The sequence below is a fragment of the Flavobacterium melibiosi genome, assembly GCF_048158545.1.
GTDB classification, from domain to species: domain Bacteria; phylum Bacteroidota; class Bacteroidia; order Flavobacteriales; family Flavobacteriaceae; genus Flavobacterium; species Flavobacterium melibiosi.
This window is the reverse complement of record NZ_JBLNKU010000003.1, coordinates 346,027-401,524: the sequence shown is the minus strand read 5'-3', so window position 1 is coordinate 401,524 and position 55,498 is coordinate 346,027. Positions and strand designations below refer to the sequence as shown.

48 protein-coding genes, 1 tRNA gene and 1 pseudogene (1 of these 50 cut by a window edge) are annotated in these 55,498 nt (G+C 34.8%); 40 read left to right on the top strand and 10 right to left on the bottom strand.

What is annotated here, in order from left to right; translation table 11 throughout:
• Positions 1-570 (bottom strand): Gfo/Idh/MocA family protein (locus ACM55F_RS05755; protein WP_416852796.1); only part of this gene is annotated, 570 nt, incomplete at its 3' end.
• 1,063 nt (positions 571-1,633) lie between these two features.
• On the opposite strand from ACM55F_RS05755, the gene ACM55F_RS05750 reads away from it, so the two are divergent.
• The 31 genes from ACM55F_RS05750 to ACM55F_RS05600 all read left to right on the top strand — a co-directional run bounded on the left by ACM55F_RS05750 (position 1,634) and on the right by ACM55F_RS05600 (position 41,390).
• Positions 1,634-2,152, top strand: coding sequence for an ACT domain-containing protein (locus ACM55F_RS05750; protein WP_416852795.1), 519 nt, complete (start codon positions 1,634-1,636; stop codon positions 2,150-2,152).
• A gap of 45 nt (positions 2,153-2,197) precedes the next feature.
• Complete coding sequence (ilvA, locus tag ACM55F_RS05745) at positions 2,198-3,442, top strand: threonine ammonia-lyase IlvA (RefSeq protein WP_416852793.1); 1,245 nt, start codon at positions 2,198-2,200, stop codon at positions 3,440-3,442.
• Between the two features lie 256 nt (positions 3,443-3,698).
• Positions 3,699-4,931: an ROK family transcriptional regulator gene (locus ACM55F_RS05740; RefSeq protein ID WP_416852791.1), complete on the top strand. Its 1,233-nt coding sequence runs from the start codon at positions 3,699-3,701 to the stop codon at positions 4,929-4,931.
• A gap of 608 nt (positions 4,932-5,539) precedes the next feature.
• Complete coding sequence (locus tag ACM55F_RS05735) at positions 5,540-8,926, top strand: SusC/RagA family TonB-linked outer membrane protein (protein WP_416852790.1); 3,387 nt, start codon at positions 5,540-5,542, stop codon at positions 8,924-8,926.
• A gap of 18 nt (positions 8,927-8,944) precedes the next feature.
• Positions 8,945-10,396 carry a RagB/SusD family nutrient uptake outer membrane protein gene (locus ACM55F_RS05730; RefSeq protein ID WP_416852789.1) on the top strand — a complete coding sequence of 484 codons (1,452 nt, stop codon included), beginning with the start codon at positions 8,945-8,947 and terminating at the stop codon, positions 10,394-10,396.
• Positions 10,397-10,501: 105 nt separating this feature from the next.
• A complete protein-coding gene (locus tag ACM55F_RS05725) occupies positions 10,502-11,422 on the top strand; it encodes a dihydrodipicolinate synthase family protein (protein ID WP_416852788.1) in 921 nt (306 codons plus the stop codon).
• Between the two features lie 120 nt (positions 11,423-11,542).
• Positions 11,543-12,715, top strand: a complete 1,173-nt coding sequence (locus ACM55F_RS05720) for a galactose oxidase (RefSeq protein ID WP_416852787.1) — start codon at positions 11,543-11,545, stop codon at positions 12,713-12,715.
• An 88-nt stretch (positions 12,716-12,803) separates the two neighbouring features.
• Positions 12,804-14,048 carry an MFS transporter gene (locus tag ACM55F_RS05715; RefSeq protein WP_416852786.1) on the top strand — a complete coding sequence of 415 codons (1,245 nt, stop codon included), beginning with the start codon at positions 12,804-12,806 and terminating at the stop codon, positions 14,046-14,048.
• Between the two features lie 146 nt (positions 14,049-14,194).
• Entirely contained in the window at positions 14,195-16,291 is a 2,097-nt protein-coding gene (locus ACM55F_RS05710; RefSeq protein WP_416852785.1) for a GDSL-type esterase/lipase family protein, read from the top strand.
• Between the two features lie 120 nt (positions 16,292-16,411).
• Positions 16,412-17,650 carry an AGE family epimerase/isomerase gene (locus tag ACM55F_RS05705; RefSeq protein ID WP_416852784.1) on the top strand — a complete coding sequence of 413 codons (1,239 nt, stop codon included), beginning with the start codon at positions 16,412-16,414 and terminating at the stop codon, positions 17,648-17,650.
• Entirely contained in the window at positions 17,647-18,768 is a 1,122-nt protein-coding gene (gene nagA, locus ACM55F_RS05700; protein ID WP_416852783.1) for an N-acetylglucosamine-6-phosphate deacetylase, read from the top strand. The genes ACM55F_RS05705 and nagA overlap by 4 nt, the downstream gene beginning before the upstream one ends.
• Before the next feature lie 51 nt (positions 18,769-18,819).
• Positions 18,820-20,757 (top strand): glucosamine-6-phosphate deaminase, encoded by a 1,938-nt coding sequence (gene nagB, locus ACM55F_RS05695; protein WP_416852782.1) that lies wholly within the window; start codon positions 18,820-18,822, stop codon positions 20,755-20,757.
• A gap of 267 nt (positions 20,758-21,024) precedes the next feature.
• Positions 21,025-21,324 carry an ArsR/SmtB family transcription factor gene (locus tag ACM55F_RS05690; RefSeq protein ID WP_416852780.1) on the top strand — a complete coding sequence of 100 codons (300 nt, stop codon included), beginning with the start codon at positions 21,025-21,027 and terminating at the stop codon, positions 21,322-21,324.
• Between the two features lie 6 nt (positions 21,325-21,330).
• Positions 21,331-22,437, top strand: coding sequence for an NADH:flavin oxidoreductase (locus tag ACM55F_RS05685; protein ID WP_416852779.1), 1,107 nt, complete (start codon positions 21,331-21,333; stop codon positions 22,435-22,437).
• Between the two features lie 204 nt (positions 22,438-22,641).
• Positions 22,642-23,541: a helix-turn-helix domain-containing protein gene (locus tag ACM55F_RS05680; RefSeq protein WP_416852778.1), complete on the top strand. Its 900-nt coding sequence runs from the start codon at positions 22,642-22,644 to the stop codon at positions 23,539-23,541.
• A gap of 91 nt (positions 23,542-23,632) precedes the next feature.
• Positions 23,633-24,616 (top strand): aldo/keto reductase, encoded by a 984-nt coding sequence (locus ACM55F_RS05675; RefSeq protein WP_465245383.1) that lies wholly within the window; start codon positions 23,633-23,635, stop codon positions 24,614-24,616.
• 53 nt (positions 24,617-24,669) lie between these two features.
• Complete coding sequence (locus tag ACM55F_RS05670) at positions 24,670-25,050, top strand: nuclear transport factor 2 family protein (protein ID WP_416852777.1); 381 nt, start codon at positions 24,670-24,672, stop codon at positions 25,048-25,050.
• 17 nt (positions 25,051-25,067) lie between these two features.
• Complete coding sequence (locus ACM55F_RS05665) at positions 25,068-26,048, top strand: aldo/keto reductase (protein WP_416852776.1); 981 nt, start codon at positions 25,068-25,070, stop codon at positions 26,046-26,048.
• Between the two features lie 27 nt (positions 26,049-26,075).
• Entirely contained in the window at positions 26,076-27,194 is a 1,119-nt protein-coding gene (locus tag ACM55F_RS05660; protein WP_416852775.1) for an aldo/keto reductase, read from the top strand.
• 30 nt (positions 27,195-27,224) lie between these two features.
• Positions 27,225-28,607, top strand: coding sequence for a flavodoxin (locus ACM55F_RS05655; protein ID WP_416852774.1), 1,383 nt, complete (start codon positions 27,225-27,227; stop codon positions 28,605-28,607).
• A 220-nt stretch (positions 28,608-28,827) separates the two neighbouring features.
• A complete protein-coding gene (locus tag ACM55F_RS05650) occupies positions 28,828-30,003 on the top strand; it encodes a cupin domain-containing carboxymuconolactone decarboxylase family protein (protein ID WP_416852773.1) in 1,176 nt (391 codons plus the stop codon).
• A 7-nt stretch (positions 30,004-30,010) separates the two neighbouring features.
• Entirely contained in the window at positions 30,011-30,589 is a 579-nt protein-coding gene (locus ACM55F_RS05645; RefSeq protein WP_416852772.1) for an NAD(P)H-binding protein, read from the top strand.
• 34 nt (positions 30,590-30,623) lie between these two features.
• Positions 30,624-31,523: a helix-turn-helix domain-containing protein gene (locus ACM55F_RS05640; RefSeq protein WP_416852771.1), complete on the top strand. Its 900-nt coding sequence runs from the start codon at positions 30,624-30,626 to the stop codon at positions 31,521-31,523.
• Between the two features lie 124 nt (positions 31,524-31,647).
• Positions 31,648-32,709: an NAD(P)-dependent alcohol dehydrogenase gene (locus ACM55F_RS05635; RefSeq protein WP_416852769.1), complete on the top strand. Its 1,062-nt coding sequence runs from the start codon at positions 31,648-31,650 to the stop codon at positions 32,707-32,709.
• Between the two features lie 231 nt (positions 32,710-32,940).
• Positions 32,941-33,402 carry a (2Fe-2S)-binding protein gene (locus tag ACM55F_RS05630; RefSeq protein WP_416852768.1) on the top strand — a complete coding sequence of 154 codons (462 nt, stop codon included), beginning with the start codon at positions 32,941-32,943 and terminating at the stop codon, positions 33,400-33,402.
• Positions 33,403-33,437: 35 nt separating this feature from the next.
• Positions 33,438-35,588, top strand: coding sequence for a molybdopterin cofactor-binding domain-containing protein (locus ACM55F_RS05625; protein ID WP_416852767.1), 2,151 nt, complete (start codon positions 33,438-33,440; stop codon positions 35,586-35,588).
• 17 nt (positions 35,589-35,605) lie between these two features.
• Positions 35,606-36,031, top strand: coding sequence for a c-type cytochrome (locus ACM55F_RS05620; protein WP_416852766.1), 426 nt, complete (start codon positions 35,606-35,608; stop codon positions 36,029-36,031).
• A gap of 57 nt (positions 36,032-36,088) precedes the next feature.
• Entirely contained in the window at positions 36,089-38,236 is a 2,148-nt protein-coding gene (locus ACM55F_RS05615) for a xanthine dehydrogenase family protein molybdopterin-binding subunit (protein WP_416852765.1), read from the top strand.
• A gap of 30 nt (positions 38,237-38,266) precedes the next feature.
• Complete coding sequence (locus ACM55F_RS05610; RefSeq protein WP_416852764.1) at positions 38,267-39,442, top strand: XdhC family protein; 1,176 nt, start codon at positions 38,267-38,269, stop codon at positions 39,440-39,442.
• The gene (locus tag ACM55F_RS05605) at positions 39,432-40,040 is read left to right on the top strand and encodes a nucleotidyltransferase family protein (protein WP_416852763.1); all 609 of its coding nucleotides are present in this window, start codon (positions 39,432-39,434) and stop codon (positions 40,038-40,040) included. The genes ACM55F_RS05610 and ACM55F_RS05605 overlap by 11 nt, the downstream gene beginning before the upstream one ends.
• A 207-nt stretch (positions 40,041-40,247) precedes the next feature.
• Positions 40,248-41,390: a saccharopine dehydrogenase family protein gene (locus ACM55F_RS05600; protein ID WP_416852762.1), complete on the top strand. Its 1,143-nt coding sequence runs from the start codon at positions 40,248-40,250 to the stop codon at positions 41,388-41,390.
• Positions 41,391-41,477: 87 nt separating this feature from the next.
• On the opposite strand, the gene ACM55F_RS05595 is transcribed toward ACM55F_RS05600, so the two are convergent.
• The gene (locus ACM55F_RS05595) at positions 41,478-42,332 is read right to left on the bottom strand and encodes an EamA/RhaT family transporter (protein WP_416852761.1); all 855 of its coding nucleotides are present in this window, start codon (positions 42,330-42,332) and stop codon (positions 41,478-41,480) included.
• Positions 42,333-42,532: 200 nt separating this feature from the next.
• Here ACM55F_RS05595 and ACM55F_RS05590 point away from each other — a divergent pair, with 200 nt between their 5' ends.
• Positions 42,533-43,093 carry a 2'-5' RNA ligase family protein gene (locus ACM55F_RS05590; protein ID WP_416852760.1) on the top strand — a complete coding sequence of 187 codons (561 nt, stop codon included), beginning with the start codon at positions 42,533-42,535 and terminating at the stop codon, positions 43,091-43,093.
• A gap of 3 nt (positions 43,094-43,096) precedes the next feature.
• Here ACM55F_RS05590 and ACM55F_RS05585 read toward each other — a convergent pair whose 3' ends face one another.
• The 6 genes from ACM55F_RS05585 to ACM55F_RS05560 form a co-directional block, all read right to left on the bottom strand.
• Positions 43,097-43,690 (bottom strand): 2OG-Fe(II) oxygenase, encoded by a 594-nt coding sequence (locus tag ACM55F_RS05585; protein WP_416852759.1) that lies wholly within the window; start codon positions 43,688-43,690, stop codon positions 43,097-43,099.
• A gap of 215 nt (positions 43,691-43,905) precedes the next feature.
• Positions 43,906-45,369: an AAA family ATPase gene (locus ACM55F_RS05580; RefSeq protein WP_416852758.1), complete on the bottom strand. Its 1,464-nt coding sequence runs from the start codon at positions 45,367-45,369 to the stop codon at positions 43,906-43,908.
• Between the two features lie 41 nt (positions 45,370-45,410).
• The gene (locus ACM55F_RS05575) at positions 45,411-46,529 is read right to left on the bottom strand and encodes a vWA domain-containing protein (protein WP_416852757.1); all 1,119 of its coding nucleotides are present in this window, start codon (positions 46,527-46,529) and stop codon (positions 45,411-45,413) included.
• 108 nt (positions 46,530-46,637) lie between these two features.
• Positions 46,638-47,021, bottom strand: a complete 384-nt coding sequence (locus ACM55F_RS05570; protein WP_416852756.1) for a YchJ family protein — start codon at positions 47,019-47,021, stop codon at positions 46,638-46,640.
• Between the two features lie 18 nt (positions 47,022-47,039).
• Positions 47,040-47,282 carry a hypothetical protein gene (locus ACM55F_RS05565; protein WP_416852755.1) on the bottom strand — a complete coding sequence of 81 codons (243 nt, stop codon included), beginning with the start codon at positions 47,280-47,282 and terminating at the stop codon, positions 47,040-47,042.
• 11 nt (positions 47,283-47,293) lie between these two features.
• Positions 47,294-47,446, bottom strand: a complete 153-nt coding sequence (locus tag ACM55F_RS05560; protein WP_416852754.1) for a hypothetical protein — start codon at positions 47,444-47,446, stop codon at positions 47,294-47,296.
• Positions 47,447-47,815: 369 nt separating this feature from the next.
• Between ACM55F_RS05560 and ACM55F_RS05555 the strand changes: the two genes are divergently transcribed.
• On the top strand, positions 47,816-50,656 hold the full coding sequence (locus tag ACM55F_RS05555) for a PAS domain S-box protein (protein ID WP_416852753.1): 2,841 nt from the start codon (positions 47,816-47,818) through the stop codon (positions 50,654-50,656).
• Positions 50,653-51,048: a response regulator gene (locus ACM55F_RS05550; RefSeq protein ID WP_416852752.1), complete on the top strand. Its 396-nt coding sequence runs from the start codon at positions 50,653-50,655 to the stop codon at positions 51,046-51,048. Before ACM55F_RS05555 ends, ACM55F_RS05550 begins: the two co-directional genes overlap by 4 nt.
• Here ACM55F_RS05550 and ACM55F_RS05545 read toward each other — a convergent pair.
• On the bottom strand, positions 51,045-51,590 hold the full coding sequence (locus tag ACM55F_RS05545) for a hypothetical protein (protein WP_416852751.1): 546 nt from the start codon (positions 51,588-51,590) through the stop codon (positions 51,045-51,047). The two genes, ACM55F_RS05550 and ACM55F_RS05545, sit on opposite strands and share 4 nt — an antisense overlap.
• A 91-nt stretch (positions 51,591-51,681) precedes the next feature.
• Here ACM55F_RS05545 and ACM55F_RS05540 point away from each other — a divergent pair, with 91 nt between their 5' ends.
• From ACM55F_RS05540 to ACM55F_RS05515, 6 genes and pseudogenes are all read left to right on the top strand, one after another.
• The gene (locus tag ACM55F_RS05540) at positions 51,682-51,927 is read left to right on the top strand and encodes a hypothetical protein (RefSeq protein WP_035672083.1); all 246 of its coding nucleotides are present in this window, start codon (positions 51,682-51,684) and stop codon (positions 51,925-51,927) included.
• Between the two features lie 176 nt (positions 51,928-52,103).
• A complete protein-coding gene (locus tag ACM55F_RS05535; protein ID WP_416852750.1) occupies positions 52,104-52,544 on the top strand; it encodes a KTSC domain-containing protein in 441 nt (146 codons plus the stop codon).
• A 176-nt stretch (positions 52,545-52,720) separates the two neighbouring features.
• Positions 52,721-52,972, top strand: a complete 252-nt coding sequence (locus tag ACM55F_RS05530) for a hypothetical protein (protein WP_416852749.1) — start codon at positions 52,721-52,723, stop codon at positions 52,970-52,972.
• Between the two features lie 333 nt (positions 52,973-53,305).
• The gene (locus tag ACM55F_RS05525; protein WP_416852747.1) at positions 53,306-54,067 is read left to right on the top strand and encodes a DUF4369 domain-containing protein; all 762 of its coding nucleotides are present in this window, start codon (positions 53,306-53,308) and stop codon (positions 54,065-54,067) included.
• A gap of 18 nt (positions 54,068-54,085) precedes the next feature.
• Positions 54,086-54,472: pseudogene (locus ACM55F_RS05520) on the top strand (TlpA family protein disulfide reductase); the annotation flags it as partial.
• A gap of 173 nt (positions 54,473-54,645) precedes the next feature.
• Positions 54,646-54,726, top strand: a tRNA-Tyr gene (locus ACM55F_RS05515).
• A gap of 141 nt (positions 54,727-54,867) precedes the next feature.
• On the opposite strand, the gene ACM55F_RS05510 is transcribed toward ACM55F_RS05515, so the two are convergent.
• Positions 54,868-55,498, bottom strand: the 3' portion of a protein-coding gene (locus tag ACM55F_RS05510; protein WP_416852746.1) for an SIMPL domain-containing protein. 59 nt of this gene lie beyond the right edge of the window; the window shows 631 of its 690 coding nt (coding positions 60-690); its start codon lies off the right edge, out of view; it ends in the stop codon at positions 54,868-54,870.

Sequence of the window (55,498 nt, the reverse complement as noted above, 5' to 3'; positions counted from 1 at the left end):
TGGGTCTGTTCTCCAAGCGGCCTGCGCATTTCCTTCTCTTTCGGATAATTTACTCAGCCATCCTTGTGGGTATTCAACCCAAACTTTTCTAATCTTTCCCAGCTTTCCCTCTCTCACCATAGCTTTCGCTTGTTTCACCATTGGGTAACCAGAATAGGTATGAGTCAAACAGAGAATTAATCCTGTTTCTTTTATTTTTTGTTCTAATAATTTGGCTTCCTCTAATGAAAAAGTAATTGGTTTTTCGATTACTACATTAAAACCATAATCTAAAGCCATCATAGCAGGTGCAAAATGTGCAAAATTGGGTGTAACAATAGTCACAAAATCCATTCGTTCATTTACTGGCAATGCTGCCTCGGCTTTAAACATTTCTTCATAGCTTGTGTATGTTCTTGATTCTGGAAGAAACAAGGCTTTACCAGATGCTACAGCAGTTACTGGATTTATACTCAATGCACCACAACTTAATTCTATAAGGCCATCCATATTGGCGGCTAAGCGGTGAATGGCACCTATAAATGCATCTTGGCCACCACCGACCATACCCATTCTTAATTTTCTATTCATCGTTTTTTGTTAACGTTTACAAATTATATTTTAAAAGTTCAAATCAATCAAACCATGTATGATGAAATTAAAAAAACCTTTTAAAAGAATCAGTTATATAAAAAAATAAAAGTAATAGCCATACAAGACACATTCATTAACAATATTCTGCTAATAACTGACGAAATCAATCCTTTAAGCATAAAAAAAACGTTGTAGTATTAAAAAAACTGACAAAATTTGAATTTGAATGAAATTTATCAATAAATAAAAATCCTTTTTTCTTTAATCCAGAAAGAATAGATCTGAAAAAATAACCTAATTAATTTCATTTGGGCATCAATTGAAATAAATGGTCAAACTGAGCACCACTTTCCAATTTAAATTGAGTACCGAATTTTGTAATAAATTAAGCAAAAAACTATTAACTTTTTCATGTTGTTAGAACCATAACATTCGTAAAAAAAAATGTACTATGTATGGTAAACAAAATAATAGATATGAATGAAATTAGAAAAGTAATTAAATCCTAAGGGTAAGTAATTTATAAGTAGCTACGTATTCCTTTCTAGAAATACAGGAAAAAAGTATATTTCTTTATTTGAAATTCTAGGATTACGTTTTGAAGAATTAATGAAAAAAAATAGTTTTAAATGAAAAATGAAGGTACTTACTTTGAATTGGAATTAGGTGGTCAATATCACTGGAATTTGCAATAATAATTTAAAAAACAGCAAAGAAAAAATAATTTATTGTTTCGGTTTCCTAAAAATCAATACATTTGCAACTTAGCAAGAAAAAATGAAACACTTAGTTAACATCATTATTGTCATTATTATAATTATCATTCGATAATTATGGCGAGGTGTTATATAAATAAGTAATCAATATACAATTTATGAGACCTCCCACATCGGGAGGTTTTTTATTTTACACAAGCATGAAAAATTTAGCAACAATTATTATTATCGTAATTATCATTATTCGTTTCACATGACGAGTCAGGATTCTATTTTCTAATAAAGCCTTTCTCTGTTCAAATGGAGAAAGGCTTTTTTTTTAACCAAAAACAAACTATTCAGCAATGAAACAAGAATTTACAATAACACTTTTCAGTGAAAAACAGGAAGGATTAATCAATAAAGTAGCCCTTATCTTGACTCGAAGAAAAATAAACATAAACAGCTTCTCAGTATTTTTTTGCAAAACAGTAAATTTATATCGTTTTACGATTACGCTTATTGAAACAGAATTAGCAGTTCAAAACATAGTGTATCAAATGGAAAAAGTCATTGAAGTTTTTAAATGTTATTTACAGACTGAAGCTGAGCTTTCTACTCACCAAATTCTACTATTAAAGTTTCCGAATTCCGATGAAACCGCCATGAAGAAATTTTCTTCCTATAAAAATGAAAAAGCGGTTCCTGACAACCAAAATTTAAATACTTTTTCGGAAGAAAAAGAAAAACAAGTCACATCAATTATCAATGCCTTTCCAATTATTCAGGTAACTGATTATTGCGTTTATACCAGTAAAACGCACAAAGAAACAATCCAACAATTAGCCACAAAAATAGCCGAATTAGAACTAAGGGACCGTTAAAAAATTCCTTTTAATTCCAAATTTTAAATTCCAAACACTAAAAAAATGACTTTATTTAAAGCAATACAACAAGCCCAAAAACAATTACAAAATGTAGTCCCTGCTACTCCCTTGATTGAAAACTTAAATTTATCGGAGGAGTTTGGCGCAACTGTTCTACTAAAACGCGAAGACCTACAAGTCGTTCGATCCTACAAAATAAGAGGTGCCTATAACAAAATTAGCTCCTTGACGGATACCGAAAAAGAAAACGGAATTGTCTGTGCCAGCGCTGGAAATCATGCGCAAGGCGTTGCTTTTTCTTGCCATCTTTTGAAAATTATGGGCAAAATTTACATGCCCAAAACCACGCCCAAACAAAAAGTCAAACAAGTGCAGTTGTTTGGAAAAAACTATGTCGAAATTGTCTTGATAGGAGACACTTTTGATGACGCTTACGCAAAAGCAGTAGCCGACGCCACACTAAACAACAAAGCGTTCATCCATCCTTTTGATGATGTAGAAGTCATTGCCGGTCAAGGAACTGTTGGGTTGGAAATTCTGGACACTTACAAAGACCCTATCGATTATGTTTTTGTACCCATAGGCGGCGGCGGATTGGCTTCGGGTCTTTCAACGGTATTCAAACACCTGAGTCCAAATACCAAAATCATTGGAGTAGAACCACTAGGCGCTCCTTCGATGAAAACTTCAATTGCCAATCACAAAAACACAGCTTTAGACACTATCGACAAGTTTGTTGATGGAGCAGCCGTAAAACAAGTGGGAGATCTGACTTTTGCCATTTGCCAAAAAAACCTAGACGACATTATACTGGTTCCCGAAGGAAAAGTATGCACCACCATATTACGCCTATACAATGAAGAAGCCATGGTCGTAGAACCTGCCGGAGCATTGACCATCGCTGCATTAGATTTTTATAGGGACGAAATAAAAGGAAAAACAGTAGTTTGCATAGTAAGCGGCAGTAACAATGACATTGAAAGAACTGCCGAAATCAAAGAGCGATCCTTACTCTACGAAGGATTAATGCATTATTTTATGATTCAGTTTCCGCAACGTCCAGGAGCTTTAAAGGAATTTGTAAACGATATTTTAGGTCCGGATGATGACATTACTTATTTTCAGTTTGCCAAAAAAAATAGCCGTGAAGTAGGATCGGTAGTTGTTGGGTTAGAATTGAAGAATCCAAATGACATTCAAGCCATCAAAACCAATATGAATATCAAGGGATTTGAATACCAATACCTCAATGAAAGGCATGATCTATTCACACAATTAATAGGATAACTAATTTTATTTGGAATTCTAAGTATGTCATTTTTCGCTGTGGCTGACTATCAACATCTGGTACCGAATTTATTTTTCGACCATTTTTAGTTCATGTCTGTTCTGTAAATAGTAGTATTTACAATTTTTTGCTTATACTAATTATTGTAAACAGATACCCAATTTAATATTGAGATAAGATTTAACTCATTGTCTAAAAAAAATTATAGTAAGTTTGTAAATGAATTCCGTTAAGATTTTTTAAAAAGTAACAATAATGAGTTTAAAAGATTTATTAGATATTAGTAAAGACAAAAGCCTTTCTGGGCAAAAGTGGCATATGCTAAGACAATCAATCGTAAAACGATTATTATCCGCCGGTAATGCTACTATAGCTGAATTAAGTTCTGAACTTCAATCTAGTGTTCCAACGGTAACTAAAGCCGTTAACGAATTATTATCAGAAGGCTATGTGATAGATCTGGGTAAAGTTACCAATAGCGGCGGAAGGCGCCCTTCATTGTACAGCATTAATCCAACTTGTGCCTACTTTTTAGGAGTCGAAGTAAATATTGCCAGTATGTCTATTGGATTACAAAACATTAAAAATGAATTTGTAAGCATCGAATTAGGTACTCCCTTTGGTTTACAAAATACTCAAGCATCTTTATTGGAATTTTGTAATTTAATTAATTCATTCGTAGAAGACAGTTCTGTAGAAAAAAAGATGATTGTGGGAGCATGTATCAATTTTTCAGGTCGAATAAATTCGATGGAGGGATTTAGCTATAATTATTTCTTTAGCGAAAACAGACCTTTGACAGAAATCATTTCAGAGCAATTGGATTTACCGGTTCATTTAGAAAATGATACCAGAGCAATGACTTTTGGTGAATATTCTGAAGGTGTGGTTGATGATGAACAAAATATAATATTTCTTAATTATAGCTGGGGTGTGGCTATAGGAATGATAACAGACGGAAAACTTTATTATGGCAAATCCGGTTATTCTGGAGAATTTGGGCACAGCACTATCTTTGACAATGGGATTATGTGTCAATGTGGAAAACTTGGATGTCTGGAGACTGAAATTTCTGGTTGGTCCCTAGTCAACCAGTTCAAAGCAGCTTTAAAAGAAGGAAAACAATCAAAAGTAGTTCTTGATGATAACGCTTTAGCTTTACAACATCATGCTATTATTGCGGGAGCCTTGAATTTAGAAGATACTTTATGTGTTGATTTGGTGACCAAGCAAAGTGAAAAAATGGGACGTTATTTGTCTATTTTACTCAATATCTTTAATCCTGATTTATTGGTAATTGGTGGTGATTTTGCTCAATTGGGCGATTACACGCTATTACCTATTCAATCTGGATTAAAAAAATATTCATTAGGTTTAGTTAACCGAGATATGAAACTTAAAAAATCGACTTTAGGTCGTCGCGCTGGCGTTATTGGGGCTTGTTGTGTCATAAAAGAAAAGATGTTATCCCCATTAATAAGTAATTAAAATTACTTCAAAATTTTAATTATTAAAATAATTTAATAACTACATTGTATTTATTAAATTTATTTATATATTTACACCGTGATAATAAATAACACGGAAAAATTCTATTTTAAAATTGTTCTTTTATTATATTTTCTACTCCGATATTGAAAAGGGTCAAGAAGATAAAATAGTTCAAGAGAAAACTCCGTTCAAAATTACTATTACAAAAAAGAGATTTTGCATTTTAAAATTATTAATCTCAACATGTATTTTTGACTGTGATGTTTCTATTGATATGATTTTTTCTATTGGTAATAATTGTTAAAAACTAAAGCCATAATTCATATTCTTCAAATGCAAAAAACAGTTTTTAGATTGCTAAAATAAAAAATAACAAAAATTGGGAATGCCCTTTTTTACAAAATATTCATTTGTTATCCATAAAAAAAGCCAGCACATGCTCTAAACATTGCTGGCTGGTTCTTCACAAAAAGAACAGTGGTTGGAAAACAAATAAATAAACCAAGAAGGAAAATTATTATTAACCTAACCATTACAAAAGTATGTATTTATTACCAAAAAGCAAGCCGAAAAATTATTGGCTTACCCCTAACCTAGGGAAAACTATGAAATTAACATCCTTATTTCTAGTAGCTTTTACCGTACAAGCATCCGCTACGGTATCCACAAAAACGGTTGTTTTTTCAGAGAAAAACGGTATCGTTACAAAAGATGCAAACACATTAGACCTATTTCAAAAGAAAATTACAGGAAGGGTGACTAATGAAAAAGGAGAATCTTTACCCGGAGTAAATATTATTGCTAAAGGCACTACTATTTCAACACAGACAGATTTTGATGGAAATTTTACATTTGAAGTCCCAGACAATACTACAACAATTGTTGTTTCATACATAGGTCTTCAAGAACAAGAAGTAGCCATTGGAAATGAACCGCTAAACATTGTACTAAAAGAGGTAGGACAACAAATGAATGAAGTTATTGTTGTGGGATATGGGTCACAGAACAGAAAAACGTTAAGTACCTCAGTTTCTAAATTAGACAAAAAAGTTTTAGAGAATGTTCCTTATTCAAACGTAACACAATCATTACAGGGAAATGTAACTGGTTTAGTAGTACGCACAGCATCAGGACAACCTGGTAAAGCATCTAACATTTTAGTTCGTGGAGGTACTTCTATTGATAATCCATCAGGAGCAACTCCTTTGTATATTGTTGATGGAGTTATTCGTACCCAAATTGATGATATCAACTCTGCTGATATAGCTTCATTACAGGTTTTAAAAGATGCCGCTGCAACTTCAATCTATGGAGCTCGTGCTTCTAATGGTGTAATTATTATTACAACTTCAACTGGTAAAGCTGGTAAAACCAAAATCACTTATAATGTTTCTACTCAAAATAGTCAAGTAGGCAAAAAATATGATTTTCTAGATGGTGGAGACTACATTAGATTACAACGTTTAGGGTTGTATAATGCTGCCGAAATAGCGGGACTTTCAACAACGACAGGTATTGCAAGACTTGGGCAACTAACAGGTGCTACTCCTGCCGGTACTGGAAATAATTTATTGAACAACACACCATTCGCTACATTATTAAAATCAAATTTGGATGCTAACACTATTCAAGGTTTACAAGCTAAAGGTTGGCAGGAAATGACAGACCCGCTTAATGCTAACAATACTATTATGTACAAAAGCACGAATTGGAATGATGTTTTATTTCAAAATGCAATTACACAAAATCACACTTTAGGCTTTAGTGGCGGTGGAGATACAGGAGTTTTTGATTTGAGTTTAGGCTACTTAAAAGGAGACGGTATCACGATATTTACAGGCTACCAACGTTTTACCAGTAAGTTAAATGCTTCTTTAAAATTAGCGGATAACTTTACAATAAATGGTCGCGTTTTATATTCAAAATCAAGTAATAATCAAGTTGTTGCCAATAGTGTTGTTTTCAACAGATATTTAGGAAATTCCCCAACTACAAAATTATACTTGGAAGATGGGACTTTGGCTCCAGGCCAAAATAATATTAATGGAAATCCATTATATCAGATGGGTAAAGTGAAAGGGATTAATGAAAATAATAAATTGCAAATGAGTGTCGATGGTGATTTAAAAATCACTAATGATTTAACTTTTACACCTTCATTGTCATTATACAATGAAAATGAAAATAATAATACTTTTCAACAAGCTTTTTTAAGTGGAAGTAATGGTTTAGTAGATAATACTCGAACTGCAACCCGATTAAGCAATCAAATTGCACAAATTCAATACGAAGGGGTATTTAGTTATGCTAAATCTTTAGAAAACACAGGTGATTTTCAGGCAAAATTAGGTGTTTCTAAATTCGACAGAACTATAAAAGCATTCAATGCTTCCGGAAAAGGAAGTCCTTCGGATCTTGCGCAAACATTAGATTCATCTCCAATACCAGTTTCTGTATACAGCAACAATACCAGATTAGTATTAAACAGTGTTTTTGGACGTGTAAATTATGATTACAAAAGCAGGTATTTTGCAACAGCCTCTTTTCGTTATGATGGTTCTTCCAGTTTAGGTCCAGATAATAAATATGGCTTTTTTCCTGGATTATCTGCAGGTTGGAATGCACACGAAGAGACGTTTTGGAAAGTAATGCCAGAAGTTGTTTCCTCTTTCAAACTTCGTGGAAGTTATGGGGTAAATGGTAACTTAGGTACTTTAGGTGATTTCCAATCAGGAGGATTATACTCTGGTACAACAAATGGTTTTGCTAATAGTTACAATGGTCAATCTGCAATTGTAAACTCTCAAATTGCAAATCCAGGTTTAAAATGGGAACAATCACAAACTATAAATGGAGGTTTTGATTTAGGTCTTCATAATGATAAGATTAGAATAATTGGAGATTTTTATAATAAATTGACTTCTGATTTATTAACGAATCTTACGCTGCCATCTAATAGCGGTTTCTCTACAGTACTAACAAACTTAGGTGGATTAAGAAGTAAAGGTTTTGAATTAGAATTGAATGCAAATGTCTACAATCAAAATGATTTAAAAATTAATGTAGGTGCTAATGTTTCACACAATACTAACGTAATTGAGAAACTTCCTTTCAATGGAAATTTAAACAATAGAATTGGTGGAACTGAAATCTGGGATGCAGCCAGCGGAACATATAAGTATGTTGGAGGTTTACAAGAAGGTCAAAAAATTGGAGATTTTTATGCTCATAAACAACTATATATTCTTTCTACACAAGCAGAAGCAGATGCTTATAACTTAACGGCACATGATAATTACGTAACTAAAACTGCTGCTGCAGGCGGAAACCCAACCGGTAAGAAATTTGCTGGAGATGCTGTATTTTTAGATGCAGATAACAATGGTATAATTGATAGCAGGGACAGAACTTTCATGGGTAATATGTTTCCTAAATTTGTAGGAGGATTTAATTTTGATGCCAATTACAAAGGATTTTCATTGACCGTAAGAACTGATTACTCCTTAGGATCTACGATTTACAATGAAGCCAGAGCGCGTTTTGTAGGTCAATTTCAAGGAAATTACGGTTTATTGTCCGAAAGTTTACAATCTTGGCAAAATGAAGGTGATATTACTAATGTACCTCGTTACCGTTGGGCTGATCAAACGAACCAAAACAACTTATTCCGTTCTGAAGCAAGTGGTGCAGGTTATAATACTAATATGTTTCAAGGAAATAGCCGTTACTACGAAAGTGGGGATTATCTATGTATAAGAGAAATTACAGTGAGCTATACAATTCCTAAATCAATAATTGACAAAGTTAAATTAGCATCGGTACGTGTGTATCTAACAGGAAGTAATTTACACTATTTTACTAAATATAGCGGTTTAAGCCCGGAAGTACAAGGAATTGATGGCGGGTCAAGCCTTGGATTAAATGATGCTGGAGCAAAAGGTACTTATCCTGTTCCAAAAAACTTCATCCTTGGTTTAAACATTGGTTTGTAATTTTTAATAATAAATATCATGAAAAAGAAAATTCTTTTATACTCTATACTTTTTACAGGACTTTCACTATTCAGTTCGTGTGAAGACGATTTAAACTTACAATCTGAAAGCGTAATTACTTCTGCCAGTTTTTGGAAAACTGAAGATGATGCGAAAGCAGGTGTAAACGGTATGTACTTCAATTTTAGAACCCAAACCCAACAAAATTATTATCTTTTGGGAGGAGCAAGAAGTGCTGAAATAACTAGTGGTGTTCAATCACCTCTGAATTTGGCAAATTATTACAATAACAACTTAACAGCACAAAACATCGATGTAGATTGGGCTGGTTTATACACGGTAATTCACCAAGCGAATTTAGTTTTGAAATATGTTCCTACTATCCCATTTAGTCCAACAACGGTGAATGAGCAAAAGAGATACATCGCACAAGCGTATTCTATGCGTGCTTTGGCTTATTTCATCATGGCTCGTTCTTGGGGTGGTGTGCCAATAATGACTACACCAACTGAGAATACAAATCAATCCGAATATATTGTTCCGCGTAATACAATTGAAGAAACTTTTGCATTCATTAAGTCTGATATTGAATTGGCGATTGCTAATTATCCGGATGCAACAAACAATAAAACGCAATTATCCTTGTCATCGACTTATGCTTTAAAAGCAGATGTGAATTTATGGACAGCGAAACAATTAGGTGGTGGAAGTACTGATTTAAATACGGCTTTGGCTGCAATTAACGCTATTCCTACAGCGCCGTCTTTATTGCCAAATTTCAAAGACGTATTTGGTTACGCCAATAAAGGAAATACTGAAGTGCTTTTTGCGGTTAGATATTCTTTGGCTGATGTACCGTCTGCGCTATCTGACAATTGGAATTCTTTCATGTTTGTTGGACCAAGTGACTTTGCACCGCTAACGGCAGCAACGGCGACGGCAACTTTTGGAACTTTGGGTGTTGGTACTGGTAATGCAGGAATTTCCAGAGTACAACCAGATATTACCCGTTTCAACTTCAGCAATACTGATACGAGAAAAACAGCTACTTATTTAACTTTATATAATGGAGCTACACCAGTAGTGACAGGTTTGGTAAAATATAATGGAACTGTTGACGGCGCTACCCGAAGATTTGTCAGCGATATCATTATTTATCGTTGGGCTGATATATTGTTAATGAAAGCAGAAATTAAAAATGCTTTAGGCCAGGATCCAACTTCAGAAATGAATCAAGTGATGCGAAGAGCCGATGCTTCTTCTTCATTTACAAATGGCTCTCAAACTGCTAATGACGATGTTATTTTAAATGAACGTCTAAAAGAATTAGCTTTTGAAGGGAAAGCATGGTGGGATTTAGTTCGTTTCAACAAAACGAATCTTGTGCCATCAATGGCTGGTAAAAAGGTATTGTTTCCAATATCTCAAAATACTATTAACTTTAATCCTAAAATCACCCAGAATCCGTAATAAAAAACTGGATTTAAGAAGTATAGTTTAAATAGCAAGCCGGGAATATTTAAGTTCCCGGTCTATTAAACAACATAAATAAATGACAATTAAAAAAAATATCTCATGAAAATTGAACATTTACAAGGGCTTATTTCAGCACCTTTTACACCCTTTGACAGCAATGGAAAATTAGATGTTAGCCTAATTCCGGCCTACTATACTTTTCTAAAACGAAACGGAATAACAGGTGCTTTTATTAACGGATCTACTGGAGAAGGCGTTTCTATTACATTAGAAGAGAAAAAAGCGGTTGCTCAAGCTTGGGCAGACTGTTCCAATCACGATGTGGATTTTAAAGTAATGGTATTCCTAGGTGGAACTTGCCTTACCGATTGCATTGACTTAGCAAAACATGCGTATGAAATAGGATTGTATGCTGTTTCTATGACTGCTCCGTTTTATTTCAAGCCTGCAAATGTTGATATGTTGGCGCAAGCCTGTATCGAAGTGGGTAAAAATGTTCCTAACATGCCTTTCTACTACTACCACATTCCTGTATTGACAGGCGTAAACTTACCAATGTTTGATTTAATCCAAGCTTTAGACGGAAAGCTTCCTAATTTTGCAGGAGTGAAATATACGCATGAAGATTTCATGGATTTCCAAAGTTGTATGAGTTATGAAAATGGCAAATTCGACATGCTTTGGGGACGCGATGAGAATATGTTATCTGCATTAGTACTGGGAGCCAAAGGTGCTGTAGGAAGTACTTTCAATTATGCAGCTCCGTTATATTATGATTTAATAGCGGCTTTTAATGCCAATGATTTAGTTACTGCGCGTGCCTTGCAGCAAAAATCAATCAACATGATTCGTTTATTGGGTAAATACGGTGGGATTTCAGTAGGGAAAGCCTATATGAAAGTCGTAGGATTGGACTTAGGTAAATTTAGATTGCCTGTCAAAAACATGAGTGCTGACCAATTTGAATTATTTAAAAAAGATGTAGAAAGTCTAAATTTTGAAGATTTCAAATCAAAATAGCTTCGTTCATTTTATTTTAAAATAAATACTATGAAATGAGCATGACCGAAATTAGGTCGTAAACACAAAAAATAATATGCAAATTACATATGACCGATAAAAAACAATAAATATCAACATATGAATAAATATATTTTCCCTCTAATTCTTTCCTTACTTATTATGCCAACAACTGACGCCCTTTCTCAAAAAAAAGTCATAAACCATGTGGAATGGAAAATGGCAGCGCAACTACAAAATGCTGATGGTACTACCTCACTAGGTTTTGCAGGTGCTATTAATGGTATTAGTAATGATGTATTAATAGTTACTGGGGGTGCCAATTTCCAAGATAAAATGCCTTGGGAAGGTGGAAAAAAACAGTATTCAAAAGAAATTCATGTATTGCAGAAATGCAACGATACTTATAGTTGGAATAAAAATGTACACAGCATACTACCCGAACCTATCGCCTACTGTGGTTCCATTTCAACTGACTTAGGAGTGGTATATGTGGGGGGAGAAAATGAAAATGGCCTTTCGAATAAAACTTATATTCTAAAATGGAATGCTGCTGCAACTGAGGTTGAAGCCACTTACCTACCTGATTTTCCAGTACATAGTACCAATATAGCGCTAACACATATCAAAAATGTAGTTTTTGCCATTGGCGGTGATGTCGCTACTAAATCTTCTGATTTATTTTTAAGTCTTGATTTAAACAGTAGTAATCCGGAGTGGAAAACATTACCAAAATTACCCATCGCTTTGGCTAATTCAGTTGCAGTGGTTCAGAAAGACAATAATGGAACGAATATTTATGTGATTGGTGGAAGAACAAAAACAGCTTCAGGAATAAGTGATTTGCACAATACTACTTTTGCTTTTAACATACAAAAACAAATCTGGGAAAGTCGTGCCAATATATCCGATGGAGAAAACACAACTAATTTTTCAGCGGGTGCAGGTGTGGCCGTGGGGAATCATTCCATCTTAATAGTTGGTGGTGATAATGGTACAGTTTTTCATAAAATTGAAACCTATTTATCCCAAATTGCACAAACCAATTCTCCTGAGGAAAAGGCCAAACTAATCGCAGAAAAAAATGTATTGAATACGAATCATGACGGTTTTTATAAAGGAATTTTGTTATACGACACCCGTACGAATTCATGGTCTACCATTGGTGAACTGCCCTTTCTTGCTCATGTGACCACAACAGCCACACTATGGAATGATAAAATTGTTTTGTCTAATGGGGAAATAAAACCCGGTATTCGAACACCTAATGTCATGTTAGGAACTATAAAATAATTACGCTCAAAATAGGTTTTAACCCCCATTTTTTCATGTCGAAAAATGAAGGTAAAATCACAAATAAAATTTTAAAGCATATCAAAACATGAAAAATACAAAGTATTATCCTTGGGTAGTAGTAGGCTTGTTATGGCTTGTAGCCTTGCTAAACTATATGGACAGACAAATGTTGGCAACGATGCGTCCTTCAATGGAAGCCGATATTCCTGAATTAGTATCTGGTGAGAACTTTGGACGTTTGATGGCTATTTTTCTTTGGATTTATGCTTTAATGAGTCCTATATCCGGAATTATAGCGGACAAATTAAACAGAAAATGGCTGATTGTAGGGAGCTTATTTGTTTGGTCAGCAGTAACGTATGCTATGGGATATGCTACAACTTATAATCAGGTGTATTGGTTAAGAGCCCTGATGGGAGTAAGTGAAGCGTTGTATATTCCTGCCGGTTTATCTCTAATAGCCGATTACCATCAACAAAAAACAAGATCACTTGCGATTGGTATTCATATGACCGGACTTTATGTGGGTTCCGCATTAGGAGGTTTTGGAGCTACCATTGCCGCTGCCTATTCTTGGCATACTACTTTTCATTATTTTGGAATAGTTGGAGTTTTTTATGCTTTCGTTTTAGTTTTCTTTTTAAGAGAGAAAAAAGTTGCCGAAGTAAAAAATATTGATTCCGATTTGATGCCAATAAAGGAAAAAAGTTCACTCTTCAAAGGCATGGCTTTGTTATTTACGAACATCTCTTTTTGGGTTATCTTATTTTATTTTGCCATAATAAGTTTACCGGGCTGGGCTACAAAAAACTGGTTGCCTACCCTGTTTTCAGAAAACTTAGGAATTCCTATGGAAGAAGCAGGTCCTTTAGCCACCATCGCCATCTCATTTTCATCATTATTGGGCGTAATTTTTGGTGGTATTCTATCTGATAAATGGGTACAAAAAAATATTAAAGGCAGGGTTTATACCAGCGCGATTGGTCTGAGTTTAACGATTCCTGCTTTATTATTAATCGGTTTTGGACATTCATTATTCAATGTTGTAGGTGCGGCACTTTGTTTCGGTATCGGTTACGGAATGTTTGACGCCAATAACATGCCAATTATATGTCAGTTTGTTTCTTCAAAACATCGGGCGACGGCCTATGGTGTCCTAAATATGACCGGAGTTGGTTGTGGTGCATTAGTAACTTCATTATTAGGCAAATCATCGGATAGCGGGACTTTAGGCTACGGCTTTGCTTTGATGGCGGGAGTTGTTGTAATTGCTTTAGTAGTTCAAGTCAGTTTTCTCCGTCCAAAAGTGAATGATTTTGTCGATGTCTAAAATACACTAGTATCGTTTACTAAGTTCAAAAAATTGTTTTAAGTTGGTTTTTGGTTTTTATCTGTTAAGGCGGAGCCTTGTGTTCCGCCTTGCGGATAATTTATGCCCATTTTTAATAATTTCTGAAAAATAAAAACATAAATACAATGAAAAGGAATCTATTTTTAGTGGTCTTTTTAATTTCAATAGTCACTCATTTTGAGTCAATTGCACAAAAAGCAATACTCAAAGTGGCTTGCATTGGGGATTCCGTTACAGCGGGTTATCTCTTATCTGATGCTGCAAATGAATCCTATCCTTCGCAACTTCAAATCCTGATGGGTGGGCAATATGAAGTGAAAAATTTCGGACATAGCGGAGCAACACTTTTGAAAAAAGGAAGTACGCCCTACTTTAAAACTAAGGAATGTGGCGATGCCATTGCATACAGACCTGATATTGCTATTATTCATTTGGGTTTAAATGATACAGATCCTAGAAATTGGCCTAACTATAATGAGGAATTTGATGCTGATTACGCTTGGTTAATAGACACCTTAAAAAAACAAAATCCGGCTGTAAAAATTTACATCTGTCGATTAACACCCATATTTAATGAGCATCCCCGTTTTAAATCGGGAACGAGAGATTGGTTTTGGCAAATTCAATCTCATATACCCAACATTGCAAAAGCAAATCAAGTGGGTTTAATTGATTTACATGAAAAGTTATACCATCGTCCCGATATTTTTCCTGATGCTTTACATCCAACGAAAGAAGGAGCAACTATTCTGGCCAAAACCGTTTATGAAAACATAACTCAAGATTTTGGTGGATTAAAATTAGCTGCTGTTTTCACTGACAATATGGTTTTGCAACGCAATAAACCCATTCCGGTTTATGGAACGGCTAATGGAGGTGATACAATAGAAGTGACTTTTAAACAACAAAAAAAGACCGTCATAGCTAATCAATACGGAAAATGGAAAATTACTTTTCCCGCTATGACACAAGGTGGACCTTACCAAATGACTATTCAAACTAAAGGAACGAACCTAGTTTTAAAGAACATTTTGGTTGGTGATGTTTGGTTTTGTTCCGGACAGTCGAATATGGCATTTCAACTTCAAAATTCAGAAAATGGTTCGGCAGAAGTTAAAAAAGCAATCGCAAATTCCACTATTCGATTATTCAATGCCAAAGCAATTCGGGAGACTGATGAAACGGCTTGGGATTCGCTCACTTTGGTTAAAACCAATCAACTGCAATTCTTTTCCGGAAGTTGGTCGGTCTGTGATTCGATCAGTGCCAAAGATTTCTCTGCCATTGCCTATTACTTTGGTAAAAACATAGCCCGTGAAGAAAATGTGCCTGTGGGTTTAATTCAAGTTGCCGTTGGCGGATCACCAATAGAATCCTGGATTGACAGATACACATTGGAACACGACGATAAAGTGGTTGATGTATTAACCAACTGGCGTAAATCGGATTTTATCATGCCTTGGGTCAGAGAACGTGCCAATGTAAATTTGAAAGATGCTACAAATGCAAAACAACGTCATCCGTATGATCCCTGTTACAATTTTGAAGCCGGAGTGGAAGCCTTTACAGAATTCCCGATAAAAGGTGTGATTTGGTACCAAGGCGAAAGCAATGCTCACCATGTTGAATTATATGAACATCTCATGCCAATGTTAGTAGAAAGTTGGCGTAAAGCTTGGGGTTCTAACCTACCCTTTTATTATGTTCAATTATCAAGTATTGAGCGACCAACTTGGCCTGCATTCAGAGATGTCCAAAATAGATTGCAAAATAAGATTCTAAACAGCGGTATGGCTGTCAGTATGGATTATGGAGATCCCCTAAATGTACATCCCATTAAGAAAAAAGAAGTGGCTGATCGTTTAGCGCTTTTGGCCTTGCGGTACACCTATGGAAAAGCAGTAATTGCGAATGGTCCTTCCCCTTTGAAAGCCATACAAAAAGGCGACAACATTCTAGTTTCATTTGCATTTGCAAAACAATTAACTACTTCGGACAAAAAAGAATTGATTGGTTTTGAATTGGTAAACGACAAGGGAATTCACATTCAAAGCAAAGCTGCTATCATAAAAAATCAAGTAGTAATTGTTGTCCCAAAAGGAGAAAAAATAAAAACAGTTTTATATGCATGGAAACCATTCACTACAGCCAACTTGGTGAATGAAGCAGGCTTACCCTGTTCGACTTTTAAACAAGAACTCCATGCAAGTACTGAAAATTAAAAAGAGATTCCGTAAGGAAGACAAACGCAAATAAATAGTCAAATGTCTTTGGCTAAATGACATCTAAATTAACATCTAGTACAAAATAAAAAATACTAGTTACAAAACATATATTAAAAAATGAGCTATTCAAAAACAGATCTTCTCAGCTTAAAAGATTTTTATCAGAATCAATTATTAAATGATACCGTACCATTTTGGTTTCCACGTTCTATTGATACCGAGTTTGGGGGTTATTTATTAATGCGTGATCAAGATGGAAGTTTGATTGATGATGACAAAGCCGTTTGGATACAAGGGCGTGCCGCTTGGTTATTAGCTACACTTTACAATACAGTCGAACCAAAAGAAGAATGGTTAGAAGGTTCTAAGACAGGCATCGATTTTTTAAACAACCACTGCTTTGATACCGATGGACGAATGTTTTTTCACGTAGCACGTGACGGACAACCCATACGCAAACGCCGTTATTATTTTTCGGAAACCTTTGCGGTTATAGCAATGTCAGCTTACGCCAAAGCAAGCGGAGATGAAGCTGCCGCTGAAAAAGCGCGATTTTTATTCGGAAAATGTATCGAATATTCAACTTCATCCCATTTATTAGAACCTAAATTCACCGCTACCCGACCGTCAAAAGGAATTGGAACTCCTATGATTATGATAAACACGGCACAACAGTTACGGGAAAATATTGGAGACCCGCATTGTGATGAATGGATTGATACTTGGATTACTGAAATTGAAACCGATTTTGTAAAAGACGATATTAAATGTGTGATGGAACAAGTAGCACCAGATGGTTCTATCATCGATCACATTGATGGGCGCACATTGAATCCCGGTCATGCCATTGAAGGCGCTTGGTTTATTTTACACGAAGCCAAATATCGCAACAATGATCCGCACCTGATTGCATTAGGTTGCAAAATGCTGGATTATATGTGGGAACGCGGATGGGATAAGGAGCACGGCGGTATTCTATACTACCGTGATGTATATGACAAACCCGTTCAGGAATACTGGCAGGATATGAAGTTTTGGTGGCCTCATAACGAAGTGATTATAGCAACGCTGCTGGCTTATACCATGACAGGCAATGAAAAATATTCAACTTGGCACAAAATGGTACATGATTATGCGTACAGTAAATTCCATGACAAAGAAAACGGAGAATGGTTTGGATATTTACATAAAGATGGAACCATCGCCCAAACGGCTAAAGGAAATATGTTCAAAGGTCCTTTTCATTTGCCAAGACAAGAATGGTATTGTTTGCAACTGCTCAATGAGTATTTAGAAGACAAAAAGAATGTTGTCAGTAGTAAACAAGATGTAACACATTTAAATTATAAAAAATGAAACAAGCTATTGTTAACGGAATTGTGCATACTGGCGAAGAAATAAATAATGACGTCATTATCATAGAAAATGGAATAATTATTTCCGTCCAGAAAGAAATTCCCAATACTATTCCTCTAATTGATTTGAAAGGAGAACACATCTCAGCTGGTTTTATAGACATTCAAATAAACGGTGGAGAGCAACTTTATTTTAGCCAAACTCCAACAGAAGAAACCATTCAGGATATTTATGAAACCAGTTTGAAATATGGTACCACTCATGTACTTCCATGCCTGATATCATCTTCCAAAGAAACGATTCTTCAAGGAATTGAAGCCATTCGTAATTATAAAGCAAAATACAATAACGGAGTACTGGGAATGCATCTGGAAGGTCCTTTTTTGAATCCTTTAAAACGCGGTGCACATAGTATTAATCAGGTTCGTAAACCTACCAATTCTGAATTGGAAGAAATTATCCGTCATGGTAAAGAGGTGATAAAAGTAATCACAATTGCACCGGAATGCTTTACAGACGAACAGTTGGATATGCTGCTAGAAAGTGGTATTGTTATCTCAGCGGGACATTCGACGATGAACTATAAAGAAGCGCAATATTATTTTTCTAAAGGGATAAAACTGGTTACCCATTTGTTTAATGCGATGACGCAATTTGGGCATCGGGAACCAGGTTTAGTTGGAGCAACCTTAGAAAATGAAAGTGTTTATGCTCCAGTTATTTTAGATGGTGCGCATTGTGATTATGCCGCTGCTAGATTAGCACATAAACTAAAGAAAGACAAATTCTTTTTAATTAGTGACGCTGCTTTTTTAGGACGCAAAGTTTCCAGTTTCAAATGGGAAAATTTTGATGCTCATCTCGATAATGGCTTTTACAGAAATGAAGAAGGTAACTTGGCTGGTGCCAGTATTTCGATGAAAGAAGCCGTTCAGAATGCTTTCAATCATTTGAATGTATCGGCTGATGAAGCGATTAAAATGGCGACTTGCCGAGTAGCAGCCGCTATTACTATGGAACATCAATTGGGAAAAATAAAACCGGGATTTCCGGCAAGTTTTGTCACATTCAATGATAATCTGTCAAGAATAGAAACGGTAAACTATAATCCGATTTAAACAATAAAAATAGAAAATTAACTACACAACTAACTCAAATAAAAAAACAAAATGAAAAGTGTTTTAGAAATTAAACCTGACATCAGCTATAAAAGTGCCGGAAAATTTGAAGAAACGAGATTTGAAAAAATTCACAATGTCATTTTTAAAAATTCGGTTGAAGCTTCAAAAATTGTTGCGCAAGAAATAGCCACATTAATTAGATCCAAACAAGCCGAAAATAAATCTTGTGTACTTGGTTTGGCTACTGGTTCATCTCCTATAAAGGTTTATGAAGAATTGGTACGAATGTATAAAGAAGAAGGACTAAGCTTTAGTAATGTAGTCACTTTCAATTTGGATGAATATTATCCAATGACAAAAGAAAACAACCAAAGCTATCATTATTTTATGCATCAGCATCTTTTTAATCATATCGATATTAAACCGGAAAATATAAATGTTCCCGACGGAACGGTAGCGATTGATGAACTGAATCAATACTGCGTTGATTACGAAATGAAAATTAAAAATGCCGGAGGACTTGATTTCCAATTATTGGGAATCGGACGTACGGGACACGTAGGTTTCAATGAACCGGGATCCCACATCAATTCAGGAACCCGAATCATTACTTTGGATCATATCACTAGAATAGATGCATCGTCAGATTTTAATGGTATTGATAACGTTCCTAAAAGAGCGATTACGATGGGAGTTTCTACTATTTTGAGATCCAAAAGAATTGTATTAATGGCTTGGGGCCAAAATAAAGCATCCATCATAAAAAGAACCATCCAAGGAGAAATAAGCTCTGAGGTTCCCGCTACATTTTTGCAAAATCATACTAATGCTACTTTTGTTTTAGATCAATCTGCTGCTTCCGAATTAACTCGATTTGAAACACCGTGGTTGGTAGGAGAATGCATTTGGACACCAGAATTAAAAAACAAAGCGATTGTTTGGCTATGCCAAGAAACAAAACAATCGATATTAAAACTGACCGACAGGGATTACAACAACAACGGAATGTCGGATCTTTTGGCGCAAGAAGGTTCAGCTTATGATTTGAACATTAATATGTTCAATGTATTGCAGCATACCATAACCGGATGGCCGGGTGGAAAACCCAATACGGATGATTCCCACAGACCCGAAAGAGCCAATCCAGCCAAAAAAAGAATCATCCTTTTTAGTCCGCATCCGGATGATGACGTGATTTCTATGGGAGGAACTTTTTCTAAATTGATAAAACAAGGCCATGATGTCCATGTAGTGTATCAAACTTCTGGAAACATTGCCGTTACAGACGATGAAGCATTGAAATTTGCCGAAGTTTGCAATGATTTTATTGGTGAAACCGATTGTAATATCGATTTCCCTGCGGTAATCAATTTCATTAACAACAAAACCGAAAATCAAATTGATTCTCTTGAAGTTCGAAAACTAAAAGGCCTTATTAGACGTCGCGAATCGTATGCCGCAACAAGATACATTGGATTAAAAGATGAAAACACGCACTTTTTAGACCTTCCTTTTTATGAAACGGGCAGAGTAAAGAAAAACCCATTGGGTCCTGAGGATGTAGCCATAGTTGCAGCTATAATTGCAAAAATAAAACCGCATCAGGTTTTTGCCGCAGGAGATTTAGCAGATCCGCATGGCACGCACGAAGTTTGCCTGAATGCTATTTTTGCCGCCTTGAAACAACTCAAACCGGAACCTTACATGAATGATTGTTGGTTATGGTTGTACAGAGGTGCTTGGCACGAATGGGATATCCACGAAATAGATATGGCTGTTCCACTTAGTCCTGATGAAGTTTTACTAAAAAGACATGCTATTTTGTATCACCAGTCCCAAAAAGACAGAGTAATGTTTCAAGGGAACGACTCTAGAGAATTTTGGGTACGAGCCGAAGATCGCAACAAAAACACCGCAAAACTATACGACGATTTAGGTTTAGCTGAATATGAAGCTATTGAAGCTTTTAAACGTTTTGATTATTAAACGATTCAAAAATGTTACAATAAGATAAAGTGTTCGATTTTATTCTGCTCTTTACAAATTAATTTTCAATTGAAATCAAAAGCCTGTAAATACTACTATTTACAGGCTTTTTTGTTTGTACTATTCTCAAAAAAATTTATAAAACCCGATAAATTTTCCCCAGAAAACAATAAGAGGACCAAAATATTCAACGACTCCAACTCTTAAATATATCCTAAATAATTCACATTAAATTGGTATATCGGGAAAAGTCGATATATTTGCACTATGGATCATATAGAAATATTTAAGGCATTATCAAACAAGTCGAGATTACAAATGCTCGAATGGTTAAAAGAACCTGAAATAAACTTCCCGGAACAATTGACTGTCGGTTTTGAACACGGTGTTTGCGTAGGACAAATACAGGCCAAAGCGGGACTCACTCAATCAACAGTTTCAGAATACTTATCAATTCTTCAACGCGCTGGATTTATAGAATCTACCCGTGTTGGACAATGGACGTATTACAAACGCAACGAAAAAGCATTTACAGCACTGAGCAAAATAATCGAATCTAATCTATAAAACAATATGAATACAAATAGTTTGTTTACGCCCTTCAAGTTGAAGACGCTAAATCTTAAAAATAGAATTGTAATGGCGCCTATGACGCGCTCATTTTCTCCAAATGGAGTACCAACAGATGCCGTAGCAGCTTATTATCAAAAAAGAGCTGAAGGCGAAGTAGGTTTAATACTATCTGAAGGAACTGTGATTAATAGACCTTCGTCATCCAATGATGCCAATGTACCTCACTTTTATGGTGATCAATCTTTGGCAGGATGGAAACAAGTGATTGATGGCGTGCATTCCGCTGGTGGCCAAATGGGACCACAGATATGGCACATGGGAATTATGGACAATCACCATTCCGGTTGGATTCCGCCTGTACCTTTTGAAGGACCGTCTGGATTGAACAGACCGGGTTTTAGCAATGGTACCACGATGACAACAAATGATATTGAAAATACTATTATAGCTTTTGGAAAAGCTGCAGCTGATGCCAAAAGATTAGGTTTTGACTGTATCGAAATTCACGGTGCTCACGATTATCTGATTGATCAATTTTTCTGGGATGCAACAAATCTACGTACTGATAATTACGGTGGTAAAACCTTAGCAGAACGTACTCGTTTTGCCGTAGAAGTGATTAAAGAAATCAGAAAACAAGTAGGTGAAGATTTTGCCATAATCATGAGACTTTCTCAGTTCAAGCCATCGGATTACAACTTCAAACTAGCAAAAACGCCTCAAGAAATGGAAGCTTGGCTTAGTCCTTTGATTGATGCCGGTGTCGATATTTTACATTGTTCACAACGTCGTTTTTGGGAACCAGAATTTGAAGAAAATGATCTTAATTTTGCAGGATGGGCTAAAAAAATCACTGGTAAACCAACAATTACAGTAGGTTCTGTTGGACTTTCTGGAGATTTCTTCGGAGCATTTACCGGTGAAAGTTCACAGCCTACCTCTTTGGATGAATTAACAAGACGTTTAGACAGAGGTGATTTTGACCTTGTAGCCGTGGGAAGACCTCTTTTATCAGACCCGAATTGGGTTAGCAAAATAAAGGCAGGTAACAACGATCAACTAAAAGGCTTTAGCAAAGAAGCTTTGGGTGAATTAGTATTGGAATAAATTAATTCAGCGAATTCTAAATGACTAGTTTCTATAAATAAGTATACCCTATTTTATCAATAGTCTTAATGACCACAACTAAAAAGAGAGAAATTTTAATCATTTCTCTCTTTTTTTATGATTTAAAAACTATTCAAAAAGTACTACAGCTTATTATCTTTTAAAATTTTGTAATTTTATATTTGAAATTCGTAATTTTATAAAATGAACAAAGTCGAAACAATTGAGGAGTTTTATAATAGAAAGTATGATTTCATGCCAGACAACCTGCGTAAAGAAATTGGACACTTTAATGTCTTCAAATTAGAGCCATTTACTGGTAATACAACCAAACCGGTGCCTTATAAAAAAAGAGATTACTTCAAAATTACTTTGTTAGTAGGCGAAAGTACTATTCAATTTGCCGATAAAGCGATTCAGATACAAAAGCAGGCAGTAGTATTTTCTAATCCGCAAATCCCATATAGTTGGGAACATACCGATAAAATTCATCACGGATATTTTTGCATTTTTGATCAGGCTTTCTTCCATCAGTACGGAAACCTCAACCAATATTCCCTTTTTCAGCCGGATGGCAACCACGTTTTTGAAATCACTGATGAGCAGTCAAAGCTTTTAAGTGCCATCTACAAGCGTATGTTTGAGGAAATTAATTCCGATTACATCCATAAATATGATGTTCTTAGAACCATTGTTTTTGAAATGGTTCATTTTGCTTTAAAAATGGCTCCTTCAGAAAATTTAACCAAACATCCGCTTAATGCAGCCCAACGCATTTCTACCTTATTCTTAGAATTGTTAGAACGCCAATTTCCTATTGATGATACACATCAAATATTAAGTCTTCGCTCCGCCTCTGATTATGCCGAAAAATTAAACATCCATGTCAATCATCTCAACAGAGCCATAAAAGAATCTACTGATAAAACCACTTCTCAAATTATTGCGGAACGTGTCGTACAGGAAGCCAAGATTCTGTTGAGACAAACGGCTTGGTCAATATCTGAAATTGCTTACGCTTTAGGTTTCACTGAAGTAACTCATTTTAATAATTTTTTCAAAAAACACGTTCAACTAAGCCCTATGAAGTTTAGAAATGTTTGATTTTCGTAAGCTATCGTTTCTTTTTCGTTATTCTATGCCCTAACCCCATTCTATCTTTGTATTCTAATTTATTAATTAAAATTGTAAGGATATGGAAATGCAAAAACGTAAACTTGGAAATAGCGGATTAGAAGTTTCCGCTCTGGGAATGGGCTGCATGAACTTGAGTTTTGGAACAGGAAAAGCAGTTGATACTAATGAAGGTATTCATGTCATCCGTACGGCATTTGAAAAAGGTATTACCTTTTTTGACACTGCTGAAGCATACGGTCCGCTTACCAATGAATTATTGGTTGGTGAAGCTCTGAAACCCATTCGCAAAGAAGTAATCATCGCTACCAAATTTGGGATGATTTCAGAAACAGGAATCAATAGTCGCCCCGAACATATTAGAAAAGTAGCTGAAGAATCTTTGAAAAGGCTGAAAACAGATTACATTGATTTATTTTACCAACACCGCGTTGATCCTAACGTACCTATTGAAGATGTAGCCGGAACACTGAAAGATTTAATACAAGAAGGCAAAATCAGACACTATGGACTTTCAGAAGTAGGTGCTGAGACTATTCGTCGTGCACATGCTGTACATCCAGTCGCTGCTGTTCAAAATCAATATTCCATTTGGACAAGAGAACCCGAATCCTTAGTACTACCAGTATGCGAAGAACTTGGAATTGGCTTCGTGCCTTGGGGACCTTTGGGAACAGGATTTCTTGCAGGCAATATAACTACTGAAACCAAATTTGACAGTGCCACCGACTTACGCGCCATTTTCCCTCGCTTTACACCTGAAGCCATAAAAGCCAATATGCCTGTTGTTAAAATGCTCCGAAACATGGCGAGCAAAAAGAATGCTACACCTGTTCAGATTGCTTTGGCTTGGTTGCTGGCACAAAAACCTTGGATTGTACCTATTCCAGGAATGGACAAAGTGGAATACATTCAGGACAACATAAAATCAACAAACGTAGCATTGACACAAGAAGACCTTCTTGAAATTGACCGTGAAATGTCGAAAATCAATGTTCAGGGTGCAAGGCTTAATGAAGGGCTACTTTCTATGTCAGAAGATTAGTTTTTAACATGCGCCTCATAAAATTATTTATTCTAATCTCAATTTTCACACAAATGAATGCATTGGCACAATCAAAAGCTGAAACTGAAATCCTCAATTTATCAAAGGAAAAATTTCGTTGGAAAACGGAAGGAAAGATTGATTTAGTCGAAGATTTGTTTGACGATGAAATAGTTTTCATCCACATCACAGGACATATCACCTCCAAAAAAGATTGGATTAGCCAAATGAAATCCGGAAGTTTTGTGTATGATAAAATTGAGCTTAAAGAACATTCCTCCAAAATATACGGAAACACAGCCGTTTTAGTAGGAAAAGCAAAGTTTACCGTAAATGGCGGGAGCGTATATAAACTTGTCTATACAGAAGTCTATACTAAGAAAAACGAGAAGTGGAAATTAGTTAATCTCCATACCACATTAGGAAATTTTTAATTTAAAATAAAAAAATCATGCAAAAACGTAAACTAGGAAACGGCGGATTAGAAGTTTCCGCACTTGGATTAGGTTGTATGGGACTCAGTTTTGGCTACGGTCCGGCTACAGATAAAGAAGACGCAATTAAATTAATTAGAGCTGCGTATGAGCAAGGGGTAACTTTTTTTGATACCGCTGAAGCGTATGGTGCAGCTAACGAAAAATTATTAGGAGAAGCTTTGGCGCCTTTTCGTAAAGAGGTAGTTATAGCTACTAAATTCGGATTTAAAGAAGGAGATTCCAGTAAAGGGCAAGACAGCCGACCAGAACGAATTAGAGCCGTAGCTGAAAAATCGTTACAATACTTAAAAACAGATGTAATTGACTTGTTTTACCAGCACCGTGTAGACCCGAATGTGCCTATAGAAGACGTGGCAGGAACCATACAAGATTTAATTAAAGAAGGAAAGGTAAAACATTTTGGTCTTTCTGAGGCTGGCGTGGAGACCATCCGTCGTGCTCATGCGGTTCAGCCTGTAACGGCATTGCAAAGTGAATACTCACTTTGGTGGAGAGAACCTGAACTGGAAATTATTCCGACTCTTGAAGAATTAGGTATTGGTTTCGTTCCGTTTAGTCCGCTGGGGAAAGGTTTTCTGACTGGAAAAATTGACGAAAACACCACTTTTGACAGCACCGATTTTAGAAATATCGTTCCTCGTTTTTCTCCAGATGCCCGCAAAGCCAACCAGATAATGGTTGATTTACTGAACACTATAGCTGCGCAAAAAAATGCAACACCTGCTCAAATAGCACTCGCTTGGTTATTGGCACAAAAACCTTGGATTGCACCGATTCCTGGCACTACAAAATTACACCGATTGACGGAAAACATTGGAGCGGTTAACGTAGTACTTACCACTTCGGATTTGCAAAAAATAGAAACAGCAGCCAGCCACATACAAATAGAAGGAGCACGCTATCCGGAACACTTGCAAAAAAGGGTTGGTAAGTAAAAAAATCAATATTAAAAAAAATAAAAAATGGAAAATAATAATCGCAGAGATTTTTTGAAAATGGGTGCCACACTAAGCGGTTCGCTTTTGCTTTCACCGGCATTAGGTCTTGCACAAACACAAACAGCAGTAACAGACAAAAATAAAAATAAAACTGCTATTAAACAGCGAACATTAGGCACAGGCAATCACAGTATTGAAGTATCCGCTCTTGGTTTAGGCTGTATGGGAATGTCTTGGAACCGTAGTTTTGTTCCTGACAGGAAATATATGATTGATGTTATCAGAAAGGCTTATGACTCGGGAGTAAACTTTTTTGATACTGCGGAAGTTTATGGACCTTACATTAATGAAGAATTAGTAGGCGAAGCAATCAAACCCTTTAGAAAAAACATTACGTTGTGCAGCAAATTCGGGTTTGCTATCGAAAACGGAAAATTTACACAGGGGCTGAATAGCAATCCGAAACACATCAGGGAAGTTGTAGAACAATCTTTAAAGCGATTGAACACGGACGTAATCGATTTGCTTTACCAACACAGGGTTGACCCTAATGTTCCAATGGAAGATGTGGCAGGAACAGTAAAAGATTTAATCAAAGAGGGAAAAGTAAAACATTTTGGATTGAGTGAAGCGGGTCCCGAAAATATCCGAAAAGCACACGCCATTCAGCCACTAACGGCAATTCAAACAGAATATTCATTACTATCGAGAGATCCGGAAAAAGATATATTTCCTGTTTGTGAAGAATTAGGAATTGGTTTTGTTCCATACAGTCCGCTTTGCAGAGCCTATTTGACGGGATATATCAATGAACGAACAAAATATACTGTCGGCAATGATAACCGTGGTTCGCTTCCTCGCTATGCACCGGAAGCGGTAATCGCCAATTGGCCAATGATTGATGTACTTGCAGAATTTGGAAACAAAAGAGGACTCACTGTGGCACAGGTAGCTTTGGCATGGTTGCTTGCACAAAAACCTTGGATTGTTCCAATACCGGGCACTACCAAACAAGCACACCTTCAGGAAAATTTATGGGCAGCAAATTATGAATTTACTGCTGAAGAGTTGAGACAATTAACACAGTCAGTTTCAAATATCAAGATTATTGGAAACCGGTATGCAACGCCTCAAACAAGGTAAATATTTGACATACGTTAAAGAGTATAGACCATGAAAAAGATAACAAATGCAGCAGCTATGATGATAATTATTTGCCTTTTATCATCTTGTTCCCAAGCTCAGAAAACTTCTGTCGATACGCAACATGCAACGGCCAATGAAAAAATATTAATTGTCTATTTATCTCGAACCAATAATACAAAAGCAATTGCAGAAATCATCCAAAATAACGTTGGTGGCGATTTGGTAGCGATAGAATTAAGAAACCCTTATCCTGCAGACTACAAAGAAAATGTAGAACAAGTCTCCAAAGAAAATGAAACTGGCTATTTACCACCATTAAAAACGAAGATTGACAGCATTGAAAAATACGATGTGATTTTTGTGGGTTTTCCAACTTGGGGAATGAAGATACCTCCACCAATGAAAACCTTTTTGAAGCAATATGATTTAAGTGGCAAAACAATTATTCCATTTAATACTAATGCTGGATATGGAGTTGGGAGCAGTTTCCAAACCATAAAAGAACTTTGTCCCAATAGTACAATACTTGAAGGATTTGTAATGGAAGGCGGAAAAGAAAAAGAGGGAAAACTTTTGGTGATTCAAGGAAAAAAGAGAAATGAGGCCGAAACTGAAGTAAAAAAATGGTTAGAAAAAATCAACATAGTTACCGCATCCAAAGAGAAAAATACTGCAATCAATAGTATTGGAATGGAGTTTATAAATATCCCTGCCGGAAGTTTTTTGATGGGAGCAAATGATGTAAAAGCCTATGCTTCCGAAAAACCACAACATAAGGTTACCATAAACAAGCCTTTTTATATAGCCAAACATGAAGTTACCCAAGCACAATGGGAAGCCGTAATAGGAAGTAATCCTTACATACTAGATCGATCAAATCCTTATTACAATCTACCTGGTATGAAAAAAAGAATTACCAAGCCAGAACATCCAGCAACCATTTCATGGAATGATGCACAAGCATTTATTAAAAAATTAAACGAAAAAGAAGGCCATAATCATTACCGTTTGCCCACAGAAGCCGAATGGGAATACGCTGCTCGTGCAGGTACAACTACCGCATATTCTTTTGGAGACAACAGCAATAAACTTGATAGTTACGCTTGGCATGGCGAGGATTTTGCAAGTGGCGGAACGCATCCTGTCGGGCAAAAATTACCCAATGCTTGGGGCTTATTTGATGTACATGGAAATGTTTGGGAATGGGTTCAAGATAAATACAGCGACACGTATTATGCGCAAAGCCCCGATTCCGATCCCAACGGTCCAGCCAATGGAAATCAGTATGTTGTTCGTGGTGGCAGTTGGCATGAAACCGCCACCAGCTGGCGAAGTTCGTTCCGTAAAGCATACGAAGCCGATTATCGCGGCATCAGCATTGGCTTTCGATTGGTTAAAACAGCGGATTAAATCCCTTGTCAACCTTTATCTGCGAGAAAAACTCATACTGTTTGATTTTCGTAAACATTTGTTTCTTCTTCGTTAGACGAAGAAAGCATTCTGTTCTTATTTTAGATCATTCCTGATAATTTAGAAAAAATGTTCTATGAAGTACAAATTTATAATAACAGTTTTGGCTTCTATAGTATTTATTGTTACTAACGGCCAAATACAAACAAAAAATAAGACAATGGAAAATTTCAATTCAATTTTGCCGAAAGGTAACATTGCACCTAAAGAAAATTTTACTGGAACAGTGTGGACAAACATAGCAGTGAATGCTGAAGATGGTGTCAACAGTATTGTTGGTAAAGTAACCTTTGAACCCAAAGCAAGAACAAATTGGCATAGCCATCCAAATGGACAGATTTTAATTGTTACCCAAGGTGTGGGTTATTATCAGGAAAAGGGAAATCCCATACAATTAATTCAAAAAGGCGATGTGGTAAAAATTCTTCCCAATAAGATTCACTGGCATGGAGCTTCACATCAATACGAAATGTCACATACCGCCATTGTACCAAATCCAAGTAAACAATCATCAATTTGGTTACAACCGGTAAGCGACGAAGAATATAATACTTTCAAAGTTCCTGTGTATAATGTAGAGAATAGTTTATCCCCTTTGGCAATAATGAATCACGAAGAATTGTGGCCTAATTATATTTCAAAAGCTAAAGAAACCGATCCGGATTTGATAGAAGTCTTTGACAATTTTGCGTTTGATGATGTGATTAAACATGGCGATATGGTTACCAAAACGCGTGTGCTGATGATTATGGCTTCTACTATTGGCAGTCAGGCATTAACCGAATATAAAATGTTTGTGGATGCTGCTTTAAACATAGGTATTACACCAATTGAGATAAAAGAAGTATTGTACCAATCTGTGCCTTATGTTGGGGTTTCTAAAGTGATTGATTTTATAAACGCTACCAACGAGATATTTACAGCGCGAAATATTACGTTGCCACTAGAAAGTCAATCGACCACCACACCTGAAACAAGGATGGAAAAAGGATTGGCAAAGCAAAAGGAAATTTTTGGTAATCGCATTGATGATATGTATAAAAACTCACCAAAAGATTTATTACACATTCAACAGTATTTATCGGCTAATTGTTTTGGTGATTATATTACCAGAGCAGGATTAGATGTGAAGACAAGAGAAATGGTAACACTTTCATTCCTCATCGCAATGGGCGGAACTGAGAGTCAAATAAAAGGACATATTCAAGGCAATGCAAATGTTGGAAATGACAGACAAACACTCATTAATTTAATGACACAGCTGATTCCGTATGTGGGCTATCCTCGTACATTAAATGCGATAAATTGCTTGAACGAAGTATTGCCAAACAAATAATAAAAACATGAAAAAGGTATTAATAATTGGCGCCAGCGGAGGCATTGCACAAATAGTTACTGATTTACTATTAAATGACAAAACTATAAACCTGACATTATTCGCTCGAAAAACCAATAGATTGAAAAGCAATCTTAATTCTAAATGCACTGTAATTGAAGGCGATGCAATGGATAAAGAAGCACTCAAAACTGCCATGCACGGGCAAGATATAGTGTATGTAAATCTTGCAGGAGATTTAGAAAGAATGACAAAAAATATTGTTGGAGCTATGCAAGAAATTGGAGTTACTAAAATCATAGCGATTAGTTCGATTGGTATTTATGATACGCCGTTAAAATCCGTTTTAGTTCCTTATCGAAAATTAGCGGATGTAATAGAAGCATCGGGACTGGATTACACCATTTTAAGACCAGAATGGTTTAGCAATGAAAATGAAGTTGATTATGAAACGACTCTAAAAGGTACGCCCGAAAAAGGCTCCGTGATTTCTCGAAAAAGCCTAGCCACATTGATTACAGAAATCATCAAGACCCCAGAACAGTTTAAACAACTAAATTTAGGAGTGAATAAACCGAATTCGTAAAACAAATGTGTTTGAATTTTACAATTTAAAAAAAATGAACAACGTAGAAACCATTGCCGATTTTTATAAACGAAAATACGACTGGATGCCCGAAAATATCCTTAACGAAATCGGGCATTTTAATGTCTTTAAGCTGGAGAATTATATAGGCAAACAGGCAAAACCTGTACCTTATAAACGCAGGGATTATTTTAAAATAACCTTGCTCATTGGCGAAAGCAAAATTGAATATGCCGATAAAGTAATCGAACTAAAAAAACAGGCTTTGGTGTTTTCCAATCCTCAGATTCCTTACAAATGGGAACACACTGACGGAATCCGAAGCGGCTTTTTTTGTGTGTTTGACCAAGCCTTTTTTCATCAATACGGAAACCTCAACCAGTATTCTGTTTTTCAACCGGATGGCAATCACTTTTTTGAACTAAACGATGAGCAGGTTAAACTATTGAATGAAGTATACCTGCGCATGTTTGATGAAATCGATTCTGATTATATTCATAAATATGATGTCCTTCGTACGGTAGTAAGCGAGATTATTCATTTTGCAATGAAAATGCAACCTACATCCCCAATGAATAAACAGCCTTTCAATGCTTCGCAAAGGATTTTGACTCTATTTTTAGAACTCTTGGAACGACAGTTTCCTATTGACGATGCGCATCAAAGTGTAAACCTGCGATCGGCTTCTGATTTTGCTGAAAAGTTGAATGTACACGTGAATCATCTTAACCGCGCCATAAAGGAAACTACAGATAAAACTACGTCACAAATTATTGCCGAACGTATATTCCAGGAAGCAAAAATACTTTTGAAACAAACCTCTTGGACGGTTTCTGAAGTTGCTTTTGCATTGGGTTTTAATGAATTAACCCACTTTAATAATTTCTTTAAAAAACACGCTCAAATAAGCCCCGTAAAATTCCGTAATGTTTGATTTTTTGAAAACAATATTTTTTTATTACGCTAGTAATCAAACTATTTACTAAATTTATTTAATTATAAATGATTCTGAAAAACAAAAAATTATAAATACTATTTTTTAATAAAACACTTTAAAAATGAACGCAACAACAAATGTAAAAGCTTACGGTACAGTAGCCGCTGATGCTCCTTTAGAACAAATGGATATACAACGCAGAAATGCTACTGCAAAAGACATTGAAATCGAAATTTTATATTGTGGTGTTTGCCACTCTGATTTACACACCGCAAGGAATGATTGGGGATTTACGACTTATCCTGCGGTTCCCGGCCATGAAATTGTGGGAAAAGTGACCAAAATAGGAAACGAAGTTACTAAACTAAAAGTAGGTGATTTTGCTGCTGTAGGTTGTTTAGTAGATTCGTGCAAAACCTGCGATAATTGCAAACAGGACTTGGAACAATACTGCTCTAACGGATGGATTGGCACTTATAATGGAGAAGACAAGCATTTAGGCGGAATGACTTTTGGAGGCTATTCGGAAAAAATTGTGGTAGACGAAGACTTCGTTTTAAAAGTGCCTTCAAATCTTGACTTGGCTGCTACAGCTCCATTATTATGTGCGGGAATAACCACTTGGTCACCGCTTCGCCACTGGAAAGTTGGAAAAGGAAGTAAAGTTGCCGTTGTAGGTTTAGGCGGATTGGGACATATGGCTATAAAATTAGCCAAAGGTTTAGGCGCCGAAGTTACTCTTTTCTCCAGAACACCAGATAAAGAAAAAGATGCTTTCGAGCTAGGTGCAGATGCTGTTGTTATTTCAACTGACGAGAATCACATGAAGGCTGTAAATGGAAAATTTGATTTAATCATTGACACCGTTCCTTATGTTCATGATGTCAATCCGTATGTAGGAACTTTAAACACTAATGGAACTTTGGTTTTGGTAGGTTATTTGGGCGGTTTGGAACCTATTTTGAATACTGTTCCAATGATTATGGGAAGAAAATCCGTAGCCGGTTCTTTAATTGGCGGAATTGCAGAAACTCAGGAAATGCTTGATTTCTGTGGGGAACATAATATTGTATCCGAAATTGAAATAATCAAAATTCAGGATATTAACGAAGCCTACGAAAGAATGCTAAAAAGCGACGTTCGCTATCGTTTTGTAATTGATATGGCTTCACTAAAAAGCTAAATTTTGCTATACTTTTAGCCATGCGCTATAGTAAGAATTGTAAAGATAACGATGATATTCAGTAGCATTATCGTTCTTTTTATTCTGTTTAAAACCAATGCTTTTTTCAAAATTTGAATTGTTTGATTTTAGTAATATATTATTTGAATTGTATAAATTTTAAATTATTAAATTCATTAACTTGCAGTAACAGATGTGTTGATTTTCATTTACTTAAAAAAATAATATTATATGGCAATAATTAATCTTAAAATCAATAGTAAGGATTATTCAATAGATGTAGATCCTCAGATGCCACTTCTTTGGGCAATCAGAGATTTTGTAGGTTTAAAAGGAACTAAATACGGCTGTGGTATTGCACAATGTGGTGCTTGCACAGTTCATTTAAACGGTCAGCCGGTTCGCTCCTGCTCCTTGCCTGTGGCTGCTGTTGCAAATAAAAACATAACGACCATAGAAGGATTATCAGAAGACAATTCGCATCCGGTTCAAAAAGCTTGGATAGAAGAACAAGTCCCTCAATGTGGGTATTGTCAATCAGGTCAAATCATGGCTGCAGCTGCATTATTATCCAAAAATGCTTCTCCAAATGATGCCGATATTGATGCCGCAATGCAAGGGCATATTTGTAGATGTGGAACGTATCCGCGTATAAAACGCGCTATCAAGAAAGCATCAGAAAACAAGTCTTGAAAAGAGTACTAAAATAACCTATTCTTATATTTTATATGGACATAGATACTATATCAAGAAGAAAATTCTTAAAACTATCTGGTTTAACAGGAGTTGCTCTTACATTAGGGTATTATTTACCTGCTGATGCTAAAGAACCTAAATTAATCACTGCTTTTGATGCTGAAAATCGCGGAATTGAGCTTAATTCATGGATATACATTGATGTTTCAGGCAAAGTAACACTCTTCAGTCACAGAGCCGAAATGGGACAAGGAGTCTATCAATCCATACCTCAAATAATCGCTGAAGAACTTCATGTTGATCTCAATAAAGTAAACATAGTTTTCGCTCCTGGCGATAATGTGAAATACGGAAATCAAATTACAGGAGGAAGCTCCAGTATTAGAGGATCCTACAAAAACCTTTTGAACCTTAGTGCTACTGCCCGTGTAATGTTAATAAAAGCAGCCAGTAATAAATGGAATGTTTCTGAATTGGAATGTTATGCTGACGATGGTAATGTAATTCACAAACCAAGTGGTAAAAAATTGCACTATGGTGAATTAGTCTTGGAAGCATCTAAACTTGATATTCCGAAAAATGTTGTTTTAAAGAACAAATCCGAATATAAATTAATTAGAAAACCACTTCAAAGACAAGATACGCCTTTGAAAACAAATGGTACAGCCGTTTTTGGCATCGATAAAATGATTCCGGGAATGCTGTATGCCATGGTGGAACGAAACCCCAGACTTCGTGGTAAGGTAAAGAGTTTTGACGCTACTGAAGCGCTTAAAATTCCGGGAGTAAAACAGGTTTTTGTAGTTCGGATGGGCGTTTTCAATACGTTCAGAGAAGGTGTAGCGGTTGTGGCTGATTCTGTTTGGGCTGCCATGAAAGGAAAAAAAGCCTTAAAAGTGGACTGGGACGATACCGGATTTGAGCATTTGAATACCGAGGATATTTATCGTCGGATGGAGGAAGCACTTCAAAAAGACGAGGGACTTTCTTTTGTTTCAAAAGGAGATTCAAACGCCATTATAAAATCTGCAGAAAAGAAAATTGATGTTGTATATACAACTCCGTATCAATCTCATAGTTGTATGGAACCATTGAATTGTATTGCTCATTATCAACAAGATAAAATAGAAATATGGGGACCAATACAAGCACCGGAATGGGTTCAAGATTACATCAGTAAAGAATTAGGAATTGCCAGAGAAAAAGTCATTGTGAATATGACTTTCCTTGGAGGCGGATTTGGGAGAAAAGCCTTTATGGATTACCCACATGAAGCCACGATGATTTCTAAAGAAATAAATGCGCCGGTTCAGGTTATCTGGTCCAGAGAAGACGATGCCACGCAAGGTCCCTACAGACCGGGCATTTCATACCGTTGTCAAGGTGTGGTTGCAAATAGTGAAATAAGTGCTTTTAAAGTTTCCATTGCGGGTCAGAACAATAATCACTGGAGAGGCGGAGCAAAAGATATTCCCAACAGAAGTGCTACGGAAGGATTTTTAAAACCATACGTAGACAACATTCAGAATTTAAGTATTGTTGATATTCCTTTTGAAACACCAATCCCAACTATGTGGTGGCGTTCCGTATATGCTTCTACCAATGGTTTTGCGTATGAAAGTTTTATGGATGAGCTGGCTGCTGAATCATCGAAAGACCCGATAACTTTTAGAAGAACCTATCTTAAAGACGACAGAAGTCGTGAATTACTGGATAAACTGGAAGAGGTTTCCGGATGGAAAAACAGAAGCAAAGGATATGGAGTCGCTATAACGGAATGTTTTGGTAGCACAGTTGGACAAATTGTGAAAGTTTCCAAAAACGCAGAAAATCAAATTCAAATCGATCAGGTTTGGGCGGTAATTGATTGTGGATGGTATGTAAATCCAGATATAATTAAAGCACAAGTAGAAGGAAGTATTGTTATGGCATTGGGCGCTGCTACGATTCATGAAATCACATTCAAAGATGGAAAAACGGTTCAAAATAATTTCAATACTTATAAAATGCCCCGCATATCAGATATTCCACCAATAGAAGTGCATATCATGGAAAATGATGCAGATGCCGGAGGTGTTGGAGAACCTGGATTACCTCCGTTTGCACCGGCTTTAACAAATGCAATATTTGATTTGACAGGAAAACGTATTAGAAAACTTCCTTTCGAATTAGCAAAAGTTTAATTTTAAAAATAATAAAAATGAAAATAATTTTTTCAATAGCAGTCCTTTTAGTATTAGCCTTAACGCTGCAATCATTTAATCAGAATTTTGATTTAAAAGCAAGTATTGTGCGCGGTAAATCGGTCTATAATACACAATGCGCATCGTGTCATATGGAAGACGGAAATGGTATAGAAGGCGTTTTTCCACCATTATCAAAATCAAATTATTTTAAGGATAAAAATCGATTAGTAAAAGTTGTCACTATCGGATTACGTGGACCAATCGTAGTTAATGGCGTAAATTATGATGGAGAAATGCCAGGTAATAAATTAACTGATCAACAAGTGGCTGATGTTTTAAACTATGTCAGAAATTCATGGGGAAATGAAGCTAAAGCGGTTTTACCAAGCGAAATACAACAAGCTAAAAAAGCGGCTTCAAAGGATTATCACGCCTATTAGTTTAATGTATTTTAATTCGTTACATAAGAGAATTTATAAATTATAACTATTTACTAAATGGTATCAAGACGTCAATTTATTAAAAATACAGGTAAAGTAAGTTTTGCATTATGGTTAGGAGCTACTTCTAATGGTTTTGCAAACGCAGCTTTTATTACAGATGCACCTAGTAATTTTACTCCTTTTATAAAGATCGAGAAAAGTGGAAAAATAACAATTTTCAATACTAAGCCTGAAATGGGCCAAGGTACTTTTCAATCTGTTCCAGCTCTTATAGCAGAAGAATTAGAAGTTTCACTTGATGCAATAACCATTGTTCAAACTAGTGGCGAGAAACAATTTGGCGGCGGTCAAGCTGCTGGAGGAAGTTCTTCTATCAGAGGAAATTATGATGCGTATAGAAAAATTGGCGCTGCCGCAAAAGAGATGCTGGTTAAAGCAGCCAGCGTTAAATGGGGAATTGGAATTGAGTCTTGTTATGCCGAAAATGGAAGTGTACATTCTAAGCTGTCCAAGGAACATCTTTCTTATGGCGAGTTAATCGAAGAAGCTTCAAAATTAGAAATCCCTAAAGAACCTAAACTTAAAAACAAAAGTGATTTTAAGATTATCGGGAAATCAATTCAAAGACCAGATATACCCTTGAAAGTTTCTGGAAAAGCAGAATATGGAATTGATGTAGAAGTTCCTAATATGGTATATGCTACTGTGTTTAGATCTCCGGTAATCGGTGGTACTTTAAAAAGTTTTGATGCTGATGCGGCCTTAAAAATCCCCGGAGTCATCAAAGTTGTGGAAGCTAAAAGAACTGTTGGAAAATATGAATATTCCGGAGTTGCAGTTATTGCTAAATCGTACTGGTCAGCCCTTCAAGGTAGGAAAGTATTGAAAGTGGAATGGGATACAAATGGATATGAAAATTTCAATTTATCCGAGTATGAGAATAAGTTGCGAAACCTTTCTGAAGAAGCTGGTGTACTGGATAAGAATATAGGAAATGTAGAAAGCGTTAAAACGGAACCTGAAAATTCAGTTGAATCCTTTTACGAAACTCCTATGGTGGCTCACCATACACTCGAACCGATGAATTGTATCGCACATGTAAATGGTGAAATGGTGGACATATGGACCTCTACTCAGGTTCCTAGTGCTATTACTGGTTCAGGACCAAATGACCTTCATAGTCAAATTGGTATAAAACCAGAGAATATCACTTTACATTCCAAATTTATTGGAGGCGGATTCGGCAGAAGATTATATACGGATTATGTTATTGAAGCCGTAAATATTGCAAAGCAAATAGAGCAACCGGTAAAAGTAATTTGGTCCAGAGAAGATACCACACAACATAGCGCATTACGTCCTATGACTTTCTCACAGTTGAAAGGTGGCTTCTCAAAAGAAGGAGAATTAATTAGCTTTCAACATAAAGTGATAAGCCCTTCTTATTTTGATTCGGTAGGTCCAAATTTCGATAAAACAAAAGTCGATGCGATTATGATAGAGGGAATTGGAGAACAGGCTTATCAAATTCCAAATATTAAAACGTCGTATGTGTATGCTGATTTTCATGTGCCTGTAGCGGCATGGAGATCGGTAACCAGTTCAACAGTCGCTTTTGCCCATGAATGTTTTATTGATGAATTAGCACATAAAGTCAAAAAAGATCCTTTGGATTTTAGATTACAAATGCTAAACAAAGATTCCGATACCAAAAGAGTTTTATTGAAATTAAAAGAAGTCTCCAATTGGGACAAACCATTACCAAAAGGAAAAGGCAGAGGTGTTGCGCAATGGGAATTTTTTGCGGGGTTGTGTGCCCATGTAGTCGAAGTATCCGTTACAAATGACAATACTATAAAAATTGATAAAGTTTATGCAGTAATTGACTTGGGAGAAGTCGTGAATCCAGATAATGTAAAAAATCAAATTGAAGGATCCATCGTGATGGCTTTGACAGCTGCTGTAAAAACAGGAATTACCATTGAGAACGGGAAAATAAAGCAAAGTAATTTTCACGATAATCCAATGATACGAATTCATGAAACACCAGAAATTGAAGTACATATTCTTGCAGATGGCGGAAAAATAAAAGGCGTGGGTGAACCCGGCTTACCTCCTTTTGCACCGGCATTAGCAAATGCCATATTTTCAATTACAGGGAAACGCATTAAAAAGATGCCTTTTGACCTTAAATTATCCTAAATATTTATTTATAATTCCATTAATTTTCAAATGAAAGAACTTCAAGAAATTATTAAAAAATATGACGTTGCAAGTCAGAAAAATATAAAATCAGCTCTAGTAACCGTAGTTCATTTAGATGGTTCCTCCTACAGAAGACCCGGAGCAAGAATGTTAGTGAATGATGACGGAAGAATTACCGGTGCCATAAGTGGTGGTTGTTTAGAAGGTGATGCCTTAAAAAAAGCCTTATTTGCCATTTCTGAGCAAAAAAACACTCTTTTTACCTATGACACTTCAAAAGAAGATGATTCAGAAATGGGAATTCATTTAGGATGTGAAGGTCTTATACAAGTATTATTCGAAAGCATCGATTCTGAAAAAGAAGACAACCCAATACAATTATTGAGTAAAGCATTAGCAGTTCGTCAAAAAGCAGTTCTGGTCACTTTATTTGATTTGAATAACAATCAAAATCTTCAGCATGGTACATGTTTGCTGTTGGAAGAAAATGGAACTCTTTCCGGTAAAATACCACTGCAACAATTTGAAGATGTTGTTTTAAAAGACATAACCGATGTCATGCAAAATGGTGAATCTGTTTTCAAACAATATAAATCAGGTGACGTATCTGTGACGGCTTTTTTCGAATTCTTGCATCCGCCAGTTTCCCTTGTGGTATTAGGAGCAGGAAATGATGCCATTCCGCTTATGAAGTTTGCAGATGTCTTGGGATGGGATTTTAGAATTGTAGACCGAAGAGATACACATGCCAACAAAGAAAGATATCCTACAGCCTCACAGATTTTAGTGGCTAATCCAGATGTTGCTTTACAGCATCTTACGTATGACAATCGTACTTTTTTTGTTTTAGTAACGCACAGTTACAAGTGTGATTATTATATGTTAAAATCATTATGTGCTGCTGCTGTCCCTTACATAGGCATTTTGGGACCTAAAAAGAAGTTACATCGCATGCTTGAAGAAATACAACATAATGAAGGCATCCATTTAAATGAAGATAAAGTGGCAACAATTTATGGTCCGACAGGTTTAGATATTGGAGCAGAAACACCCGAAGAAATTGCACTTAGTATTATAGCGGAAATTCAAGCGGTATTGACTGGAAAAATGGGTGGTATGCTAAAAACGAAAAATGAAGTCATTCATTCCAGAGACTCATTAGACATTCAAATAGAAGATATCAAAATTTATAATGCATCATAAAATAAAGCAATGTGGTATAATTATTTTGGCAGCAGGTTCTAGCAGTCGGATGGGCAGACCCAAACAATTACTTGAATTTGATGGTATGACACTCTTAACACGGGTCTCAAAAATGGCTTGTCAATCAAAATTATATCCCGTGATTGCCGTTTTGGGTGCCAATGCTGATTTGATTCAAGCTCATCTCGATATTGCAGGACTTGATATTGTACTTAATGAAAACTGGGAAGAAGGAATGGCTAGCTCTTTACGAAAAGGGCTTTTTTCCATGAATGAAATGTATCCTCAAGTTGATGGCGTCATAATACTTGTGGGCGATCAACCTTATATAAATAATCAGCATATAGAACAACTGATTGATGCTCAAAACGAATCCGGATTGCCAATTTCTGCCTGTTCATATGCCGGTATTATGGGAACTCCTGCCCTTTTTCACAAAACGATTTTTCCAGAACTGATGTTGCTTGAAAGTGATATTGGTGCGAAAAAAATCATCGAAAAAAGAAAACAGGATGTAGCTACAGTACATTTCGATAAAGGAGTTATTGATATTGACACAGTAGAAGATTATGAAAATTTACGCAACGAAAAAGAATAAATATGCTTGTCAATACATTCAATAGAATCCATGATTACTTGCGCATTTCGTTGACCGATAAATGTGACCTTCGTTGTTTTTATTGTATGCCGGACGAAGTAATCCTATTAAAAAAAATCTATCCTTGACAGAGAACCAACATTTCATAACGATCAAATTACTTACTACCTCAAACACTTAATCAAGAAAAAATAGTACCTTTAATACATGAAAAAGCATCATACTATTATTATTGCCGGAGCCGGTGGAATTGCGGAAGCTGTTGGTTTGTTACTGATGGAATGGAGCGAAGTAACTCCTACTCTTTTTATTGGTGACAGAACCCATTCAAAAGCAAAAAAAGTAGCCCATTGGATTCAAGAAGGAACAACGAAATCGGGATTTATTCAAGACTTTCATCTTACTGAAAAAGGCCTGACGGATGAAATGAGAGTAATTTTACGTCAAGGAGATATCATTCTAGACTGCCTACCGGGTAGCCAAGCACCAAGAATAGCACAGTTTGCCAAAGATTTTAATCTACATTACGCCAATCTAACGGAATATGTAGCAGAAACGGAAGAGATAATAGCTTTGGCAAAAGATGCCAAAACAGGTTTTGTACTTCAAACGGGTTTAGCTCCGGGTTATATAGATTTACTCGCCAATGGTCTTTTTCAACAGTTTTGTATAGACTTTGAAGTAGATAAAGTAGATAATCTGGAATTTAAAGTTGGAGCACTGACCAATCATGCAGTTGCACCACATTTTTACGGATTTACTTGGAGTCCGGTGGGTGTGGCTACCGAATATCTGGAAGATACCATTGTACTTAGAAACTTTATAAAAACAACCCTACCATCTTTATCAGAAAGAGCAACTATTATTATTGATGGGATAACTTACGAAGAAGATCTTACTTCAGGAGGTGCAGCAGATTTACCCGATGCATTATTAGGAAAAGTTTGCTCACTTGACTACAAAACTTTACGGCATCCCGGGCATTATGCTTGGATACAAGAGCAACTTATTAATTTAGGAAATACACCTGACGCAATTAAAGGCTTACAAGAAAAAATGGAAGCCGTAATCCCTCATATTGAAGACGACAAAATTATTTTGTATGCTGCCGTAGAAGGCAAAGATGCAACGGGAATTTTGCGCAGACGAGAGATTGCAAAATGCATATTTCCTCAAAAAGTGGGTAAACATCAATTGAGAGCTATCCAAACAACTACCGCAGCGCCACTAGCACAAGCAGCACAACTATTACTCGAAACAACGCATAGCGGAGTTGTGTTGCAAAGCCAAATTGATCCGATACAATTTTTAAATGGGAATTATATAACATCTGTTTACGGTAAATTATAAATGTTACAAACCAATGTGTACAGCTGCATTCAAAATTTAGAAATAGAATTAGCTAATCAAGCGGAATTGAGATTGATTTGGTTTCCTTTAAATTGTTTGCGAGAGCACAATTAAAATTATTGCTATCAAAGCCAAAAAAAGACCTATAAAATTCTTTTTGGTTAATTTTTCCTTAAAAATAAAAATACCAACAAGGCTTCCAATAATAATTACGCCCATATTCATCCCTGCAAAAACAGTTGAGGGATTTTGAGCAAATTCTTTATGTGCTTTCAGATAGAAAAGAATATTTCCAAAATTGAAAATCCCAACCAAACCGCCAAAAAAAATGTTTTTAATGTTTAATGATCCTTTACTGATTGTCAGTTCATAAATAACAGCTACAACCATAATTACCAGCGCTATCCCAAAGACAACAAATAATGAGGTTGTATAGGGCAAACTTGTATAAAGGGCAATTTGTTTAAAAAGTATGTCTATTAGTCCAAAGCCAAGTAAAACTGTTAAAGGATAAACCCATTTATTTTCCCTGTTTTGGGAGGGCTTAGCGAGAATGAGCAATAATGCTGGAAATCCTACCAAAAGCGCGGTAATTTTTAACATATTAAAATCTTCTTTGAAGAGTAGCCAAGCTGCCAAAATAGGTATGAACAAAGAAAGTCGTTGAGCAGCATCGGTTTTTACAATACCCATGTGTTTTATGGATGCAGCCAGAAAAAGAAATATAGACGGTAACAAAAAACCTATCGTTATATAAATACCCCAAGGTGCCGAAGTTCCCACAGCATTAAGATCTGGACTGAAGAACAAATAACAAAGTACAAGAGCAAATATATAGTTTGAAGCTACAATTTGTGTATTGCTTACATTATAATTGCGTGAAAATTTAAAAAGCACACCAACAGTTACACTGCATATAATACTTAGGATAAGAAACAACATAGACAATATTTTGGCTGTAAAATTACTATTTTATGTTTTCTATATCGCTGTTTTATTAAAGAAAAGCTTTTTTAAGAAAATGATATCCTCTCCAAAAAACATTCTGGATTAAAGGAATGTAATACCTAAATTTTTATAATGTACAGAAGGTGACAATACCTATTTCTTTACTTTTGCATAAAGCATAAATCATTAAAATTATGGAAAAGGATTATTCTGTTGCGATATACCCTTCGGAAGCTATTATTTCATTGGTTAAATCGATGAAAGAACAATTGGCCAAGGAAGTAGGCTGGTTTCACAGTAAAAATTCAATTGGCCATATTACCATTTGTGAATTTAAGGCCACTGATAAACAAATTGAAATTATTAAAAATCAACTGGATCGATTTTGTGATATTTTACATCCAGTCAAAGTATGTTTAAATGAATTCAGTTGCTATCCAAATGGCGCCTTTTTTATTTCGCCCCATAAAGATTCCAAAAGTATTTTGAAACCCATAATGAAACGAATTCAGGAATCACTTCATATTCAAAATATGAAAAAAAGTAATGATCCACATCTTTCAATTGCACGAAGATTAACTCCGGAAAATCTTGAAAGAGCTAAAGCTTTATTTACAGCAATAGACATATCTTTTTTGTGTGATAGTATTGTTTTGCGAAAATTTGATGATAATATAAAACAGTTTATTGTAACCGACACCTTTAAATTCAATAACAATTCACAACCAGAGGGCATACAAGGAACTCTTTTTTAGAAATTAATCACTTTTCAACCATCCTGTAATACTCATTCTGGTATTTTGGGTAACCAAAACTTCATGAACTAATTCATCACTCTTGAAGAAAACAGTTTTACCCTGAGTAGGCGAAATTTTCTGATTATTATCCAATTGATGAATGAGCAATTCGCCACCGTCACTTTCTTGCCAATTGCTGTTTAAATAACTAATCATGGAGTATTTTCGGCTTGGATTATTCTTGAACTGATCCAAATGTTTCAAATAAAAGTCCCCCGATTCATACAAGGAATAATGAAATTCATAACCTGTTATTCCGGCATAACAACTTTGGTTCAGATAAAGAATAAATGCTTCTATTTGAGCAAAGAATTCATTTTCGAATGCATTGTTGTGTTTTTTGTCAAGCCAATAAATAGAATCACTTCGTATTGCACCATCATAAGAAAGTTTCTCAGAATTCCCAATTCCTGCAGCCATCAATAGGCTGTCCTGATTCAAAGTAAGCAAATTTTGTTTTAAATTATTAGCCAAGTCGGCACTCAAAAAATGTTCCGATATCCCAACTTTATTTTCAATATAAGAGGCAATTAAATCCTCAAAGCTATTTTCCATGTCTTTTTTATTGACTGCAAATACTGCCAACGTGACAAGGTAGACTAAATAAAACTGTTAGCGTCTCATTATGAAATAAATAAAAAATTATAACACAAAATCTTCCCCTTTAAAATTAAAAAGTCAAAAAGAAAACGTGATTTTAACCATATAAGGCATTTAAGAAACTTATAATTCCTTAAATGTCTTTTATGGTTTAATAAATAGTATGTTATTTATAATTTACTGATAAAGCTACCGTAAATATCCTTGAACTGATAGCCTTCAGAGAAGCGGTCTTTGCTTAGTTTTTTGTATTCTACCAATCCCCAAAGAATAAATTCTTTCATGAAAAATTTATCTTCTTTTTCCAGTTGTGGTTGGTATTTCTTGATTAAAACTTCCAGCGGAACAATACTTCCCAAGATTCTTTCATATTCTTCATCAGAACAATCGTCTAATAATTCAAAACCACTTTCAGCAAAAAACCATTCGATGATATCTGTATAAGGCGTTTTTTCGTCTTGTTTTTCTAATTTCTCAATTTTTGGAAAATAAGCCGGAAAGAAAGTATGGATGGCGTCTCCTAATAAATGTTGCGCTACAGCGGCAGCTCCCTCCTGCTCTCCTTCGTAAACCAATTCGACTTTTCCAGTAATGGCTGGAATAATTCCCATAAAATCAGATAACCGTAAGGTTGTTTTGTCTTCTCCGGACTTCAATGCTCTTCTTTCCGCTGTACTTAATAAATTTTCAAGAGCGGTAATACTCAATCTTGCACTTACTCCACTTTTATTATCAATGTATTCACTTTCTCTTGCTTCAAAACTGATTTGTTCCAATAAATCCCTCGCTAACGAAGGTACGTAAACCATATCGCTTTGTGCTGTATCCAATTTTGCTTCCTGTTCTGTAATGGTTCTGGCAATTTTAATAGTTTCCGGATAATGCGTCAAGATTTGAGAACCAATTCTGTCTTTTAATGGCGTTACAATACTACCACGATTGGTATAATCCTCCGGATTTGCAGTAAAAACAAATTGCATATCGAGTGGCATTCTCAACTTAAAACCACGAATTTGAATATCGCCTTCTTGTAAAATATTAAACAACGCTACTTGAATTCTGGCCTGTAAATCAGGTAATTCGTTGATAACGAAAATACAACGATTCGCTCTTGGAATCATCCCAAAATGTATCACGCGATCATCTGCATAGGACAGTTTTAAATTGGCTGCTTTTATTGGATCTACATCTCCTATTAAATCTGCAACAGTAACATCTGGCGTGGCCAGTTTTTCGAAGAAACGGTCGCTTCTGTGTAGCCATGAAATTGGAGTTTCATCACCCTTGATTTCAATTATATCTTTGGCAAAACGTGAAATCGGTTGCAACGGATCATCATTAATTTCCGAACCAGTCACAAACGGAATATATTCATCCAGCAATTCAATCATTTTACGTGCAAGTCTCGTTTTGGCTTGACCACGAAGACCTAATAAATTAATATTATGTCTAGATAAAATCGCTCGTTCCAATTCTGGAATTACGGTATTTTCAAAACCGTGAACGCCTTCAAAAGTTGGCTTTCCCGATTTAATTTTTTCTCTAAGATTAGAACGCAACTCATCTTTAATGCTTTTGCTTTCGTAACCTGATTTTTTTAATTCTCCTAGTGTTTTTATATTTTCTATTTTCATATGTGTAAATTGTCTTTCGTCTTGTTTTTTTCTCTAATCCTTTATTTTATTCTCTTCTTACGATTCGTTTCATAATCTTCAAAAATCATTTCGCCCAAACCTTTCAATCCGGTGTAAAATGCTTTTCCTTGATTGGCTTCGGTAAACCGATTTACAAATTTTTGTAAATACGGATCACTGGCAATCATAAAAGTAGTTATTGGAATGTGTAATTTTCGAGCTTGTTGCGCCTGGTTGTAGCATTTATCAACAATATATTCGTCGAGTCCATTACTGTTCATATAATAAGAACCGTCTTTCTCCCGAACACAACTCGGCTTTCCATCGGTAATCATGAAAATTTGTTTGTTGGTATTTCGTTTACGACGCAGGATATCCATAGCAAGTTGTAAACCGGCAACTGTATTGGTATGAAAAGGCCCCACTTTTAAATACGGTAAATCCCGAATTGCAATGGTCCAAGCATCATTCCCAAAAACCAGAATATCTAAAGTATCTTTTGGGTAACGTGTAGTAATCAATTCAGCAAGAGCCATGGCCACTTTTTTGGCAGGCGTGATTCGGTCTTCGCCGTATAAAATCATACTGTGACTGATGTCAATCATTAAAACCGTACTCATTTGGGATTTGTACTGCGTTTCTTCGACAACCAAATCATTTTCGGTCAACATAAAATCTGCTACTCCATTATTAATTTGGGCGTTACGTAAACTTTCGGTCAAAGAAATTCGTTCCAGTCCGTCACCAAAATGAAATTCCCGAAATTCACCCGTGTGTTCGTCTCCGTTTCCGGAATGTTTGGTTTTGTGATTGCCACTTCCAGAACGTTTTAAATTACCAAAAATATTGTCTAAAGCTTGTTGACGAATGGCACGTTCTGTCTTGGCGGTAATTCCAATTCCTGAAGTTCCATCGTCTTTGAGTTCATCGCGGATGTAGCCTTTTTTCTTTAAATCTTCAATAAAATCATCAATGGTATACTGTTCATCGGTGAGTTTATATTCTTTGTCTAATTCTCGCAACCAGTCAATTGCTTCATCAAAATCTCCTGAAGTATGTACGATTAATTCTTTGAAAATACCAAAGAGCTTATCAAACGGAGACTGAAATGGGGCTTCGTATTGCTTGAAATAAAATCCTTTTTTATTGTCATTTTTCATAGACTTTAAAATTACATCATTTTAAAATGTAGTCTAGACAAACGTTTATTAATTTTTAGTTAAAAACATTGAAACCATAAAAAGGAAGTGCTTAATCCCAAAAAGAAGCTAATTAAAAAATTTTCCATCAACGTAAAACCAACTTCCATTTTCGAGTTTGAAAGTAGAAAGTTCGTGATGAATTTGTTTTTGAAGTTTGCTATCTAAGAAATAGGCTTTAAATTCCACCTTATTCTCAGTGGTCTTTATAATTTCTAATTGAAGCCATTGATTACTGGTTGCCCAATTTAGAATTTCGGATTTTGAATTGTATTTTCTCTCAGAAACATGTGTTGTTGCCAATAAATAATCGGCTTCATGTGTCACATAAGCTGAGTATCTCGAACGCATTAAGGCTTCAGCTGTTGTGGCTTTTTTAAAACCTTTAATAAGGGGGGCACAACAGTCCTGAAAAATTTCTTGGGAACAGCAATAGCATTTTTTTTCAATCATTTTATAATAGCAAAAAATTTAAATTATATCGGTTACTTGTCCGTCAAGACCAATAATTTTTTGATGCAATTGATTCAATAATACTTGATACTTACTAATTTCTATTAAATCTTCATCTTCTTCGGCAAAGTCAAGCAATTCATCCAGTTCCTCACTAACTTCAACTAATTTATTGTTGGCTTCTCTGGCATTTTTTTCAGCAATAAAATCAATTATTTCCTGAACACCATTTTTTACTTCGCTAAATTTATTTTTTTCCATGGTGCTTCGTTTTAATTATTATCTAAAGGTTTGTTTTCATTAAACTTCTTTACAATTTGCTTCAATTTTTCCTTTCGCAGCATTTCAGCTTGTTTTACTTTATCCTGCGCTTTATGCAATTTATCGTTATGTTTTTTTATATTTCTTTCGTTATTTCTACCCATGTCATTTTTTTTAAATCATCAAATCAACTATCTCATTTGAGAACTCCTGCAAAGTTCGGGTTATTTATTCAAATTCAAATTGTTTTTAATTGGAGAGTTTAACATTTTAAAAATAGTCGATTTAATTCTCACTGGTATTTATCCTGATTATTTCTATTTTTTAAACAAGTTTTTATACTTTTTTTTACAAATTTTAGTTTTAATATAATTTTTGAGGTTACAATGAATATGATTAATCATATAAAACATTTTAACAGGCTAAAAATTAATAATTTAACTATAATTCTAAAATATTATGCTGTTATATTATTTTTATATACATTTATTTAATAAAAAATTGAGTTTTCTCAATCCTTCCAAACCGCACAAATGCATAACAAAAAACACCCTAAATTTATCAGTTGGTTCTTAAACAGACCAAAAACAACAGGGTTCTTTACGTTCCTATTACTAAGCTATATTGCCAGTTTTATTGTCTCCCAACAGTATCGTCTCATAAAAGAAGATGAGCAGCGAGAAATGAATAATATCCTTCATGTTGTTCATCAAAACATCGAACAATCACTTAAAAACTGTTACACAACTACCTTAACATTAGCGCTAACAATCAATGACAAAGGCGTTCCTGAAAATTTTGATTATGTAGGCAAAAAACTGATGGAATCAAATTCCAGTATTAGTGCTGTTCAATTAGTTCCAAATGGGGTGATAAAGTATATTTATCCAATGGAAGGCAATGAACCAGCGATGAATTTAGACCTTTTAACTTCGCCTCATCTCAAAAAAGAAGCTTTAAAATCCGTTGAAACGCAAAAGATGTATTTTGCGGGTCCGTTAAAATTAAAGCAAGGCGGAATGGGAATTGTAGGTAGATTTCCCGTTTTTAGGAATAATAAGTTTTGGGGATTTTCAGCTGTTGTTATTAAATTAGAAACCTTTTTAAAATCTTCAGGAATCAAAAACACAGAGGATTCAAAATATTACTTCCAGTTTTCAAAATATATCGCTGAAGAGCAAAAAGAAATTTTCTACTTGCCCAACAAAACTGATTTTTCAAAAAACTATAATATAGCTACAACAATACAAGATAGTGACTGGAAATTACACCTGATATCCAAGCACCAAAATTATCTTTATTCTCAAATTTTAATTCCAGCAATTATAGGATTCATTTTAGCGGCCCTTTTTGGCGTTTTGATATACACCTTATTAAAAATCCCTAAAGAACTACAGTCTTTGGTAAATACACAAGCAACAAAACTGTTGAATTCAGAGATAAAATTTGAAGCCATTTTTGATCAGGCAGCTGTAGGAATCGCTTATATAGATTCCTTTTCCGGTAACTTTATTGAGATTAATAAACAATATTGTGACCTATTAGGATATTCACATCACGAAATGAAAGAGAAAAATTTTCAATCCGTTACTCACCCAGATGATTTAGAAGAAGATTTAATGAATTTAGAAAAACTAAGAAAGGGAGAAATTAGATCCTATTCTTTAGAAAAAAGATATTTAACAAAATCCGGTACTATTATATGGATAAATCTTACAGTTTCTCCACTTTGGAAAATAAATGAAAAGGTAACCTCTCACATTGCAATTGTCGAAGACATTTCGTTAAAAAAAGAAGCTGAAGAACTAATTAAAAAAACAGAAACGCGATTTAAAAGTCTATTTGATGATTCACCGCTACCTTTAAGAGAAGAAGATTTTTCGGAAATTAAAAAATACCTTCAAGACTTAAATCTAATCGATGAAAACATAGAAATAGTTTCTAACTACTTTTACAGCAACCCAGATGTAGTTACTAAATGTAATTCACTAGTTAAATTAATTAATGTCAATAATGCCTGTCTTAAACTTTATAAAGTCAAAACCAAAGAAGAATTAATCAATACCAAATCTAATCTACTGGATTTCAGATCTACAGATGATTTTATTAAACATTTAATCGCAATTACTCAAGGTAAAAAACAATTTATTATAGATTCCAGGATAAAAAATGCTGAAGGAGAATATCGAGATGTTAATTTAAGATGGAATGTAATTCGAGGCTATAAAAAAACATTCGAACGTATTATTGTCTCTACAGAGGACATTACACAGCGCAGAGCCACCGAAAAAATTATATTCGATACAAAACAAAGGGTAGAATCGCTAATTAATACCATAGACGGAATCGTTTGGGAATGTGATGTAGAAAGCTTTAGTTTTTCTTTCATCAGTAAAAAAGTAGAATCCATATTAGGCTATACCCCAGAGGAATGGTTGGCAAATCATACTTTTTGGGCAGATCATATCTATGCTGATGACAAAGAATGGGTTCAAAATTATTGTAAGTTCCAAACTGACGCCAATTTAAATCATGATTTTGAATATCGAATGGTTGCTAAAAACGGAACAGTTGTTTGGCTAAGAGATATTGTGAATATTGTTTTTGAAAATGGTAAAGCAGTAAGTTTGCGTGGTATCATGATTGACATTACTAAAACTAAAGAAGCAGAAGAAGATTTGAACAATTCATTCAATTTAGTCACTGAACAAAATAAAAGACTCCTTAATTTCTCTTATATAGTTTCCCATAATTTAAGATCCCATACCAGTAATATTGCATCGATTATGTCTTTAATTGAATCTTCTGAATCAGAGGAAGAAAGAGATCAAATGATTCAATTATTAAAATCTGTCTCCAATTCACTCAATGAAACGATGCTGCATCTGAATGAAGTAATAAACATCAGAACTAATATAGGTTTAGTCTCTGAACCTTTAAATTTGCAACAATATATTGATACAGTCCAAAATGTACTTAATGAACAAATAATCTCCAAAGAGGTTTCGATTTCTACAATCATGCCAAAGGATGTAATCATAAATTACAATCCAGCTTATTTGGAGAGTATTCTTTACAATATTATTTCTAACTCTATTCGATACTGTCATCCGGAACGTAAACCCACTATAGTAATCAAATGGTCTATAGAAAATGATATGAAGGTACTTCAAATTTCTGATAACGGAGTTGGGATTGACCTTGTGAGAAATGCAGATAAGATTTTCGGAATGTACAAAACATTCACTAACAATGTAGATTCAAAAGGAATTGGGCTATTTATAACAAAAAATCAAATTGATGCCATGGGTGGAAATATAACGGTGGAAAGTGAACCTAATATAGGGACTACATTTAAAATTTATATTCAATGACAAAAAAAGTAATCTGGGTAGTAGACGATGATGCTATTTACCAAATCATCGTTAACAAAATCATTCAAAGATCTGAAATATTTTCAGCAATTTCCTCTTTCAAAAACGGAAAAGATGCTATTGACGCCATACATAATTCATTAAAAAACAATGAATTGCTTCCTGATATAATTTTATTAGACATTAACATGCCTATTATGGATGGCTGGGAATTCATGGAAGAAATGGGATTATTGAAATCTCAAATAAATAAACAAATTATGATTTATATCGTAAGTTCGTCTATTGCTGTTGAAGATAAAAATAAATCAAAAACATATCCTGATATATTAGGTTATTTATCAAAACCAATCACAACCGATGATTTAATATTGATTGCTTCAAACGATTAAACTATTTCTCTCTTTATTTCTTCTAAGGTTTTATTGGTAAAAATAAGTTCATTTATTATTTGTTGGCGCAAAACATCCAAATCGTCATAATCAAAATACTTAGCCCATGAAGTCAAGTTAAGTAAATTCCTGATTTGCTTGATTCGCTTTGTAGTTTCAAAACTCGTCCGTAGTATGGCTTTATTGTCATATTTCGGATTATTTTTATGTTGGTAATTGACTGTATTTTTTATATAATTTGCTTCTAAATAATACAATTCCTCAACTGCATTATCAGGGTAGAAATTAGTCCAAGGGGCAAAACCCAATTTTGTTTTAGACTCGATTTCGGGGTCCAATGGTTCCAAACGCCATTTACTATTGGCCAATCGCCCCCAATGATTCGACAAACGATACATTCCTGCTGTTGTATAATAATACTTACTTCCGGATTTACTGTCATACTGAAGTTCTAATCCATTTATGCTATCTAAAGACTCTTCCTGAAAGACGCAAAATGTATTTTTAAAGGAATTGGGGTTGGGACGAAATATTTTTTCCATTAAACAAAGGTAATCAGAAAGTCTAAAACATAGCAAGACAAGTAATATTTGATTAACTTTGCCAACTAGAATTATTATAAATAAATTGATTATGACCAAAGCTTCTGAAGAAAGAATGTTACAAAAAGGTGTTTACACCGGAATTATGGAAAAGGATGAAAATAACAACTTTTTTTGTGGTGAATACCTTTTAGACTATAAAATGGCCCAAAAACATACTGTTGGTGATTGGATTACAATAAAATCAATAATTGAAAATCCAAGCGATATCAGTTATAATAAATATCCAAAAAAGTCTAAAAATTTCGATAAAGCCAATAATAAACCACAACAATAGTATACTATCACATTTCTTTTTTAACAAAAAAATGAGAATTCAAACTCTTTTTTTTTTGAATATTTTTTTGTCGCAAACTAAAAATTTAAAAAAAAGTGTACCTTTGCAAAAAATTTGTCGATTTTGAAATCAAATTATATTGATTTTATTGTAAAAGACAAGTAGTTACCTTATTTATGAAAAAAATAGTTGAATACCGCAAACTACTCAATGTAGACAAAACTGCTGAGCTTAAAGAATTAAAAACGATTTATCGTAATGCGATGAAAGAAGCGCATCCTGACAAATTTCAAGGAGATGATGAAGGATTAAAAGCTGCAGAGGAAAACAGTAAAAAAATTATTGAAGCGTACCACTTTTTGGTAAGCATCAATCCTGAAACTCTTAAACAAAACTTACCTGAATATACTGAAACAATAGCAACTGCTACAATTTCAGATTACAAATTCGTTGAAGGTAGATTGATTATCAATTTTTCAAACGGAAGCGTTTACGAATACATAAGTGTTCCTAAAGCAACTTACGTAAAAATGGTAAATGCTGATTCTCCTGGAAGATTTGCAAAAAGACATATCCTTAATTCTTTTACATGGAGAAAAACAATCAATCAAGATTAATTTTTTTAAAAGAGAAATAAAACTTAAGCATCCTTTATAAGGGTGCTTTTTTATTTTAAATCAATTACTAGGTGTTTTTTTCTTACAAATCACAGCACAATAACTAAATTTTTATTGTGTTACAAACTTGTTTTTAGTATTTTAGCAATTGTTAAAAAAACTTCAAATTACCTATCATGACAGATCCTTGCGTTTTATACAAATCACAATATAGTAAGGCAAAAGAAACACTTGATATTCTGGAACAGCAAAAATCTAAAATAGATAATAATCTAAAATCTGACCCTATTTGTTCTATTTTACACAAAGAGTTAAGGAGAATAAATTTAGACATTAAAATAACCACAAATGAGCTGGAGCATGCTGAATCTGATATTGTTAAATGTGAACTGAAATACAATCCTTTAAAAAAAGAAACGAAATCTTAGTGAAATATTTAAAATTTTACTTTTAAAAAATTCCGGCTTTAATTCAATCATTACATACAGTTTTCATATTATATACTACAGCAACTAAAAAAAATTCATACATGAATTAAATCCTATTTACTTTCAAAAAATAATTCCTTCCTTTTTAAAAAACCACTTATTCAATAAATCAACATAACCTATTCAAACTATTCAATAAAATGGGTTTAAATTAAACATAGTACAACACCTAATTAAGAATGAAAAATTATAACAAAAATTTAGGTTGCAAAATTATTTATAATTTATAATTTTAAATACTTTTGCACACTTAACTTAATTAACTAATTAATAATGAAAAAAATAATTTTATTACTTTCGGCTACTGTTGTTTTAATTTCTTGTAGCAAAGTTGGCAAAGATGAATACATCATTTCAGGGACTGCAACAGGAATTGAAAATGGTAAAACAATAATCCTGGAAACACAGAATGAAAATGGAATGGGATTAATTGCTATCGATACTGTAAAAGTTGAAAATGGTAAATTTGAAATTAAAGGAAAAGTAACTGAACCTTCTTTCCATACTTTACAACTTGAAGGTGCACAAGCTAAGATACCTTTTATATTAGAAACAGGCGAAATTGCAATTGCAATCAATAAAGACAGTATTCCAAAATCTAAGGTTTCTGGAACTTACAATAATGACGAATACGTTACATTCAATGAGGAAATCACTAAGGTTCAAAAGAAATTAATCGATTTCCAGACTAAAAATATGCAAGCGATGAATACTGCTCAACAAACCAAAGATACTGTTGTTATCAATGGATTGATGAAAGAGTTTTCAAAAATTCAGGAAGAAGTTGGAACTGCTTCAAAAGCTAAATATGTAGCTTATGCTGAAACACACCCAAAATCATTTATTTCTGCTTTAATCATCCAAGGAATGCTTAATGACCCAACTGCTGATGTTGCAAAATCTGAAAAATTATACAATAGTTTAGAGGAATCATTAAAAAACACAAAACCAGGTAAAGCCATTAAAGCTAAACTTGCTGAAATGAAATCACCAACTGTAGGAGCTGCTCCAGCTCCAGCAGCTGAAGCAAAATGAAGAGCCGATTTTTCAGGTCCTAATCCTGAAGGGAAAGTAATTTCTTTGAAGGAATGTTTAGGAAAAGTTACAATAGTTGATTTTTGGGCTTCTTGGTGTGGTCCTTGTCGCAAGGAAAATCCAAATGTAGTAGCTATTTACAAAGAGTTACATGCTAAAGGACTTAACATTATTGGCGTATCTTTAGATAAAGATGCTAAGGCTTGGAAAGAAGCTATTGCAAAAGACAAATTAACATGGTATCATGTTTCAAATTTGAAATTTTGGGACGAACCTATAGCTGCGCAATATAAAGTAGAATCAATTCCTGCTACTTTTATTCTTGATGCTTCAGGAAATGTAGTCGCACAAGATTTAAGAGGTGATGAATTAAGAGCCAAAATTTTAGAGCTTTTAGCAAAATAAGTCGCTTGAATTGAATAAAACAAAAAATCTCCCTAGTGGAGATTTTTTTATTTTATTCAATACCAATACTTTAAAAATAATACTAAAATTAAGTTTAAATATAGTTTGGAAACTTCAAAACAGTTTATATATTTGCACCCGGTTAGCACGATAAGCATTGCTTATTGAGTCTTGGGGAGATACTCAAGCGGCCAACGAGGGCAGACTGTAAATCTGCTGTGTAAACTTCGCAGGTTCGAATCCTGCTCTCCCCACAAAACTCTTCAAGCAATTGAAGAGTTTTTTTATTTACCCTAATTGATACTTTCATCTTTTCGTATTTTAGTTTATTCAAAAAAAAATCCCATCTCATTTTTTTTTTGAGATGGGATTTTTAAATATAATTTTTAGCTTCTTTATTCTAAAATAAAACTCACTGTCACATTAGCCGTAATATTGATTTCTCCTACTGCTAACGTTTGTCTTGGAGCACTAGCATCACTCATTTCCATTGTTTTCATTGCTGCATACATTGGCTGCGGATAATACGTTTGTGAATTATCAGATATGGTCATGGCGCGCCCTACTTTTTGTCCTAAAACGGAAACATAATCTTCTGCTTTCAATTTTGCATCTTTCATCGCTAATTTTCTAGCCTCAGATTGATACTGCGCTAATTTTGAAGATTGGAATGTTACCGCATCAATTCTATTAATTCCTTGGTCCACTAACCCTTCCATCAATTCATCATACTTAGACAAATCTCTCAATAGAATTTCAATTGTTTGAGTAGCATTATAACTGTGTTTCTTTTTTTCATAATCATATTGAGGATTCAATGAAACACGTTGTGTTTTATAATCTGCCGGTTCCAAGTTCATTTTTTTAATAAACTTTAAAACAGCCTCTATCTTTTCATCATTTTGTTTTTTTACATCTTTAGCATTATTCCCTTTTGTTTCAACAGTTACCGCTATAGTTGCTTGATCCGGAATAACCTTTACTTTTCCTTCTCCGCTTACATTTATTTGAGGAACTTGCTTAACT

Excerpts from the sequence above, each read along its gene's own strand:
- ACM55F_RS05750 (WP_416852795.1), top strand. The coding sequence starts at position 1,634 with ATGAAACAAGAATTTACAATAACACTTTTCAGTGAAAAACAGGAAGGA.
- ilvA (WP_416852793.1), top strand. The coding sequence starts at position 2,198 with ATGACTTTATTTAAAGCAATACAACAAGCCCAAAAACAATTACAAAAT.
- ACM55F_RS05740 (WP_416852791.1), top strand. The coding sequence starts at position 3,699 with ATGAGTTTAAAAGATTTATTAGATATTAGTAAAGACAAAAGCCTTTCT.
- ACM55F_RS05735 (WP_416852790.1), top strand. The coding sequence starts at position 5,540 with ATGAAATTAACATCCTTATTTCTAGTAGCTTTTACCGTACAAGCATCC.
- ACM55F_RS05730 (WP_416852789.1), top strand. The coding sequence starts at position 8,945 with ATGAAAAAGAAAATTCTTTTATACTCTATACTTTTTACAGGACTTTCA.
- ACM55F_RS05725 (WP_416852788.1), top strand. The coding sequence starts at position 10,502 with ATGAAAATTGAACATTTACAAGGGCTTATTTCAGCACCTTTTACACCC.
- ACM55F_RS05720 (WP_416852787.1), top strand. The coding sequence starts at position 11,543 with ATGAATAAATATATTTTCCCTCTAATTCTTTCCTTACTTATTATGCCA.
- ACM55F_RS05715 (WP_416852786.1), top strand. The coding sequence starts at position 12,804 with ATGAAAAATACAAAGTATTATCCTTGGGTAGTAGTAGGCTTGTTATGG.
- ACM55F_RS05710 (WP_416852785.1), top strand. The coding sequence starts at position 14,195 with ATGAAAAGGAATCTATTTTTAGTGGTCTTTTTAATTTCAATAGTCACT.
- ACM55F_RS05705 (WP_416852784.1), top strand. The coding sequence starts at position 16,412 with ATGAGCTATTCAAAAACAGATCTTCTCAGCTTAAAAGATTTTTATCAG.
- nagA (WP_416852783.1), top strand. The coding sequence starts at position 17,647 with ATGAAACAAGCTATTGTTAACGGAATTGTGCATACTGGCGAAGAAATA.
- nagB (WP_416852782.1), top strand. The coding sequence starts at position 18,820 with ATGAAAAGTGTTTTAGAAATTAAACCTGACATCAGCTATAAAAGTGCC.
- ACM55F_RS05690 (WP_416852780.1), top strand. The coding sequence starts at position 21,025 with ATGGATCATATAGAAATATTTAAGGCATTATCAAACAAGTCGAGATTA.
- ACM55F_RS05685 (WP_416852779.1), top strand. The coding sequence starts at position 21,331 with ATGAATACAAATAGTTTGTTTACGCCCTTCAAGTTGAAGACGCTAAAT.
- ACM55F_RS05680 (WP_416852778.1), top strand. The coding sequence starts at position 22,642 with ATGAACAAAGTCGAAACAATTGAGGAGTTTTATAATAGAAAGTATGAT.
- ACM55F_RS05675 (WP_465245383.1), top strand. The coding sequence starts at position 23,633 with ATGGAAATGCAAAAACGTAAACTTGGAAATAGCGGATTAGAAGTTTCC.
- ACM55F_RS05670 (WP_416852777.1), top strand. The coding sequence starts at position 24,670 with ATGAATGCATTGGCACAATCAAAAGCTGAAACTGAAATCCTCAATTTA.
- ACM55F_RS05665 (WP_416852776.1), top strand. The coding sequence starts at position 25,068 with ATGCAAAAACGTAAACTAGGAAACGGCGGATTAGAAGTTTCCGCACTT.
- ACM55F_RS05660 (WP_416852775.1), top strand. The coding sequence starts at position 26,076 with ATGGAAAATAATAATCGCAGAGATTTTTTGAAAATGGGTGCCACACTA.
- ACM55F_RS05655 (WP_416852774.1), top strand. The coding sequence starts at position 27,225 with ATGAAAAAGATAACAAATGCAGCAGCTATGATGATAATTATTTGCCTT.
- ACM55F_RS05650 (WP_416852773.1), top strand. The coding sequence starts at position 28,828 with ATGGAAAATTTCAATTCAATTTTGCCGAAAGGTAACATTGCACCTAAA.
- ACM55F_RS05645 (WP_416852772.1), top strand. The coding sequence starts at position 30,011 with ATGAAAAAGGTATTAATAATTGGCGCCAGCGGAGGCATTGCACAAATA.
- ACM55F_RS05640 (WP_416852771.1), top strand. The coding sequence starts at position 30,624 with ATGAACAACGTAGAAACCATTGCCGATTTTTATAAACGAAAATACGAC.
- ACM55F_RS05635 (WP_416852769.1), top strand. The coding sequence starts at position 31,648 with ATGAACGCAACAACAAATGTAAAAGCTTACGGTACAGTAGCCGCTGAT.
- ACM55F_RS05630 (WP_416852768.1), top strand. The coding sequence starts at position 32,941 with ATGGCAATAATTAATCTTAAAATCAATAGTAAGGATTATTCAATAGAT.
- ACM55F_RS05625 (WP_416852767.1), top strand. The coding sequence starts at position 33,438 with ATGGACATAGATACTATATCAAGAAGAAAATTCTTAAAACTATCTGGT.
- ACM55F_RS05620 (WP_416852766.1), top strand. The coding sequence starts at position 35,606 with ATGAAAATAATTTTTTCAATAGCAGTCCTTTTAGTATTAGCCTTAACG.
- ACM55F_RS05615 (WP_416852765.1), top strand. The coding sequence starts at position 36,089 with ATGGTATCAAGACGTCAATTTATTAAAAATACAGGTAAAGTAAGTTTT.
- ACM55F_RS05610 (WP_416852764.1), top strand. The coding sequence starts at position 38,267 with ATGAAAGAACTTCAAGAAATTATTAAAAAATATGACGTTGCAAGTCAG.
- ACM55F_RS05605 (WP_416852763.1), top strand. The coding sequence starts at position 39,432 with ATGCATCATAAAATAAAGCAATGTGGTATAATTATTTTGGCAGCAGGT.
- ACM55F_RS05600 (WP_416852762.1), top strand. The coding sequence starts at position 40,248 with ATGAAAAAGCATCATACTATTATTATTGCCGGAGCCGGTGGAATTGCG.
- ACM55F_RS05595 (WP_416852761.1), bottom strand. The coding sequence starts at position 42,332 with ATGTTGTTTCTTATCCTAAGTATTATATGCAGTGTAACTGTTGGTGTG.
- ACM55F_RS05590 (WP_416852760.1), top strand. The coding sequence starts at position 42,533 with ATGGAAAAGGATTATTCTGTTGCGATATACCCTTCGGAAGCTATTATT.
- ACM55F_RS05585 (WP_416852759.1), bottom strand. The coding sequence starts at position 43,690 with ATGGAAAATAGCTTTGAGGATTTAATTGCCTCTTATATTGAAAATAAA.
- ACM55F_RS05580 (WP_416852758.1), bottom strand. The coding sequence starts at position 45,369 with ATGAAAATAGAAAATATAAAAACACTAGGAGAATTAAAAAAATCAGGT.
- ACM55F_RS05575 (WP_416852757.1), bottom strand. The coding sequence starts at position 46,529 with ATGAAAAATGACAATAAAAAAGGATTTTATTTCAAGCAATACGAAGCC.
- ACM55F_RS05570 (WP_416852756.1), bottom strand. The coding sequence starts at position 47,021 with ATGATTGAAAAAAAATGCTATTGCTGTTCCCAAGAAATTTTTCAGGAC.
- ACM55F_RS05565 (WP_416852755.1), bottom strand. The coding sequence starts at position 47,282 with ATGGAAAAAAATAAATTTAGCGAAGTAAAAAATGGTGTTCAGGAAATA.
- ACM55F_RS05560 (WP_416852754.1), bottom strand. The coding sequence starts at position 47,446 with ATGGGTAGAAATAACGAAAGAAATATAAAAAAACATAACGATAAATTG.
- ACM55F_RS05555 (WP_416852753.1), top strand. The coding sequence starts at position 47,816 with ATGCATAACAAAAAACACCCTAAATTTATCAGTTGGTTCTTAAACAGA.
- ACM55F_RS05550 (WP_416852752.1), top strand. The coding sequence starts at position 50,653 with ATGACAAAAAAAGTAATCTGGGTAGTAGACGATGATGCTATTTACCAA.
- ACM55F_RS05545 (WP_416852751.1), bottom strand. The coding sequence starts at position 51,590 with ATGGAAAAAATATTTCGTCCCAACCCCAATTCCTTTAAAAATACATTT.
- ACM55F_RS05540 (WP_035672083.1), top strand. The coding sequence starts at position 51,682 with ATGACCAAAGCTTCTGAAGAAAGAATGTTACAAAAAGGTGTTTACACC.
- ACM55F_RS05535 (WP_416852750.1), top strand. The coding sequence starts at position 52,104 with ATGAAAAAAATAGTTGAATACCGCAAACTACTCAATGTAGACAAAACT.
- ACM55F_RS05530 (WP_416852749.1), top strand. The coding sequence starts at position 52,721 with ATGACAGATCCTTGCGTTTTATACAAATCACAATATAGTAAGGCAAAA.
- ACM55F_RS05525 (WP_416852747.1), top strand. The coding sequence starts at position 53,306 with ATGAAAAAAATAATTTTATTACTTTCGGCTACTGTTGTTTTAATTTCT.